This window comes from Janibacter terrae NBRC 107853, from assembly GCF_001591405.1.
Taxonomy (GTDB): Bacteria; Actinomycetota; Actinomycetes; order Actinomycetales; family Dermatophilaceae; genus Janibacter; species Janibacter terrae.
Genome location: NZ_BCUV01000007.1, coordinates 1181962 through 1235817, shown reverse-complemented (window position 1 = coordinate 1235817; position 53856 = coordinate 1181962). Strand labels below are relative to the sequence as shown.

At 72.5% G+C, this 53856-nt stretch carries 62 protein-coding genes (2 of these 62 cut by a window edge); 26 read left to right on the top strand and 36 right to left on the bottom strand.

Annotated elements, in window-relative coordinates; all coding sequences use genetic code 11:
- From JT1_RS15675 to JT1_RS15635, 9 genes are all read right to left on the bottom strand, one after another.
- Window positions 1–659, bottom strand: the 5' portion of a protein-coding gene (locus tag JT1_RS15675) for an FAS1-like dehydratase domain-containing protein (protein ID WP_082807711.1). Its footprint begins 211 nt before the window's first position; the window shows 659 of its 870 coding nt (coding positions 1–659); its start codon is at window positions 657–659; its stop codon lies off the left edge, out of view.
- Window positions 656–1852 carry an acyl-CoA dehydrogenase family protein gene (locus tag JT1_RS15670; RefSeq protein WP_068328631.1) on the bottom strand — a complete coding sequence of 399 codons (1197 nt, stop codon included), beginning with the start codon at window positions 1850–1852 and terminating at the stop codon, window positions 656–658. The genes JT1_RS15675 and JT1_RS15670 overlap by 4 nt, the downstream gene beginning before the upstream one ends.
- 16 nt (window positions 1853–1868) lie before the next feature.
- Window positions 1869–2330: a MaoC family dehydratase gene (locus JT1_RS15665; RefSeq protein WP_068328628.1), complete on the bottom strand. Its 462-nt coding sequence runs from the start codon at window positions 2328–2330 to the stop codon at window positions 1869–1871.
- Window positions 2327–3550, bottom strand: a complete 1224-nt coding sequence (locus JT1_RS15660) for an acetyl-CoA C-acetyltransferase (RefSeq protein ID WP_068328625.1) — start codon at window positions 3548–3550, stop codon at window positions 2327–2329. The genes JT1_RS15665 and JT1_RS15660 overlap by 4 nt, the downstream gene beginning before the upstream one ends.
- A 48-nt stretch (window positions 3551–3598) precedes the next feature.
- On the bottom strand, window positions 3599–4333 hold the full coding sequence (gene fabG, locus JT1_RS15655; protein WP_068328622.1) for a 3-oxoacyl-ACP reductase FabG: 735 nt from the start codon (window positions 4331–4333) through the stop codon (window positions 3599–3601).
- Window positions 4330–5541, bottom strand: a complete 1212-nt coding sequence (locus JT1_RS15650; RefSeq protein WP_068328619.1) for a CoA transferase — start codon at window positions 5539–5541, stop codon at window positions 4330–4332. Before JT1_RS15650 ends, fabG begins: the two co-directional genes overlap by 4 nt.
- The gene (locus tag JT1_RS15645) at window positions 5538–6686 is read right to left on the bottom strand and encodes an acyl-CoA dehydrogenase family protein (RefSeq protein WP_068328616.1); all 1149 of its coding nucleotides are present in this window, start codon (window positions 6684–6686) and stop codon (window positions 5538–5540) included. Before JT1_RS15645 ends, JT1_RS15650 begins: the two co-directional genes overlap by 4 nt.
- A gap of 59 nt (window positions 6687–6745) precedes the next feature.
- On the bottom strand, window positions 6746–7951 hold the full coding sequence (locus JT1_RS15640) for a CaiB/BaiF CoA transferase family protein (protein WP_068328613.1): 1206 nt from the start codon (window positions 7949–7951) through the stop codon (window positions 6746–6748).
- Window positions 7952–8032: 81 nt separating this feature from the next.
- Window positions 8033–8902 (bottom strand): acyl-CoA thioesterase, encoded by an 870-nt coding sequence (locus JT1_RS15635; RefSeq protein ID WP_068328610.1) that lies wholly within the window; start codon window positions 8900–8902, stop codon window positions 8033–8035.
- A gap of 205 nt (window positions 8903–9107) precedes the next feature.
- On the opposite strand from JT1_RS15635, the gene JT1_RS15630 reads away from it, so the two are divergent.
- From JT1_RS15630 to JT1_RS15610, 5 genes are read left to right on the top strand one after another with little or no spacing between them, the layout of a single operon-like run.
- Complete coding sequence (locus tag JT1_RS15630) at window positions 9108–10232, top strand: TAXI family TRAP transporter solute-binding subunit (protein ID WP_169702035.1); 1125 nt, start codon at window positions 9108–9110, stop codon at window positions 10230–10232.
- Window positions 10225–12285 (top strand): TRAP transporter permease, encoded by a 2061-nt coding sequence (locus JT1_RS15625; RefSeq protein WP_068328604.1) that lies wholly within the window; start codon window positions 10225–10227, stop codon window positions 12283–12285. Before JT1_RS15630 ends, JT1_RS15625 begins: the two co-directional genes overlap by 8 nt.
- Complete coding sequence (locus tag JT1_RS15620; RefSeq protein WP_068328601.1) at window positions 12282–13211, top strand: CoA transferase subunit A; 930 nt, start codon at window positions 12282–12284, stop codon at window positions 13209–13211. Before JT1_RS15625 ends, JT1_RS15620 begins: the two co-directional genes overlap by 4 nt.
- A 5-nt stretch (window positions 13212–13216) precedes the next feature.
- A complete protein-coding gene (locus JT1_RS15615; protein WP_068329383.1) occupies window positions 13217–14005 on the top strand; it encodes a CoA-transferase subunit beta in 789 nt (262 codons plus the stop codon).
- A complete protein-coding gene (locus JT1_RS15610) occupies window positions 14002–15426 on the top strand; it encodes an MFS transporter (protein WP_068328598.1) in 1425 nt (474 codons plus the stop codon). Before JT1_RS15615 ends, JT1_RS15610 begins: the two co-directional genes overlap by 4 nt.
- On the opposite strand, the gene JT1_RS15605 is transcribed toward JT1_RS15610, so the two are convergent.
- From JT1_RS15605 to JT1_RS15595, 3 genes are all read right to left on the bottom strand, one after another.
- Entirely contained in the window at window positions 15374–16285 is a 912-nt protein-coding gene (locus JT1_RS15605) for a LysR family transcriptional regulator (RefSeq protein WP_068328595.1), read from the bottom strand. The genes JT1_RS15610 and JT1_RS15605 overlap by 53 nt on opposite strands.
- Before the next feature lie 62 nt (window positions 16286–16347).
- Window positions 16348–17808, bottom strand: coding sequence for an LCP family protein (locus JT1_RS15600; RefSeq protein WP_068328592.1), 1461 nt, complete (start codon window positions 17806–17808; stop codon window positions 16348–16350).
- A 171-nt stretch (window positions 17809–17979) separates the two neighbouring features.
- Window positions 17980–18252 (bottom strand): ribonuclease E inhibitor RraB, encoded by a 273-nt coding sequence (locus JT1_RS15595; RefSeq protein ID WP_068328589.1) that lies wholly within the window; start codon window positions 18250–18252, stop codon window positions 17980–17982.
- A gap of 64 nt (window positions 18253–18316) precedes the next feature.
- Between JT1_RS15595 and JT1_RS15590 the strand changes: the two genes are divergently transcribed.
- The gene (locus tag JT1_RS15590; protein ID WP_068328586.1) at window positions 18317–18781 is read left to right on the top strand and encodes an SRPBCC family protein; all 465 of its coding nucleotides are present in this window, start codon (window positions 18317–18319) and stop codon (window positions 18779–18781) included.
- A gap of 46 nt (window positions 18782–18827) precedes the next feature.
- Window positions 18828–20042 carry a cysteine desulfurase-like protein gene (locus JT1_RS15585; protein WP_068328583.1) on the top strand — a complete coding sequence of 405 codons (1215 nt, stop codon included), beginning with the start codon at window positions 18828–18830 and terminating at the stop codon, window positions 20040–20042.
- A 52-nt stretch (window positions 20043–20094) separates the two neighbouring features.
- Here JT1_RS15585 and JT1_RS15580 read toward each other — a convergent pair whose 3' ends face one another.
- A complete protein-coding gene (locus JT1_RS15580; RefSeq protein ID WP_068328580.1) occupies window positions 20095–20661 on the bottom strand; it encodes a maleylpyruvate isomerase family mycothiol-dependent enzyme in 567 nt (188 codons plus the stop codon).
- A 140-nt stretch (window positions 20662–20801) separates the two neighbouring features.
- Between JT1_RS15580 and JT1_RS15575 the strand changes: the two genes are divergently transcribed.
- Window positions 20802–21641 carry an SGNH/GDSL hydrolase family protein gene (locus JT1_RS15575; RefSeq protein ID WP_068328577.1) on the top strand — a complete coding sequence of 280 codons (840 nt, stop codon included), beginning with the start codon at window positions 20802–20804 and terminating at the stop codon, window positions 21639–21641.
- Between the two features lie 7 nt (window positions 21642–21648).
- On the opposite strand, the gene JT1_RS15570 is transcribed toward JT1_RS15575, so the two are convergent.
- The 7 genes from JT1_RS15570 to JT1_RS15540 form a co-directional block, all read right to left on the bottom strand.
- Entirely contained in the window at window positions 21649–21849 is a 201-nt protein-coding gene (locus JT1_RS15570; RefSeq protein ID WP_068328574.1) for a helix-turn-helix transcriptional regulator, read from the bottom strand.
- A complete protein-coding gene (locus JT1_RS15565; RefSeq protein ID WP_068328570.1) occupies window positions 21849–22277 on the bottom strand; it encodes a hypothetical protein in 429 nt (142 codons plus the stop codon). The genes JT1_RS15570 and JT1_RS15565 overlap by 1 nt, the downstream gene beginning before the upstream one ends.
- Before the next feature lie 68 nt (window positions 22278–22345).
- Window positions 22346–22783 (bottom strand): heat shock protein transcriptional repressor HspR, encoded by a 438-nt coding sequence (locus JT1_RS15560; RefSeq protein WP_068328564.1) that lies wholly within the window; start codon window positions 22781–22783, stop codon window positions 22346–22348.
- 61 nt (window positions 22784–22844) lie between these two features.
- Complete coding sequence (locus JT1_RS15555; protein ID WP_068328563.1) at window positions 22845–23867, bottom strand: DnaJ C-terminal domain-containing protein; 1023 nt, start codon at window positions 23865–23867, stop codon at window positions 22845–22847.
- A 21-nt stretch (window positions 23868–23888) separates the two neighbouring features.
- Window positions 23889–24530, bottom strand: a complete 642-nt coding sequence (locus JT1_RS15550; RefSeq protein ID WP_068328561.1) for a nucleotide exchange factor GrpE — start codon at window positions 24528–24530, stop codon at window positions 23889–23891.
- Window positions 24527–26407, bottom strand: a complete 1881-nt coding sequence (gene dnaK / locus JT1_RS15545) for a molecular chaperone DnaK (protein WP_068328556.1) — start codon at window positions 26405–26407, stop codon at window positions 24527–24529. Before dnaK ends, JT1_RS15550 begins: the two co-directional genes overlap by 4 nt.
- Before the next feature lie 192 nt (window positions 26408–26599).
- Window positions 26600–27382 carry a DUF427 domain-containing protein gene (locus tag JT1_RS15540; RefSeq protein ID WP_068328549.1) on the bottom strand — a complete coding sequence of 261 codons (783 nt, stop codon included), beginning with the start codon at window positions 27380–27382 and terminating at the stop codon, window positions 26600–26602.
- A gap of 89 nt (window positions 27383–27471) precedes the next feature.
- On the opposite strand from JT1_RS15540, the gene JT1_RS15535 reads away from it, so the two are divergent.
- Together JT1_RS15535 and JT1_RS15530 are read left to right on the top strand one after the other, a co-directional pair.
- Window positions 27472–27726 carry a type II toxin-antitoxin system Phd/YefM family antitoxin gene (locus tag JT1_RS15535; protein ID WP_068328548.1) on the top strand — a complete coding sequence of 85 codons (255 nt, stop codon included), beginning with the start codon at window positions 27472–27474 and terminating at the stop codon, window positions 27724–27726.
- Window position 27727: 1 nt separating this feature from the next.
- Entirely contained in the window at window positions 27728–27985 is a 258-nt protein-coding gene (locus tag JT1_RS15530) for a Txe/YoeB family addiction module toxin (RefSeq protein ID WP_068328544.1), read from the top strand.
- Between the two features lie 51 nt (window positions 27986–28036).
- Here the strand turns inward: JT1_RS15530 and JT1_RS15525 are convergent, their stop codons facing one another.
- Together JT1_RS15525 and JT1_RS15520 are read right to left on the bottom strand one after the other, a co-directional pair.
- A complete protein-coding gene (locus JT1_RS15525) occupies window positions 28037–28744 on the bottom strand; it encodes a spermidine synthase (RefSeq protein WP_068328543.1) in 708 nt (235 codons plus the stop codon).
- A 23-nt stretch (window positions 28745–28767) separates the two neighbouring features.
- Window positions 28768–29571 (bottom strand): HalD/BesD family halogenase, encoded by an 804-nt coding sequence (locus tag JT1_RS15520; RefSeq protein ID WP_169702034.1) that lies wholly within the window; start codon window positions 29569–29571, stop codon window positions 28768–28770.
- Between the two features lie 62 nt (window positions 29572–29633).
- Between JT1_RS15520 and JT1_RS15515 the strand changes: the two genes are divergently transcribed.
- The 3 genes from JT1_RS15515 (at window position 29634) to JT1_RS15505 (ending at window position 31989) form a co-directional block, all read left to right on the top strand.
- A complete protein-coding gene (locus tag JT1_RS15515) occupies window positions 29634–30998 on the top strand; it encodes a TrkH family potassium uptake protein (RefSeq protein WP_218005611.1) in 1365 nt (454 codons plus the stop codon).
- Window positions 30991–31398, top strand: a complete 408-nt coding sequence (locus tag JT1_RS15510; RefSeq protein WP_068328541.1) for a potassium channel family protein — start codon at window positions 30991–30993, stop codon at window positions 31396–31398. The genes JT1_RS15515 and JT1_RS15510 overlap by 8 nt, the downstream gene beginning before the upstream one ends.
- Window positions 31399–31473: 75 nt before the next feature.
- On the top strand, window positions 31474–31989 hold the full coding sequence (locus JT1_RS15505) for a hypothetical protein (protein ID WP_068328538.1): 516 nt from the start codon (window positions 31474–31476) through the stop codon (window positions 31987–31989).
- Here the strand turns inward: JT1_RS15505 and JT1_RS18490 are convergent.
- Complete coding sequence (locus JT1_RS18490) at window positions 31965–32705, bottom strand: hypothetical protein (RefSeq protein WP_169702032.1); 741 nt, start codon at window positions 32703–32705, stop codon at window positions 31965–31967. The two genes, JT1_RS15505 and JT1_RS18490, sit on opposite strands and share 25 nt — an antisense overlap.
- A gap of 73 nt (window positions 32706–32778) precedes the next feature.
- On the opposite strand from JT1_RS18490, the gene JT1_RS15495 reads away from it, so the two are divergent.
- Entirely contained in the window at window positions 32779–33354 is a 576-nt protein-coding gene (locus JT1_RS15495) for a GNAT family N-acetyltransferase (RefSeq protein ID WP_169702031.1), read from the top strand.
- On the opposite strand, the gene JT1_RS15490 is transcribed toward JT1_RS15495, so the two are convergent.
- The 4 genes from JT1_RS15490 to JT1_RS15475 are packed head-to-tail and all read right to left on the bottom strand — an operon-like array spanning window position 33275 to window position 35320.
- Window positions 33275–33904 carry an RsmD family RNA methyltransferase gene (locus JT1_RS15490; protein ID WP_068328528.1) on the bottom strand — a complete coding sequence of 210 codons (630 nt, stop codon included), beginning with the start codon at window positions 33902–33904 and terminating at the stop codon, window positions 33275–33277. The genes JT1_RS15495 and JT1_RS15490 overlap by 80 nt on opposite strands.
- The gene (locus JT1_RS15485; protein ID WP_068328525.1) at window positions 33904–34110 is read right to left on the bottom strand and encodes a CDGSH iron-sulfur domain-containing protein; all 207 of its coding nucleotides are present in this window, start codon (window positions 34108–34110) and stop codon (window positions 33904–33906) included. The genes JT1_RS15490 and JT1_RS15485 overlap by 1 nt, the downstream gene beginning before the upstream one ends.
- A complete protein-coding gene (locus JT1_RS15480) occupies window positions 34107–35102 on the bottom strand; it encodes an iron-containing redox enzyme family protein (protein ID WP_068328523.1) in 996 nt (331 codons plus the stop codon). Before JT1_RS15480 ends, JT1_RS15485 begins: the two co-directional genes overlap by 4 nt.
- The gene (locus JT1_RS15475; protein WP_068328521.1) at window positions 35099–35320 is read right to left on the bottom strand and encodes a hypothetical protein; all 222 of its coding nucleotides are present in this window, start codon (window positions 35318–35320) and stop codon (window positions 35099–35101) included. The genes JT1_RS15480 and JT1_RS15475 overlap by 4 nt, the downstream gene beginning before the upstream one ends.
- Before the next feature lie 87 nt (window positions 35321–35407).
- Here JT1_RS15475 and JT1_RS15470 point away from each other — a divergent pair, with 87 nt between their 5' ends.
- The 4 genes from JT1_RS15470 to hrpB all read left to right on the top strand — a co-directional run bounded on the left by JT1_RS15470 (window position 35408) and on the right by hrpB (window position 40064).
- Entirely contained in the window at window positions 35408–36175 is a 768-nt protein-coding gene (locus tag JT1_RS15470) for an SDR family NAD(P)-dependent oxidoreductase (RefSeq protein ID WP_068328519.1), read from the top strand.
- Window positions 36172–36720, top strand: a complete 549-nt coding sequence (locus JT1_RS15465) for a DUF1697 domain-containing protein (protein WP_068328516.1) — start codon at window positions 36172–36174, stop codon at window positions 36718–36720. The genes JT1_RS15470 and JT1_RS15465 overlap by 4 nt, the downstream gene beginning before the upstream one ends.
- Window positions 36721–37072: 352 nt before the next feature.
- Window positions 37073–37474, top strand: coding sequence for an aromatic ring-opening dioxygenase LigA (locus tag JT1_RS15460; RefSeq protein ID WP_255218341.1), 402 nt, complete (start codon window positions 37073–37075; stop codon window positions 37472–37474).
- Window positions 37475–37556: 82 nt separating this feature from the next.
- Window positions 37557–40064 (top strand): ATP-dependent helicase HrpB, encoded by a 2508-nt coding sequence (gene hrpB / locus JT1_RS15455; protein ID WP_068328513.1) that lies wholly within the window; start codon window positions 37557–37559, stop codon window positions 40062–40064.
- A gap of 92 nt (window positions 40065–40156) precedes the next feature.
- Here hrpB and JT1_RS15450 read toward each other — a convergent pair whose 3' ends face one another.
- From JT1_RS15450 to JT1_RS15430, 5 genes are read right to left on the bottom strand one after another with little or no spacing between them, the layout of a single operon-like run.
- Window positions 40157–40603, bottom strand: coding sequence for a hypothetical protein (locus JT1_RS15450; protein WP_068328512.1), 447 nt, complete (start codon window positions 40601–40603; stop codon window positions 40157–40159).
- The gene (locus JT1_RS15445; protein ID WP_068328510.1) at window positions 40600–41100 is read right to left on the bottom strand and encodes a mycothiol transferase; all 501 of its coding nucleotides are present in this window, start codon (window positions 41098–41100) and stop codon (window positions 40600–40602) included. The genes JT1_RS15450 and JT1_RS15445 overlap by 4 nt, the downstream gene beginning before the upstream one ends.
- On the bottom strand, window positions 41100–41804 hold the full coding sequence (locus tag JT1_RS15440; protein ID WP_068328508.1) for a DsbA family oxidoreductase: 705 nt from the start codon (window positions 41802–41804) through the stop codon (window positions 41100–41102). Before JT1_RS15440 ends, JT1_RS15445 begins: the two co-directional genes overlap by 1 nt.
- Before the next feature lie 29 nt (window positions 41805–41833).
- The gene (locus JT1_RS15435; RefSeq protein WP_068328507.1) at window positions 41834–43042 is read right to left on the bottom strand and encodes an MFS transporter; all 1209 of its coding nucleotides are present in this window, start codon (window positions 43040–43042) and stop codon (window positions 41834–41836) included.
- The gene (locus JT1_RS15430) at window positions 43039–43743 is read right to left on the bottom strand and encodes a DUF1361 domain-containing protein (protein ID WP_068328505.1); all 705 of its coding nucleotides are present in this window, start codon (window positions 43741–43743) and stop codon (window positions 43039–43041) included. The genes JT1_RS15435 and JT1_RS15430 overlap by 4 nt, the downstream gene beginning before the upstream one ends.
- 54 nt (window positions 43744–43797) lie before the next feature.
- Between JT1_RS15430 and JT1_RS15425 the strand changes: the two genes are divergently transcribed.
- The 3 genes from JT1_RS15425 to JT1_RS15415 are packed head-to-tail and all read left to right on the top strand — an operon-like array spanning window position 43798 to window position 45734.
- Window positions 43798–44382 (top strand): DinB family protein, encoded by a 585-nt coding sequence (locus tag JT1_RS15425; protein WP_068328502.1) that lies wholly within the window; start codon window positions 43798–43800, stop codon window positions 44380–44382.
- A gap of 11 nt (window positions 44383–44393) precedes the next feature.
- Window positions 44394–45200 (top strand): hypothetical protein, encoded by an 807-nt coding sequence (locus JT1_RS15420; protein ID WP_068328500.1) that lies wholly within the window; start codon window positions 44394–44396, stop codon window positions 45198–45200.
- A 42-nt stretch (window positions 45201–45242) separates the two neighbouring features.
- Complete coding sequence (locus JT1_RS15415; protein WP_068328497.1) at window positions 45243–45734, top strand: hypothetical protein; 492 nt, start codon at window positions 45243–45245, stop codon at window positions 45732–45734.
- A 79-nt stretch (window positions 45735–45813) separates the two neighbouring features.
- Here JT1_RS15415 and JT1_RS15410 read toward each other — a convergent pair whose 3' ends face one another.
- From JT1_RS15410 to JT1_RS15395, 4 genes are all read right to left on the bottom strand, one after another.
- Window positions 45814–46221, bottom strand: coding sequence for a hypothetical protein (locus tag JT1_RS15410; protein ID WP_068328494.1), 408 nt, complete (start codon window positions 46219–46221; stop codon window positions 45814–45816).
- A 20-nt stretch (window positions 46222–46241) separates the two neighbouring features.
- Window positions 46242–47924, bottom strand: coding sequence for a WXG100 family type VII secretion target (locus JT1_RS15405; protein WP_169702030.1), 1683 nt, complete (start codon window positions 47922–47924; stop codon window positions 46242–46244).
- Window positions 47921–48685, bottom strand: a complete 765-nt coding sequence (locus tag JT1_RS15400; RefSeq protein ID WP_068328488.1) for a hypothetical protein — start codon at window positions 48683–48685, stop codon at window positions 47921–47923. The genes JT1_RS15405 and JT1_RS15400 overlap by 4 nt, the downstream gene beginning before the upstream one ends.
- A gap of 88 nt (window positions 48686–48773) precedes the next feature.
- Window positions 48774–49265, bottom strand: coding sequence for a flavodoxin family protein (locus JT1_RS15395; protein ID WP_068328486.1), 492 nt, complete (start codon window positions 49263–49265; stop codon window positions 48774–48776).
- A 125-nt stretch (window positions 49266–49390) separates the two neighbouring features.
- On the opposite strand from JT1_RS15395, the gene JT1_RS15390 reads away from it, so the two are divergent.
- The 5 genes in view from JT1_RS15390 to JT1_RS15370 are tightly spaced (at most 8 nt apart) and all read left to right on the top strand, a layout consistent with a single transcriptional unit that may run on beyond the window.
- Entirely contained in the window at window positions 49391–50158 is a 768-nt protein-coding gene (locus JT1_RS15390; protein ID WP_068328483.1) for an SAF domain-containing protein, read from the top strand.
- A complete protein-coding gene (locus tag JT1_RS15385) occupies window positions 50158–50952 on the top strand; it encodes a CpaE-like family protein (protein ID WP_068328478.1) in 795 nt (264 codons plus the stop codon). Before JT1_RS15390 ends, JT1_RS15385 begins: the two co-directional genes overlap by 1 nt.
- The gene (locus JT1_RS15380; RefSeq protein ID WP_068328477.1) at window positions 50949–52571 is read left to right on the top strand and encodes a TadA family conjugal transfer-associated ATPase; all 1623 of its coding nucleotides are present in this window, start codon (window positions 50949–50951) and stop codon (window positions 52569–52571) included. Before JT1_RS15385 ends, JT1_RS15380 begins: the two co-directional genes overlap by 4 nt.
- Before the next feature lie 8 nt (window positions 52572–52579).
- Complete coding sequence (locus JT1_RS15375; RefSeq protein ID WP_068328476.1) at window positions 52580–53443, top strand: type II secretion system F family protein; 864 nt, start codon at window positions 52580–52582, stop codon at window positions 53441–53443.
- Window positions 53440–53856, top strand: the 5' portion of a protein-coding gene (locus JT1_RS15370; RefSeq protein WP_068328473.1) for a type II secretion system F family protein. The gene runs 495 nt beyond the window's last position; 417 of the gene's 912 nt are visible here — the first part of the coding sequence; its start codon is at window positions 53440–53442; the stop codon falls past the right edge of the window. Before JT1_RS15375 ends, JT1_RS15370 begins: the two co-directional genes overlap by 4 nt.

The window sequence follows — 53856 nt, the reverse complement described above, 5'->3', positions numbered from 1 at the left end:
TGCCGACGCACGAGCTCACCCATGAGCAGTGCCTGGAGCGGGCCGTGGACGACGAGGCCCTCGTACCCCTCGACGGCGCACCAGCCAAGGTCGTAGTGGATGCGGTGCGCGTTGTACGTCAGCGCGGAGAAGCGCATGAGCGCGACCTCGTCGGCGCGGAACCGCAAGGTGGGACCCGCCACCGGCGCGGGCTGCGCGTCGAGGGTCCCGACGGGTACCTCCAGGGCGGAGCCGGCGGCGCGGTAGACGATGTCGTTGTCCTCGACGACCGCCACCTCGTCGGCCTGGCTCACCTCGGTGCGCACGGAGACGAACCGCAGTGTGCCGGAACGACCCTCGACCTCACGCGAGCCGGTCACCCAGGTGCGGCGCGTCGCCTGCTCACCCATCCGCAGGGGACGAAGGGAGTGCACCCGGCCTCCCGCGAACATCCGCTTGGTGCCCGGCCCGGGCGGCGACGGCACGCCCGTCAGCGGGTGTCCGTCGGGCCCGATCTGCGCGGCGCCCGGCCGCTCGAGCAGGTGCACCCAGTGCCACAGCGGCGGCAGCTCACCACCGTCGAGCAGCGCGGGGTCGAGGTCGAGGAGCCCGGCGAGGCCGAGGGCGGGGGCCGGGTCGATGACCCCCGTCACCTCGGTCCGTCCGGCGTCCGCCGTCACGGCGCCACCGTGTTGCGCTTGACGAGCTGCGCGGCGATGACATTGCGCTGGATCTCGTTGGTGCCCTCGCCGACGATCATCAGCGGGGCATCACGGAAGTAGCGCTCCGCGTCGAACTCGGTCGAGTACCCGTACCCGCCGTGGATGCGCACGGCGTCCAGCGCGATCTCCATGCCCGTCTCCGAGGCGAGGAGCTTGGCCATGCCGGCCTCCATGTCCGCGCGTGCCCCGCTGTCGTACACGCGGGCGGCGTGCAGGGTCAGCTGGCGGGCCGCGGTGAGCTTGGTGACCATGCCGGCGAGGAGGGCACCGATCTGCTGGTGCTTCCAGATCGGCTTGCCGAAGGACTCGCGCTCCTGCGAGTACTGCAGCGCGTCCTCGAGCGCGGCCCGACCGACACCGAGCGCCCGCGAGGCCACCTGGAGGCGACCGACCTCGAGCCCGCGCATCATCTGCGAGAACCCCTGGCCCTCGACGCCGCCGAGGACCTGGCCGGCGTCGACGTGCAGGTCCTCGAAGACGAGCTCGCAGGACTCGACACCCTTGTACCCGAGCTTGGGCAGGTCACGGCTGACGGTGAGGCCGCCGCCGGTGTCCGAGCCACCCATGTCGTGGCCGTCGAGCTGCTCCTTGTCGACGAGCAGGATCGAGATGCCCTTGTGCGCGGGGGTCGCGGCCGGGTCGGTCTTGCACAGCAGCGCGATGAGCGTGGACCTGCGCGCGTTGGAGATCCACGTCTTGCTGCCGTTGACGACGTACCCGCCCTCGCCCTCGCGGGCCGCGGTGCGCATCGCCTGCAGGTCCGAGCCGCCACCCGGCTCGGTGAGGGCCATGGTCGCGCGCACCTCGCCCGTGGCCATACGGGGCAGGTAGCGGTCCTTCTGCTCCTGGGTCCCGAAGTCCTGGATGAGCTTGGCGACGACGGTGTGCCCGCCCATCGCGCCGGCGAGGCTCATCCACCCGCGGGCCAGCTCCTCGGTGACGAGCACGTAGCAGGGGGTGCTCACCCGGCCCGGGCCCCACGGCTCGTCGATCGCCAGACCGAAGATGCCGATCTCCTTCATCGTCTCGATGTACGACTCGGGGTAGGTGTTGGCGTGCTCGATCTCGCGGACGGTCGGCTTGACCTTCTTGTCCACGAAGTCACGGACGATCTTGACGATCTCCCGCTCCTCGGCGTTGAGGTCCTCCATGTCGTGCCTTCCTGTCTCAGCCGGTGATGAGGGTGATCTGCTGCGCGACGCACGCGGGCCGCTCGACCCCCTCGATCTCGATGACGTACCGCGTGACGAGCTGGGTGCCCTTGGGCAGGTCGTTGACCTCTTCGAAGGTCGCCGTCGCCCGGATGCGCGAGCCGACCTTCACGGGGTTGGTGAAGCGCACGCTGCCCAGCCCGTAGTTGAGCCGGGCGCCGCCGAACTCGAGTGCGAAGAGCTGCGCACCGAAGGACGGCAGGAGCGAGAGCGTCATGAACCCGTGGGCGATGGTGCCGCCGAAGGGCCCCTCCTTCGCCCGCTCGACGTCGACGTGGATCCACTGGTGGTCACCTGTCGCCTCGGCGAAGAGGTCCACCTGCTGCTGCGTCACCTCGACCCACTCGGTCGTCCCGATCTCCTGGCCGACGAGGGCCTTGAGCTGGTCGAGGTCGCCGATCCGGCGGGGGGCGCTCACGCGTCGACCCGCTCGAAGATCGCGGCCAGCCCCTGGCCGCCGCCGATGCACATCGTCGCGAGCCCGTGCCGGCCGTCGCGTCGGTGCAGCTCACGGGCGAGCGCGCCGGTCATGCGACCACCGGTCGCGCCGACCGGGTGGCCGAGCGAGATGCCGGAGCCGTGGACGTTGGTGCGCTCGTGGTCGGCCTCGGTGAACTTCCACTCGCGCATGACGGCGAGCGCCTGCGCCGCGAAGGCCTCGTTGAGCTCGATGACGTCGAGGTCGGCCAAGGTGAGGCCGGCGATCTCCAGGGCCTTGGCCGTGGCCGGGACGGGCCCGATGCCCATGACCTTGGGCTCGACACCGGAGACCGCCCAGGACTTCAGGCGCATGAGCGGGCGCAGGCCCTGCGCGTCCGCGGTGGCGCGGTCGGTGACGATGACGAAGGCCGCGGCGTCGTTCTGGCCGGAGGCATTGCCCGCCGTGACGGTCGCGTCCGGGTCGGTCTTGCCGAGGATGGGGCGAAGGGAGGACATCGTCTCCATCGACGCGTCGTGCCGGATGTGCTCGTCGGCGTCGACGACGAGGTCCTCGCCCCGGCGACGGGGCACCCGCACCGGGATGATCTCCTCGGCGAGGATCCCGTCGCGCTGCGCCTGCGCGGCACGCTGGTGGGACTGCACGGCGAGGGCGTCCTGCTCCTCGCGCGGGATGGAGTACTGCGCCCGGAGGTTCTCCGCGGTCTCGATCATGCCGCCGGCGACCGGGTAGTGGACACCGCCCGCGGTCTCCCGACCGCGGCCCATCATGTCGTGCATCTTGACGCCACCCTTGGCCCCCCAGCGCATGTCGAGGCTGTAGAAGGCGGCATTGCTCATCGACTCCACGCCGCCGGCGACGACGCAGCTGTTGGCGCCGGTCATGACCTGCATGACGCCCTGGATGATCGCCTGCAGGCCCGAGCCGCAGCGGCGGTCGAGCTGCATGCCGGTCGTCGTGATGGGCAGGCCAGCGTTGAGGGCGATGACCCGGCCGATGGCCGGTGCCTCGCCGTTGGCGTAGCAGTGGCCGAGGATGACGTCCTCGATCGCCGACGGGTCGATGCCCGTCCGCTCGACGAGACCGGTCATCAGCTGGGTGCCGATGTCGGCGGGCAGCAGCGGTCGCATCGATCCGCCGAAGGCCCCGACAGGGGTCCGGTAGGGGGCACAGACGACGACGTCCTGGGGGTCACGCATGGGGTTCTCCTGCAACTTCGTTGGGCGGGATGTGGGGGTGGTGCCGGGTCACATGAAGCGGCCGCCGGTGACCTCGAGCACCGTGCCGGTCATGTAGGAGGACAGGTCGCTCGCGAGGAAGAGGGCCACCTTGGCCACCTCGTCGGGCTCGCCGGCGCGCTGCATCGGGATCTCGGCCATCTTCTGGTCCCACGCCTTCTGCGGCATGGCCTCGGTCATGGCCGAGCGGATGAGACCGGGCTGGATCGCGTTGACGCGCACACCGTGGTGGGCCATCTCCTTGGCCGCGGCCTTGGACATGCCGACCATGCCGGCCTTGGCGGCCGAGTAGTTGGTCTGGCCGACCATGCCGACCTTGCCCGAGAGCGAGGAGATGTTGACGATGGCACCGGACTTCTGCTCGCGCATCACGGCCGCCGCGAGGCGGGTGCCGTTCCAACAGCCCTTGAGGTGGACCGAGATCACCGACTCGAAGTCGTCCTCGGACATCTTGCGCATCGTCGCGTCGCGGGTGATGCCGGCGTTGTTGACGAAGACGTCGATGCGTCCCCACCTCTCGACGGCAGCGTCGATGAGCGCCTGCACCTGGGCGGCGTCGACGACGTCGCAGGCCAGGCCCACGGCCTCGCCGTCGAGGCCCTCGGCGGCCTCGTGGGCGCGGTCCCCGTCGAGGTCGCCGATGACGACCTTGGCGCCGGCCGCGACGAACTCGCGGGCCATGGCCAGGCCGAGGCCCTGGGCCCCGCCGGTGACGACGGCGATCTTGTCGGTGAGCAGTGTCATGCGATCTCCCTGAGGGTGTGGACGGGTGCGTCGACGACGCGCGACGACAGCAGTGCGGAGTAGCGGTCCTCGCCGACGCGCGGTGCGAGGACCTCGTGGGTGTGCTGGCCCACGGCCGGGGCCGGCCGGGGGGCGGGCCGCTGCTCGTCAAAGACGAGCGGCGAGCCGGGCGCGAGGTGGGGCCCGATGCCGGGCTGGTCGAGCTCGGCGAAGAGGGGGTTGTCGGCGAGGTCGTCGGCCGCCTGCGTGAAGGTCCGGTACGGCGACCACAGGACACGGTGCCCCTCGAGGGCGCGGGTCAGCCCGGCGAGGTCGTGCCGCCGGAACCACGGCTCGAGGAGCGCGCTGATCACCTCCCGGTGGGCATAGCGCTGCTGCTCGTCGTCGAGGTCGATGTGCAGCGCGGCCTCGATCCCCTCGATCGCCGCCCGCAGCCCGGTGACGTCCAGCAGCGTGTGCCAGTGCCGGGCCGTGAGGACGACGAGCATGACCCGCTCGCCGTCGGCGAGCGCGAAGTCGCGCCCGTACGTGCCGTAGACGTGGTTGCCGTCCGGGCCGCGCTCCTCGGGCTCGTCCTGGGCCTGGGTGAGCAGGCCCAGGTTGCCGGCCGTGGCGAGCGCGACGTCCTCGAGGGCGAGGGTGATGCCGGCGCCCCGCCCGGTCTCGTGGCGCTGGTGCAGCGCGGCGAGGACACCCGTGGCGAGGTAGAGCCCGGCGGCGAGGTCCCAGGCGGGCAGGACGTGGTTGACCGGCACGTCGCCGCCCTTCGGCCCGGTGACCTGCTGGAACCCGACCTTGGCCTGGACGACGTAGTCCACGGCGCCGGCCCCGGTCCAGGTCCCGCTCAACCGGACGTGCACGAGCCGCGGGTTGCGCTCGCGCAGTGCCTGCGCCGTGACGAGTCCCTTGTACGGCGCGTTGGCGATGACGACGTCGGCCTCGCAGGCCAGGTCGGCGACGACCTCCTGCCCCTCCCGGGTGGACAGGTCGACGGCGATGGCGCGCTTGCCCTTGTTCAGCCCGGTCCAGTAGTAGCTCGAGCCACCGCTCGCCGTGGGCAGGCGCGTCCGGTCGGGCGCACCGCCCGGGGCCTCGACGCGGATGACGTCGGCCCCGAGCTGGGCGAGCGTGAGGCCGCACAACGGGGTCGCGACATAGCTCGACAGCTCGAGGACGCGGACGCCCTCGAGCGGCAGCCGGGTCGTCATCGACGGGCTCCGCGGATCATCTGCTTGGCGATGATCGTGCGCTGGACCTCGCTCGTCCCCTCGTAGAGACGGAAGAGGCGGGCATCGCGGTAGAACCGCGAGACCTTGACCTCCTGCATGTACCCGAGACCACCGTGGATCTGCACGGCCCGGTCGGCCACCCGGTCGACCATCTCGGTGCAGAAGAGCTTGGCCGCCGACGGCGCCAGGCGCATGTCGCTGCCGTCGTCGTAGGTGCGAGCGGCCTCGACCACCATCGCGCGACCGGCATAGGCCTCGGTGTGGCAGTCGGCGAGCATGCCCTGCACGAGCTGGAAGCTCGCGATGGTGGAGACACCCTGGGTCTGGGTGGTCGCGTGGGCGACCGACTCCTCGATCAGACGGTCCGCTAGGCCGACGCACAGCGCCGCGATGTGCAGGCGGCCCTTGGCCAGCGAGCGCATCGCCGCAGCGAACCCCTCACCCTCGACCCCGCCGATGAGCGCGTCCGCGGGCACACGGACCTGGTCGAAGAAGACCTCCGCGGTGTGCGCACCCCGCTGGCCCATCTTGGCGTCCGCCGGGCCGACGCTCACGCCGTCGAGAGCGGACTCGACCGCGAACACCGAGATGCCCTTGGTGCCCTCGGAGACATCACCCGTGCGAGCGAAGACCATGAAGACATCGGCCTCGGGCGCGTTGGTGATGAAGCGCTTCTGCCCGCTGATGAGGTAGTCGTCGCCGTCCTTGACGGCCTTCGTCCGCAGCCCGGAGGGGTCAGACCCCGCGTCGGGCTCGGTCAGGGCGAAGGAGGCGATGAGCTCGCCGGCGGCGAGCCCGGGGAGGTACTTCTCCTGCTGCTGCCGCGTGCCGAAGTTGACGAGCACCTGGCCGGCGATGCCGTTGTTCGTGCCGAACATCGAGCGGAACGACGGGGTCGTGCGCCCGATGACCATCGCGAGCTGGACCTCCTCCGACATCGTCAGCCCGAGACCGCCGTGCTCCTCGGGCAGGGCGTACCCGAACAGGCCCATGCGGGCGGCGGCCGTGCGGATGCGCTCGGGGATCTCGTCGGTCTCCTCGATCTCGTCCTCGGCCGGGACGACCTCCTTGTCGACGAAGGCGCGCACGGCCTCGAGGATGGATGCGAACTCTGCGGACTCCATCAGTGGGGTCCCTCTCTCTTCGTTGAGCGGTGGGTGGTCGGGGTGGGTCGTCGGCACCGTCACTGGACGGTCTGGCGCTCCCGGAGCGTGCCGATCTCGTCGTCCGAGAGGCCGAGCCGGGAGAGGACGTCGGAGGTGTGCTGACCGAGGGCCGGCACGTCCCCCATCGCCAGCTCGACGTCCCTGAAGTTCATGGGTGGCAGCACCGCGCGGACGGGCCCGACCTCGGTACCGACCTCGCGCCAGCGGTCGCGCTCGCTCAGCTGCGGGTGCTCGACGAGGCCGGACATGTCGTTGATCTGCGCGGCGGCGACGCCGGCGGTCGCGAGGGCCTGCTCCAGCTCGGCGGTCGCCATCCGGCGGGTGCGCTCGGCGACGGCGGCGTCGAGCTCGTGCCGGTGGCCGACCCGGTCGACGTTCGTGACGAAGCGCGGGTCGAGCGCCAGCTGCGGGTCGCCGAAGACCTGCTCGCACAGCAACCGCCAGCCACGGTCGTTCTGGATGCCGATGAGCACCTGGCCGTCCGTGGTGGGGAAGGCGTCGTAGGGCGCGATCGCCGCGTGGCTCAGGCCCATCCGCGGGATCTGCCGGTCCTCGTACAGCTGGACGTACATGGGGTGGCCCAGCCACTCGACGGTGGCGTCGAACATCGAGACGTCGATGACCGCCCCCAGACCCGTGCGCTCCCGGCGGTAGAGCGCCGAGAGGACGGAGGAGAAGACGTACATGCCGGCGGCGATGTCCGAGGTCGGGATGCCGGTCTTCGTCGCCTCGTGGGGCGTGCCGGTGATCGAGACCAGCCCGGACTCCGCCTGGACGAGCATGTCGTAGGCCTTGCGGTCGCGGCGCGGCCCGCTCGTGCCGTAGCCGGTGAGACCGACGGCGATCAGGCGCGGGTTGCGCGTCGTGAGCGTCTCGACGTCGAGCCCGAGGCGGTCCGCGGCACCCGGTGCGAGGTTCTGGACGAAGACGTCGGCGTCGTCGATGAGACGCAGGACGAGGGCGCGCCCCTCCGCCGACTTCAGGTCCAGGGCGATCGACTCCTTGCCCCGGTTGAGCCAGACGAAGTGGGAGGCGAGGCCCTTGACCGAGGCGTCGTACGCCCGGGCGAAGTCCCCCTCGCCGAGTCGCTCGACCTTGACGACCTCGGCCCCCAGGTCGGCCAGGTGGCGGGTCGCGAGTGGCGCGGCGACGGCCTGCTCGAGGGCGACGACGCGCACTCCCGCGAGCGGGAGGTCGGAGCTGGGGGCGGACGACTGTGTCATGTCACTGATCCTCTCCGGGCTGATTGAGATCATCAAGCGCAATCTGGATATTGCACTGATGCACACAGTGCAATAGTCGAATCAGGCCAGCTTGACGAGTGCGAGCTGCCCGAGGCTCGCGACGTGCCGACCACCGGTGAAGACCTCACCGGCGCCCAGCGCGCGGCCGTGGGCCACGCGCCGCACCGCGACGTCCATCTGCACCCAGTCGACGAGGTCGGGCAGGTCGTGGAAGGTCATCGTGTGCGTCAGGCTGAGGATCCGGCTGCCGGCGACGTGACGGCTCGTCCCCGTGCTGCGGAAGGCCGGCTCGACGAGGCTCATGTCGGACACGTAGGCGATCACCGCGGCGATGCGCAGCGGGTCGTCGGCGAGCTCGCCGCGCAGCCGCCACCACAGGCTCTGCTCGCTGCTGCGCTCGGGCGAGGGCTCGAGGAAGGTGGGCTCCTCGACGTGCCGCAGGTCGACCGGCCGGGGGATCCGCCACCACACCGGGATGCGCTCGTCGCCGCCGTAGCGGGTCGCGAGGTCGACGAGCCCGTCCGGCCCGGCCACCCGACGCGGCGCGAGGTCCGCGTACGAGGGCAGGTCCTCGCGGACCCGACCCAGGCGCACGGTCGCGGTGAACAGCTCCGCCCCGTCGTCCGCGACGAGCGCGACCCGACGGCTGACCATGCTCGGGGCCTCCCCGAGCGTCGTGGCGCGCCACCGGTTGCGGCCGGTCACGGGCACGCCGGCGAGGAAGTCCGCCTGCAGGGAGAGGGGGGCCACCCCCTTCGCCATGCCCTGGCCGGCGACGACCACGGCCTGGGCGAGGAGCAGCCCGCCGAAGACCCGGTCGTCCGGCACCGGCTGGTCCGGGGCGCTCCAGACCTCGCCGCCGTCCTCGTCCTGTTCCGCAGTCAGCGTGAGCATCTCCCACAGCCGACGGAGCGTGATGTCATCGACCACCGGGCCACCTCTCGATCTCGTGTGGCGCCGAGCCTAGGGCCGTTCACGGTATGGATCTGAGGGTCATTGATGCTCATGTAACAACAGTGGTGGGTCGAAGAAGTATTGGAGTTCACCCCGTCCCTCGCTGCAGGCTGGCCCCCACGAGCGCCGTCACCGATGACGGCAGGTGGTCGACGACGACCACGGGACGAAGGGAGACAGCGTGCGGAGACGAGACCTCCTCAAGCTGACCGCTGCAGGGTCACTGCTCACCCTCGCGGGGTGCGGGACCAACAAGGGCGCGGCCTACGTGGGCGGCCAGCTGTCCATGGCGGTGGTCACGACCTACGGCACCGGCACGGCGACCTACGCCGACATGGCCGCCGTCGCCAACGCCGTGACGGAGGTCAAGGGCCTGCGCACGCGCATCATGACCTCGGACACCGCGATCGGTCGTCTGGCGCCGGTCCGCAAGGGCCAGGCCACCTTTTCCCGCACGGGCGACGAGTACATCTTCGCCTACCGGGCGGAGCACGAGTTCGCCGGACGTTCCTGGGGTCCCCAGCCCACCCGCGTCGTGTGGGCACCCACCGCGCCGCACGGCCTCCTGACCACCGAGAAGTCGGGCATCCGCGAGCTGGCCGACATCCGCGGCAAGAAGGTCCCGCTCATCTCGGCCAACCCTTCCGTCAACACGAAGATCGGTGTGGCACTCAAGGCCGCCGGACTCACCGAGGACGACGTCGAGATGGTCCCGATCAGCTACGGCGAGCAGGCCGAGGGCCTCAAGGCCGGCAAGATCGACTTCCTCTTCCAGCAGGTCTACGGCTCCTCGCTCTTCGAGCTCGAGAGCTCGGTCAAGGTCCGCTGGATCAAGTTCCGCGAGGACGACGACGCGCTGATGGACGCCATCCACGCGCTGAGCCCCTCGCTCATGCTCGGCGAGTTCTCCGGCGCCCCCGGCCAGGCGAAGGGAGCCAAGGACGTCGGCTACGTCTACGCGGTGCCCGTCGTCACCTACGCGACCACCCCGACGGAGACCGTCAGCGACTTCGTCGAGGCGATCCTCGACGCGTACCCGAAGTACAAGGACGCCACCCGCACCGCCAGGGACTGGTCTCCTGAGTCGGCCGTCATCGTGCCGCAGCAGGTGCCCTTCCACGACGGCCTCGTCGCCGTCCTGGAGGAGCGCGGCCTGTGGACCGCCGCGGCGCAGAAGAAGCAGGAGAAGCTCCTCGCGCTCGAGCCGAAGCTCGCCGAGGGCTGGGCGAGCGTCACCGCCGAGCACACCGACGACAAGGAACTCGCGGCCGCGTGGTCGCGCTGGAAGGACGACCACGATGTCTGAGTCCACCCCCACCGCCACCTCGGCAGAGCGGTCGCCGATGACCATCCGCTTCTGGCGGGCCGTCGCGCTCGTCATGACGCTCGGCGGCATCGCCGTCGTCCTGTCGCAGGTCTTCCTGTGGAACCCCTTCGGTCCCACGATGCTGACCAACCAGTTCCTCTACGTCGTCCTGGCCTTCTTCCTCTCCCAGGTCTTCATCTACTACCGGTGGCGCACGCCGACCAAGAGCGCCGAGGTGCTCGCGGCCGAGGAACACCCCGACCACGTCGACCCGGACCACGTCGACCAGGACAGCACCTTCGCGGTGCCGTGGTGGGACGCCCTGCTCTTCGTCGGCACGGCCGCCATGTGCCTGTACCTCGCGGTCAGGGCCGAGGACATCGTCAACCTCGGCTGGGACGTCGAGGCCCCGACGCACATCGCGGTCCTCAGCTACCTGCTCTGGGCGGTCGTGCTCGAGGCGCTGCGCCGCACGGCCGGCCTCGTCGTCACCCTCATCGCCCTGGCCTTCTCGCTCTACCCGATGGTCTCCGCGTCCATCCCCTTCCCCGTGCTCCAGGGCGTCCAGTACGACTCGACCTCCGCCGCGGTGCGGCACTCGCTCGGCGTCGACTCGATCCTCGGCCTGCCGCTGCAGACCGCTGCCGTCATCCTCGTCGGCTTCCTCATCTTCGGCGTGACCCTGCAGCGCATCGGTGGCGCCGACTTCTTCGTCGACGTCGCCCGGGCGATCTTCGGACGCTCCCGCGGAGGCTCGGCCAAGGTCGCGGTCGCCTCCTCGGCCGGCATGGGCATGATGTCCGGCAGCGCGGTCTCCAACGTGCTGACGACCGGCCCGATGACCATCCCGGCCATGAAGAAGGCCGGCTACCCCAAGACCTATGCCGCCGGCATCGAGGCGACCGCCGCGGCGGGCGGCTCGATCACCCCGCCCATCATGGGCACCGCCGCGTTCCTCATGGTCTCCTTCCTCGGCATCCCGTACTCCGAGGTCGCGATCGCCGCCGCGATCCCCGCTTTCCTCTACTACCTCGGCATCTACATCCAGGTCGACGCGCACGCCGCGGGCCACAACCTGCGCGGTGAGGCCAAGCACCTGCTGCCGCGCATGTGGCCCACCGTCAAGGCCGGCTGGCCGTACATCTTCGCCATCGTCCTGCTGACCTTCCTGCTCGTCGTGCGCAAGGACGAGGCCCAGGCCCCCTTCATCACCGTCGCCGCGATGCTCCTGATCGCCTTCGTCCGACCGGCCGACCGCCTGCGCCTGCGGGGCCTGCGCGACATCGTCGTGGCCTCCGGCCGCGCGGTCGCCGAGATCACCGGCATCATCGCCGGCGTCGGGCTCATCGTCGGCGGCCTGTCGATGTCGGGCGTCTCGCTCTCCCTCGCCCGCGAGCTCGTCGCCGTCGTCGGTGACAACGTCCTGCTCATCCTCGTCGCCGGGGCCCTGACCTCCTTCATCCTCGGCATGGGCATGACGATCTCCGCGGTGTACGTCTTCCTCGCGATCGTCATGACGCCGGCGCTCGTGGCCCTCGACGTCAACCCCGTCGCGGCGCACCTCTTCGTCATCTACTGGGCGGCCGCGTCGTACATCACGCCCCCGGTCGCCCTGGCGGCCTTCGCGGCGGCCAACATCGCCAAGTCGCACCCCATGGCGACCGGGTTCATGGCCATGCGCCTCGGAGCGGTGAAGTACATCATCCCGTTCTGCTTCGCCCTCAACCCCGCGCTCGTCGCGCAGGGCTCGCTCGGCCAGATCGCCCTCTCGCTGGTGCTCGCCATCGTCGGTGTCTTCGTCATGGCGTCCGGCTTCGAGGGGTGGATGCCCTTCGTCGAGCGTCGCCTCGGCATCGTCACGCGGCTCATCGCGATCGGCGCCGGCCTCTGCCTGCTCCTGCCGGAGACCACCACGCACCTCGCGGGCGTCGTCGTCTCGGTCGCCCTGGCCGTCTTCCTCAGGCTGCGGCCGCCGTCGCAGCCGACCGGGTCCGGTGGGGCCGAGCTCGAGACCGAGCGCGAGGACGCGCGGGCCACGGCGGTCCTGGCATGAGCGCGCGCACGTCCAAGGTCAGCACCCTCCGGGACGCCATCGCGACCCACGTGACGGACGGGATGACGGTGGCCCTCGAGGGCTTCGGCCACCTCATCCCCTTCGCCGCCGGCCACGAGATCATCCGGCAGGGGCGGCGCGACCTCACCCTGTGCCGCATGACGCCCGACATCCTGTCGGACCAGATGCTCGCGGCGGGGTGCGTCTCCAAGCTCGTCGCCTCGTTCTTCGCCTCCGGTTCCGCCGGGTCGCTCTACGAGATCCGGCGCCGACTGGAGCAGGCCGACCCCGAGCCGCTCGAGGTGGAGGAGTACAGCCACTACGGCATGTACTGCCGCTACCAGGCCGGGGCGTCCCAGCTGCCCTTCTTCCCCCTTCGCTCGTACGTCGGGAGCGACCTGCCACGGGTCAACGACCGCATCCGCGCCGTCCAGAGCCCCTACGGCGAGGGCGAGGTCTACGTCGTCCCCGCCCTCAACCCCGACGTCACGATCATCCACGCGCAGCGCGCGGACGAGTACGGCAACACCCAGCTGTGGGGCATCACCGGCGCCCAGCAGGAGGCGGCCTACGCGGCCGGCACCGTCATCGTCACCGTCGAGGAGATCGTGCCCACCGAGGTCGTGCGCTCCGACCCCAACCGGACGCTCGTGCCCGCCCATGCCGTCGACGCGGTCGTCGCCGTCCCGCACGGCGCGCACCCGTCCTACGCGCAGGGCTACTACGACCGTGACAGCGCCTTCTACCGCGAGTGGACCCCGATCTCCCGCGACCGCGACGCGATCCGTCGGTGGGTGCAGGAGGAGATCGTCGACCAGCCCGACCACGCGGCCTACCTGGAGCGCGTCGGGCGCGATCGCCTCGACGGGCTGCAGGTGGCCCCGCGGCCGGCCGAGACCGTCGACTACGGAAGGAAGCGCCTGTGACCACCATGACCACCCCCCCGGTGTCGGACGTGCGCCCCGACAGCACGGAGTACCTCGCCGTCGTCGCGGCCCGCGAGCTCGCCGGCGCCCGGCGCATCTTCGCCGGTGTCGGCCTGCCGACCCTCGCCGTCGACCTCGCCAAGCGCACGGTCAACAGCGACCTCGAGCTCGTCTACGAGTCCGGTGTCTGCGGCGCCCACCCGGAGACCATGGCCGAGGGCATCGCCGACTTCACGCTCGTCTCGGGCGCCGAGGCCGTGGTCTCCATGCAGGCCCTCTTCGGCTACGTCCTCCAGGGCGGCAATGTCGACGTCGGCTTCCTCGGCGCCGCGCAGGTCGACCGGGAGGGCAGCCTCAACACCTCGGTCATCGGCGACTGGGAGCGACCGCAGGTGCGCCTGCCCGGCTCCGGCGGCGCCGCCGACATCATCGCCAGCGCCAAGGAGTGCTTCGTCGTCCTGCGGCGTCACGACCTGTCGTCGCTGCCGGCCCTGGTGGACTTCTGCACCTCACCGAGCCCGGTGCGCGCCCACCGGGAGACCGGCCGCCTCGCCCCGGTCGGCGGAGGTGTCACGACGGTCATCACCCCCCTGGGTGTCCTGCGTCGCGACCCCGACGGGCCGGAGCTCGAGCTGGCTCAGGTCCACGCCGGCGTGAGCGTCGACGAGGTCCGTGAGCGCACCGGCTGGGACCTCGTGGTGCGCGACGACCTCGTCGTCACCCCTCCCCCGACGGTGGAGGACGTCCGGTTGCTGCGCGAGGAGATCGACACGGTCAGGCTGTACCTGCGGTGAGGCACGAGGGGGCGGAGCCGGAGGTGCGCGCGGGCGCGGGCACCCCTACCCGCCCCCCCGGCCGCACGGCCTACCTGGCCCTGCTCTCGGTCACCTCGCTCGGGACGATCTCGAGCACGGTGATGTCCGCTCCGATCAACGAGATCGCCGCGACGATCGGGGCCACCGACCGCGGCATCGTGCTCGCGGTGTCCGCCTTCACCATCGCCATGGTCGTCACCTCCCCCGTCGCCGGGTGGCTCGCCGACCGGATGGGCCCGCGCCGGTACCTCTTCGTCTCGCTCGGCCTGATGGTCCTCGGCCAGGGCATGGCGGGGATCTCGGACGACCTGACGACGCTCGTCGTCGCCCGCACGGTCCAGGGCGTCGCCTGCTCAGGGATCCCGGCCTGCGTGCAGTACCTGCTCTCGATGCACTGGCCCCACCAACGTCGTCGGTCGATGGCCGCATGGGCCTCGGCGATCGGGATGGGCCAGGCGGTCGGGCCGGTCACGGGAGGCGCCGTGGCCCAGGCCTTCGGGTGGCGCTGGGTCTTCGGCGCCGCCGCGCTCGTGGTCGTGGTCGTCCTCGCCGTCCTGCTGCGCAGCCTCCCCCACGACCGCCCCACCCCGACGGTGGCACTCATGGACATGAGGGCCCTCGTGGCCCTGACCGTCGGCGCCGGGCTCCTCGCGGTCGGCCTCACCGGGATGGGCCAGGGATGGCCCGGCGCGTCGGCCGCGCTCACCGCGGTCGCCGTCACCCTCCTCGCCGTCGTCCTGCGCCCGGGACGTCGACCGCCCGTGCTCGGCGAGGTGGGCCGCGACCCGGCGTACGCCGTCACGACACTGGCTGCCTCCGCGGCGATGGCGACGATGGGGATCACCCTCGTCAGCGTGCCGGTCTACATGGGCACGGTGCTCGCGCTCGGACCGGGCGTCATCGGCGCCTCGACGCTCACGCTGGCCGTGGGCATGGTGACCTTCGCGCCCGTCGCCGGCCGCATCGCCGGCCGGGTCGGCACGAGTCGCACGCTCGCCGGCGGCCTGGTCCTCATCATCGCGGCCACCACCGGCCTCGGGGTGGCGGAGGCGTGGATCACGACCGTCTCGGCGCTCGCGGTGCTCCTCGTCCTCCTCTTCGGCGTGGGCTGCGGTATCGCCACCGTGCAGAGCATGGCGGCCGTGGCGCTGCTCGACGTCGCCGGCGGCTCCGGCTCCGCGATGGGGGTGCACAACATCGGCAGGTTCTCCGGGCTCTGCGCCGGCTACGCCTGGCTGGCCCTGACCCTCCCCCATGATGAGCCGGTCCTCGTCCACATCGGCTCCGCGGGCGTCGCGATGGTCTCGCTCATGGCCATGCTCGTCACATCGGCCCGTCGGCAGGGCCTCAGCGGCCGGCGTGCTCCGGAGCCGGGAAGACCTGCTCCGACATCTCGATGACCCGTCGCAGGGCCGGGCTGGGGTCGTCCGAGCGCCAGGCCAGGCTCGCCCGGGTGTGCGGGTCGGTGCCCGCGAGCGGGATGACGCTCAGCCCGCGGCGGTCCAGCGTCTCGAAGGCGCTGTCGATGCTCAGCGTGATCCCGACGCCGGCGGCGACGAGCGCCATGATCGTCCAGCTGTCCGGTGCCTGCTGCGCGATCCGTGGCACGTACCGGGCGGCGTGCGCCCGCTCGAAGAGGGCCTCGCGCACGACCGACCCGCTCGCCGCGTCCAGCACCACCCACGACTCCGCGGACAGCTCGTCCATCGAGAGGTGCTGCCGACCGGCCAGCGGGTGGTCCTCGTGGAGGACCACGACGAGGTTCTCGCGCTGGACGACACGGGCAGCGATGCCCGGTGGCGGGCCGTCGGAGAAGCGCACGATGGCCATGTCGAGCTCGTGGCTCATCAGCTGCCCCACCGAGTCGCTGCCGTAGACGAAGCTCGTGAGTCCCAGCTCGATCCCCGGGTAGGCGTTGCGCATCGCGCGGGCGAGGTCACTGACGGGGCGGTGCGACGAGGGCCCGGCGAACCCGATCCGGACGTGACCGGTCTCCCCCGCGCCCGCGTGCACGACCGCCCGCTCGGCGTCCTCGAACGCGACGACGATCGCCCGGGCGTGCGGCAGCAGCGCCTCACCCTGCACGGTGAGCCGCACCGACCTCGTCGTGCGGTCGAAGAGGGCGCTGCCGAGGCTGCGCTCGAGCTGCTTGATCGTCCGGCTCAGCGGCGGCTGGGCCATGTGGAGACGCTGGGCCGCGCGACCGAAGTGCAGCTCCTCGGCGACCGCGAGGAAGGCCCGGACGTGGTGAAGCTCCATGCCTCATTCTCCCATCCCACCCGGAGCGGCACCGCCGGTGCCGGGGCCCGGCGGCTCGGTACTCAGCAGGTCGAGGTGATGTCGCTCAGCTCGTCACCGGTGGAGGTGCTCGACGAGGGCGTCGGGGTGGTCGTCGTGGACGACGTGGTCGCCGACGGCTTCTTCTTCCCGGGCGTGGTCTTCGGCGGGTCGACCGCCTTCTGGACCATCTGGTGGATCTTGACGTAGTCCGGCTGGTTGACGTCGATGTTCTGGTTGGTGAGCGGCAGCGACTTGATCGAGCCGCCCTCCTGGATGCGCAGGACGAGCTCGGCCCAGGCCCCGAGGTCCTGCTGCGGGATGTCGACCTTGACGTTGTCGCGCAGGGTCTTGGCCAGAGCCGGGTAGCGCACGAGCATCGATGTCGGGTTGACCTGGTTGAGCAGCGCGCCGACCATGCAGCGCTGGCGCCGCATCCGGGAGAAGTCGCCGTCGGCGGACTCGGCGCGGGAGCGCGAGTACCACAGGGCCCGGTAGCCGTTGAGGCGCTGGACGCCCGGCTCGATGTACCCGGTCGTGCCCACGACGTTGCCACCGGGATCGATGTGGCAGCCGATGCACACCCGCTCCTTGACGTCGATCTCGACGCCGCCCATCGCGTCGACGAGCTGGGTGAAGCCCTGGAGGTTGATGACGGTCGTGTAGTCGATGTCGAGGCCGAGGACCTGCGAGGCCGCGTCCTTGGTCACCGTCAGCCCCGGGTTGGGATCGCCCGGGAAGAGCGCGGCGTTGTCGCGGCCCAGGGTCCAGACGTACTCCATGAGGCACTCGTCGCCGCAGTTGAACCCCTCCGGGTACTGCTTCGACAGCGGGTTGTCCGCCGAGAAGGGGATGTTCTGCAGGTTGCGGGGGATGCCGAAGAGGACGGTCTCGCCGGTCTGCGTGTCCACGCTCGCGACCATGACCGAGTCAGGGCGGATGCCGTCGCGGTCCTGGCCGGCGTCGGAGCCGACGAGCATGATGTTGACCCGCTCGGTGCCGGCCCACGGGTCCTCGCCCTCGACGGGCGCGGCCGCGCCGTCCGGGCGGAACTTCTCGAAGACGGTGCCGATGACCGAGCGCTGGATGACGGCGTACCGGACCGACTGCGCGGCCGGCGCGAAGACCAGGATCGACGCGAACGCGGCGAAGACGACCATCGCGACCTTGGATCGCCCCCGCGTGCCCTCCGGCAGGTTGTCGCGAGCGGTGGTGATGATCCCCCAGATCCACACGAGAGCGCCGACGACGACGAGCGGGATGAGCACCATCAGGGCCCGACGGCTCACGCCGACGCTGATGACCGAGGAGGTCACCCCCTTCGTCAGCATCCAGCCGAGCGCGGCCAGGAGGGCGATGACGAAGCCGGTGAGGATCGCGATGCCGGTGCGCCGCCGGGTGCGGATCAGGCCGAGGCCGGGGACGAGCGTGCTCGCGGCCGTCAGGGTGTAGTACCTGCGGGCCTGTAGCGCCTTGCGCCGCGAGATGCGGGCGCGTTCCCCCAAGGCACGGCTGTGCCCGGTCTCGCTCTCAGGTACCAACTGGCCCTACCTCCGACGTCCGGGACCCGTGGACGATCGGGCGCCATCCGTGGGGAGTTCGTCATCATATCGTGACACGAAGATGGCCCCGGGACGCAAACTCGCCGGGTGACGACCCTGCTCACGCGGGTCGGGTCACGCGCCGGTCGCCGGCTCCGGGTCGTACCACCCGTCGAACTCCTCGGCCAGCGCCGCGAAGCGCTCGCGCAGCCCGTGGGCCACCGCGCCACCGTCGTCGCCGACCATCTCCTCGCGCACGTGCACGGCCCACTCGTGGTCCTCGCCATCGTCCTCACCCGCGAGGGCCTCACGGACGACGCGGACCTCGGTGAAGCCCTCGTCGCGCAGGTCGTCGGCGATGCGCTCGGCGTCGTCACGGTCGGGGAAGACCATCAGGTGCTCGGACATGGCTCCAGCCTGACACGCCGCCAGGGGTGGACACCGACCGGCTTCGCGTGGTGTCGTCGAGGGCATGGCACAGGAGCAGAGGATCACCGTCCAGCGCACCATCGACGCGCCCGCCAAGGACGTCTTCGAGGTGCTGACCAACCCGGAGCGGCACGCGGAGCTCGACGGGTCCGGCTTCGTCCGATCGGACGAGAAGACCGACCGGATCCAGGCCGTCGGCGACGTGTTCCGGATGAACATGTCGGGCGACCACATGGGTGGCGACTACCAGACCGACAACCACGTCACCGCCTTCGACCCGAACAAGATGGTCGGCTGGAAGACCGCGCCCGCCGGCACCGAGCCGCCCGGCTGGGAGTGGCTGTGGGAGCTGGAGCCGCAGGGTCCCGACAGCACGCTCGTGACGCACACCTACGACTGGAGCGCCGTGACCGACAAGGCGCTCCTCGACAAGGTGGGCTTCCCGCTCGTCAAGGAGGGGCAGCTCGAGGAGACCCTCGGTCGCCTCGCCGCAGCCGTGAGCAGCTGAGCGGACCACCCTGCCGCGCGGCGGCGCCGACCTGCATGATCGACCCATGCCCCTCGACGTCGCCGCGCTCCGCACCGCCTTCCCCTCCCTCACCTCCGGGATCGCCCACTTCGACGGACCGGGCGGGACGCAGACACCCGCCGTCGTCGGCGAGGCGATCGTCCGCACGCTCACCGGACCGCTGTCCAACCGTGGCACGTCCGTGCTCAGCGAGCAGCGCGCCGAGGAGTCCGTCGCGACCTTCCGCGCCGCGATGGCCGACCTGCTCGGCGCAGACCCCCGCGGCATCGTGCACGGCCGGAGCGCGACGCAGCTGACCTTCGACGTCGCCCGGACGATGGCGAAGGGGTGGGGCCCGGGCGACGAGGTCGTCGTCACCGAGCTCGACCACGACTGCAACGTCCGGCCCTGGGTCATCGCCGCCGAGTCCGTCGGCGCGACCGTCCGCTGGCTGCGCCTGGACCCCACGACGGCCGAGCTCGACCTCTCCACGCTCGACGTCGTCTCCGAGCGGACCCGCGTCGTCGCGGTGACCGGGGCGAGCAACCTGCTCGGCACCCGTCCGCCGGTCGCCGCGATCGCCGAGCGGGCCCACGCCGCAGGCGCGCTCGTCCACGTCGACGGGGTGCACCTGACCGCGCACGCCGCCGTCGACGTCGCCGCGCTCGGCGCCGACCTCTACGTCTGCTCGCCGTACAAGTTCTTCGGCCCGCACGGCGCGGCCCTGGCCGCCTCCCCCGCCCTGCTCGAGACGCTGCGCCCCGACAAGCTGCTGCCGTCGAGCGACGCGGTGCCCGAGCGCTTCGAGCTCGGGACGCTGCCCTACGAGCAGCTCGCCGGCGCGAGCGCGGCCGTGGAGTTCATCGCCGACCTGGCCCCGGAGGGCCCGTCACGACGTGAGCGGCTCGTCGCGGCGCACTCTCTGGTCCACGAGCACGAGAGCGGGCTGCGGGCCTGCATCGAGTCCGGGCTCGCCGACCTCGGTGACCGGGTCGTGCTCCACTCGCGGGCGGCGGACCGGACGCCGACGCTCTTCATGACCTTCCCGGGTCGGGACGCGCGCCGGGTCGCCGCCGCGCTCGCCGACCGGGACGTGCTCGCGCCGGCCGGGACCTTCTACGCGTACGAGACCTTCCGCACCCTCGGCCTCGACGTGGACTGCGGCCTGCGCGTGGGCGTCGCGCCCTACACCGACGACGCGGACGTCGACCGGCTGCTGGAGGGCCTGGCCCACGCCCTGTCCTCCCCGACACTCGGGTGATGGCCGCAATCGGGCGCCGGTAGCGGCCATCGCCCGAGTCTCGACGGGGCGGTCAGCGGGGGTCGCGGCCGGTGTCGGCCAGGACCCGGTCCTGGCGGGAGGCGTCCGGGCCCACCTCGACGGCGGGGCCGCACACGCCCTCGCCGCGGATCTGCTCGCCGAACCCCTCGATCGCGCGCTCGACCTCGTCGAGCTCGCGGTCGGTGAGGACGACGTCGACACCCGCGGCACGGCCGATGTCCCAGCGGTGCACGAGCAGGTCGAAACCGTAGAACTGGTCGAAGGCGCCGCCCACGGTGCTCGTGCCGAAGGGCGTCTCGTAGGGCCGCTCGGCGAAGGTCGAGTCGGCGAGCTGGCGCGCCACGGCCTCGGCGTGCGTGCGCCACGCCGTCGGCGCCCCGAGGGCCTCGACGGTCGGGGCCGGGTCGGGCAGGTCGGCGCCGGCCTTGAGCATGAAGTCCCGCTGCGTGTCGATGAGGTGCTGCAGGACGTCGAGCCCGCTCCAGCCCTCGCAGGGGCTCGCCCCGGCGATGGCCTGCGGGTCGAGCGAGTCGACGAGACGCATGAGCGGGGTGTTCTTGCGGTCGAAGACCGACGCGGCATCACGAGGCAGGGGCATGCGGACAGCCTGCCAGCCCCTCGTGACGACCGCCACGGTCTCCCCCCTTCGACCTGCGGATGAACGTCGGGCGGCGAGATGGCGAAGGGAGCGCCCGGCACCTTGATCCGGGCCGACCGCCCGGCGAGCATGGCCCCGTCATGAGCGGACTCTTCGTCGCGGTCGGCGACTCCTTCACCGAGGGCGTGGGCGATCCGCACCTGCACTACCCCAACCAGGTCCGCGGGTGGGCCGACCGGCTGGCCCGCCAGCTCGGCCGGGCGGACCCGACGTGGCGCTACGCCAACCTCGCGGTCCGCAGCAAGTTCCTCCACCAGGTCGTCGCGCACCAGCTCGAGCCGGCCCTCGCGATGGACCCGACCCACATCTCCTTCGCCGCGGGCGGCAACGACCTGCTGTCGCTGCGCACCGACCTGGACTCACTCGCGCTGCGCTACGAGGCCGCCCTGCTGCGGCTCGTCGGCTCCGGGGCCGAGGTCATCGTCTTCACGACCTTCGAGCCGCGGGCCTCGCGCCTGCTCGAGCCGCTCGTGCGGCGGGCGCGCGGCTTCAACGCCGCGATCCGGGACCTCGCCAGCACGCACGGCGCGACCCTCGTCGACCACACGCTCATGCGTGAGTACGACCACCCCTCGCTCTGGGCGCTCGACCGCATCCACATGTCGCGGCACGGGCACAAGCGGATGGCGGCGGCGGTCGCCCACCAGCTCGGCCTGCCGCACACGCTCAAGCTGCGCGACCTCGTCCCGCACGAGCCGACCGGCTGGCGGCACGTCGTGGGCACGGAGGCAAGGTTCGTCCGCGAGGAGGTCGTCCCGCTCGTGCAGCGGCGCCTGCGGCGGGAGTACGAAGGGGACACCACGCGCGCCAAGTGGCCCGAGCCGATCCACCCCGCCGACGGCATGAAGCGCCTCGCCGCGGAGCAGGCCGCCGTCGAGCGCCGGCTGCGCGCCTGGGGTGAGGTGCTCGACCGGGTGTGAGACCCCGTCACTCGCCGACGTCGGGCCGGAAGATCTCCTCGATCGTGCACCCGAAGGTCTCCGCGAGGCGGAAGGCGAGCGGCAGGCTGGGGTCGAAGCGACCGCGCTCGATGGAGATGACGGTCTGCCGGGAGACGCCCAGCTCCTGCGCCAGGCGCGCCTGGGACCAGCCGAGCTGCGCCCGGCGCGCGGCCAGGTCGTTGTCCATCAGGACTCGCGGCGCGAGATGACCGCGTAGCGCAGGGTCGCGTCGACGCCGGCCGCCACGACGACCGCGAGCAGGACCAGCCCGCCGGGGAGGTCCATGTCGAGGACCGAGGTCAGCGTGAGGGCGACGCCTGCAGCGAGGACCAGGTCGACGAAGGCACCCGAGCACGCGCGCTCGACCCACCGCGCCTCGACGCTGTCCTCGACGTGCGGGTCGGGCTGGACGGTGTGGCCCGAGACGAAGACCAGCCAGCCCAGGGCGATCGCCGGGCCGAGCGTGCACGCGGCGAAGACGACGGCCACGGGCCAGAACTCGTCGGCGCGCACCCACCCCGCCACGGCTCCGGCGACGGCTGCGACGAGGAGGGCGAGCGCCCCTGCCCTCACGTACGCGCCCGTCGGTGCCGTCGGCCTCGTCGTCGTGGTCATGTTCTCCCCCTGAGAGTCAAGCGTGCTTTACAGGAGACAGTACAGCACGCTTGACAGCACGAAGGGAGTCAGCGTCGGCCGCGTGGCTCCCAGACGACGAGCGCCTGACCACCCGTGCGCGGGCTGGGCCGCTGCCCGTGGCGCAGGGCCACGATCTCCCCCTGCGAGCCGACGGCGAAGAAGCGCCGCCCGCGGCCGAGGGCCTCGCGGGCGGCGCCGAGCTCCTCGTCGAGCTCCGCGACCCGGGCACGCAGCGCCTCGACCTGGTGCTCGAGGTCGAAGATGCGCTGGATCGCCGCGAGCGAGACGCCCTCCTCCTGGGAGAGGCGCTGCACCTCGCGCACCCGGGTGACGTCGGCGGCGCTGTAGCGTCGGCCGCCACCCCGGGTGCGCGAGGGCGTGACGAGCCCGATCCGGTCGTACTGGCGCAGCGTCTGCGCGTGCATGCCGGCGAGCTCGGCGGCAACGGAGATGGCGTAGACGGGCGTGCGGTCGTCACCACTCATGGCGGATCCGTGCAATGTGCCCACCTCCCTTCGTCATCGGTGCGTCACCAGTGCGTCGCGGTCAGGCGCTCGCGGCGGCGAACAGCGCGGCACGCGGGTCATCGGTGCGGGCATCGCGCAGGACCTCGACCGCCTCGCGCTCGGCCTCGCTGAGCTCGGTCGGCACGATGATCTGGACCTTGGCGAGCAGATCGCCGGTGGCCTTCTTCGTCGCGATGCCGCGTCCCTTGAGCCGCAGGACGCGGCCGCTCGGGGTCCCCGGCGCGATCCTGACCTTGACCTGCGACCCGTCGAGGGTCGGCACGGCGACCGTGGCACCGAGGGCGGCCTCGGCGAAGGTCACCGGCAGGTCGAGGGTCAGGTTGTCGCCGTCGCGGCCGTAGACCGGGTGCTTGCCCACCGACACGGTGAGGATGAGGTCACCGCGGGGCCCGCCCTGGTCGCCGTGACCTCCCTTGCCGCGCAGGCGGATCTTCTGGCCGTCCTTGACGCCGGCAGGGATCCTGGCGTTGACCTTCTCGCCGTTGACGGTCAGGGCGATGGTGCGCCCCTCGACCGCATCGCGGAAGGACAGCTCGGTGCGGGCGGTGAGGTCCTGGCCCTTGACCGGGCCCCGCGGGGCGCGGAAGCCCGCGCCCTGCTCGCCGAAGCCGGCGCCGCCGCCCCCGCCGAACATCGACAGGATGTCCTCGAGGTCGGGCTCGCCCGCCCCACCCCCGGCGAAGGGGGAGCCGCCGCCGGTGCTGTAACGCACCCGCGAGCCGCCCCCTCCCCCGCCGAAGGCGGAGAAGATGTCCTCGAAGCCTGCGCCCCCACCCGGGCCACCGGCGGTGAATCGCGCACCGCCGCCGGCCATCGAGCGGATGGCGTCGTACTCACGACGCTGCTCCGGGTCGGAGAGCACGGCGTGCGCCTCGCCGACGTCCTTGAACTTCTGCTCGGCGGCGTCGTCCCCGGCATTGCGGTCGGGGTGGTACTGCTTGGCGAGCTTGCGGTAGGCCTTCTTGATCTCGGCGGTATCAGCGTCCTTGGCGACACCCAGGACCGCGTAGAAGTCCTTGTCCAACCAGTCCTGACTGGCCATGTCTCCTCCTCTCGGTGGTGGTTACTGCGGGTCGGCGACCGCGACGCGGGCGGCGCGCAGGACGCGCTCGCCGGCGCGGTAGCCGGGCTGGAGCACGGTGACGACCGTCGTGGCCGTCGCGTCGCTCGGCAGCTCCGGGTCGGAGGCGTCCCACGCGCCGTGCATGAGGGCCTCGTGCACGTTGGGGTCGAAGGCCTCGCCCTTGACGCCCACGCGCTCCAGACCCTGCTTGGTGAGGACCTGCTCGAGCTTGTCGGCGATCGCGCGGAAGGGGGAGCCCTCCGGCAGGTCGCCGTGCTGCTCGGCGAGGTGGATCTCGTCGAGGACCGGCAGGAGCGACTCGAGCAGGTCGTGGACGGCGCGCTCCTTGTGCACCGGGAGGTCCCGGTCGACGCGACGCTTGTAGTTGACGTACTCGGCCTGGAGGCGCAGGTAGTCGTCCTGGAGCTGGTCGGCGCGGGCCGTGTCGGGGTGGACCTCGGCGTCTCCGGTGGCCTCCCCTTCGCCCGGGGCGGTGGCCCCGTCGGCCGGGGTGGCCGACTTGGGCGCAGCGTCGGCCGCGTCCTCGTCGACCACCTCGGCGTCGACGACCTGCTCCTCGGCCTGGGGGTCGGCGGCCTGGGCCGTCGCCTCGGGGTCGATCGGCTGGTTGGCGTCGGTCACTTCTTCTCCTCGTCGTCGTCGACCACCTCGGCGTCGACGATGTCGTCGTCACCCTCGGCGGCCGGCTGCTCGGCACCCTCGGCGCCGGGAGCACCCTCGCCCTGCTCGGCGGTGGCCGCGTAGAGGGCGGCGCCCATCTTCTGCGACTCCTCGTTGAGGGTGTCGACCTTCGTGGTGATGTCCTCGACGGAGGCCCCGGACTCGGGCTTGAGCGCCTCCTTGAGGTCGGCGAGGGCGTCGTCGACGGGCTTGCGCTGCTCGTCGGTCAGCTTGTCGCCGGACTCGCCGAGGAACTTCTCGGTGGAGTAGACGAGGTTCTCGCCGTTGTTGCGCGCCTCGGTCTCCTCGCGACGCTTCTTGTCCTCGTCGGCGTGCGCCTCGGCCTCCTTGACCATGCGCTCGATCTCCTCCTTCGACAGCGCGGAGCCGCCGGAGATGGTGATCTTCTGCTCCTGGCCGGTGCCGCGGTCCTTGGCGGTGACGTGCACGATGCCGTTGGCGTCGATGTCGAAGGTGACCTCGACCTGCGGCACGCCGCGCGGCGCCGGCGCGATGCCGGAGAGCTCGAAGGTGCCGAGGTTCTTGTTCTGCTGGGCGATCTCGCGCTCACCCTGGAAGACCTGGATGAGGACGGAGGGCTGGTTGTCCTCCGCGGTGGAGAAGACCTCCGAGCGCTTCGTCGGGATGGCGGTGTTGCGCTCGATGAGCTTGGTGAAGAGCCCGCCCTTGGTCTCGATGCCGAGCGAGAGCGGCGTGACGTCGATGAGCAGGACGTCCTTGCGCTCGCCCTTGAGGACACCGGCCTGCAGGGCCGCGCCGAGCGCGACGACCTCGTCCGGGTTGACGCCCTTGTTCGGCTCCTTGCCACCCGTGAGCTCCTTGACGAGCGAGCTGACGGCCGGCATGCGGGTGGAGCCACCGACGAGGACGACGTGGTCGATGTCGGAGAGCTGGACGCCCGCGTCCTTGATGACGTTCTGGAAGGGGGCCTTGGTGCGGTCGAGCAGGTCCTTGGTCATCTGCTCGAAGTTCGCGCGGGAGAGCGACTCGTCGAGGTGGATGGGGCCGTTCTCGCCCATGGACAGGTACTGCAGGTTGATCGAGGTGTTCGACGAGGAGGACAGCTCCTTCTTCGCCTGCTCCGCGGCGTCGCGCAGACGCTGCATGGCGATCTTGTCGCCGGAGAGGTCGACGCCGGTGTTGTTCTTCACCTGCGTGAGGAGGTGCTTGACGATGCGCTCGTCCCAGTCGTCGCCACCGAGCTGGTTGTCACCGGAGGTCGCGCGGACCTGGATGGTGGAGAAGCCGTCCTCCGGGTCCTTGCCGACCTCGAGGAGGGAGACGTCGAAGGTGCCACCGCCGAGGTCGAAGACGAGGATGAGCTCGTCCTCCTTGCCCTTGTCGAGGCCGTAGGCCAGCGCCGCGGCGGTGGGCTCGTTGACGATGCGCAGGACGTTCAGGCCCGCGATCTCGCCGGCCTCCTTGGTGGCCTGGCGCTCGGCGTCGTCGAAGTAGGCGGGGACGGTGATGACCGCGTCGGTCACGTCCTCACCGAGGTAGGACTCGGCGTCGCGCTTGAGCTTCTGCAGCGTGCGGGCGCTGATCTCCTGCGAGGTGTACTTCTTGCCGTCGATGTCGTCGGTCGTCCAGTCGGTGCCCATGTGGCGCTTGACCGAGCGGATGGTGCGGTCGGCGTTGGTCACCGCCTGACGCTTGGCGATGTCGCCGACGAGGACCTCGCCGCCCTTGGAGAAGGCGACGACGGACGGGGTGGTGCGGCCACCCTCGGCGTTCGGGATGATCGTGGGCTCGCCACCCTCGAGGACGGCGACGGCAGAGTTGGTGGTTCCGAGGTCGATGCCAACGGCACGGGCCATGGGGCGCTCCTTTGTTCGGGTGGTCGAGGTGGTCTCCCCGACGCAAGTTGAGTTGCTGCTGCTCAACCTAGGAGCCGGTCCGCGACCTGCGCAAATCCGGCGCCCAAAAGTTGAGTTCACCTCGCTCAACTACGGACGAAGGGGGTTCATTCCCGCCCTTCACCCAGCGCTCACCCAGCGCTCACCCGGCGCTCACCCGGCGCCCGGGCGCTGCTCGCTCCTGCTGAAGGGCGACTCGGGCCGCTCGAGCAGGACCCCGTCGACGCGCAGGTCGACGAGCTCGTTGTAGAAGCAGACCCGCCCCTGGACCGCTTCGACGGCTCGCAGGGGGGAGGAGTAGGACCAGGCGATGTCGGCGAGCTCGGGCGGGCCCGGCCACGTCCAGTACCCGTCCGCCGTGCCCTTGTAGGGGCACGCCGAGGTGGTGTCGGTCGCGACGAGCAGGTCCAGCCGCACGTCCTCGCGCGGGAGGTAGTACCGCGTCGGCAGGTCGGTCTCGAGCAGGAGCACGGGCGCGTCGCTCACCGCGAGCACCTGGTCGCCCACGCTCACCTCGACGTGCCGGGAGCTGCGCAGGGTCTCCACCCGCTTGTGCGGGTCGCGTGGGTGCAGGCCGACGCTCTCGTCCTCCTCGGTCCACGACAGGCGGTCGGGCTCCCACGTGAGGACGACCCGGTCCGGCAGGTCGGCGAGCCGCCACGCGCCGCGCGGGACGACCTCGTCGCCTGCGACGACGTCGAACCACTCGTCGACCCGTGCGTGCGGACCGAAGAACCACTCGCCCGGGTAGCCGGCGTCGCGGTCCGCTGCCGGTCGCAGGACCCCCTGCGCGATCTCGTCGGAGGCGAAGCCGTAGACCGGCGGGAAACCCGGCTGCCACACGAGGAGGGGGTCCCGGGACTCGACGAGGACGACGTCACCCAGCCGGCCGCGAACCCGCTTGTCGATCCACTCCGTGCTCAGCTCATCGCTCATCCACCGAGTTTGGCATCGAAGGGTGGACTCGGCCCCGCTCTTGCCACCCTGAAGGCCCAGACGTACGCTTCTCTGTACAGGAGGTCACCATGAAGACCATGAGCTACACGGAGTCCCGGGCGCGCTACGCAGAGGTCCTTGACGGGGTCGTCAACGACCGCGAGGAGGTCGTCATCACGCGCGCCGGGCATGACCCCGTCGTGATCGTCTCCCTGGACGACTACGAGTCCCTCCGCGAGACGGCGTACCTCATGCGATCGCCCCGCAACGCGCGCCGGCTGCTCGATGCCATGGAGCGTCTCGAGAGCGGTCGGGGCGGGCCTCACGAGCTCATCGAGGAGTGAGTTGCTCCTCGTCTGGGACGAGCATGCGTGGGAGGACTACGTGTGGTGGCAACGCCAGGACCGCAAGGTCCTCAAGCGCATCAACACCTTGCTGACGGACATCCAGCGCAATGGCAACGACGGCATCGGCAAACCTGAGGCACTCAAGCACGACTTCGCCGGGTACTGGTCTCGTCGCATCACCGATGAGCATCGGCTCGTCTACAAGGTCGTCGACGACGAGATCCGTATCGCCGCCTGCCGGTACCACTACGGCTGACTCGACCGGTCCAGGCCTCGCGACCATCCTCGCCCGGACGCACCTCGCCCATCAGACCGCGACGTACACCGTGTTGCTCGACGTGCCGCCCGTGAGGAAGTTGTCGAAGTCCACGACGTGCGCCCGGACCCGGTCGAAGACCCGCTCGAGCAGCGCGCAGAACCCGTCGTCCGGCGGGTCGTCGGACCAGAGCGCGAAGACCCCGTCGGGACGCAGGTGACGCTTCAGGCGGCGCAGCCCGTCCTCCGTGTAGAAGGGGGCGTGGTCGGGGTGGAGCAGGTGGTGCGGCGTGTGGTCGATGTCGAGCAGCACCACGTCGAAGGTCCTGCCCGGCGTCTCGACGTCGAAGCCCGCGTCGGACGCCGCGAGCTCGAAGAAGTTGGCCAGCTGCAGCCGGGTGCGCGGGTCCCGGACCAGCGCAGCGGCGTCGGGCAGCAGCTCGCGCTCGTGCCAGTCGATGACCTCCGGCATGGCGTCGACGACGATCATCGAGCGCACCCGCTCGTCCTCGAGCGCGGCGCGGGCGGTGCACCCGAGCCCCAGGCCGCCGACGACGACGTCGAGGTGCTCCCCCTTCGCCTGCGCCAGACCGAGCCGGGCGAGCTCGATCTCGGCGACCGTGAAGAGGCTCGACATGAGGAACTCGTCGCCGAGCTTGACCTCGTAGACGTCGACCTCGAGCGTCGGCTCGACCCGACGTCGCAGGCTGATCTCGCCGCGGGGCGTCTCGCTCCAGGCGAGCTCCTCGAATCGTCGCATCGCCCCAGTCTGCCCTGCGGCGCTCAGCGCGAGGTCCGTCCGTAGAAGATCTCGGAGGTCAGGTCGGACAGGCGCATGTCGGGACGCACGCCGTAGGTGAGGACCGAGTTGATCCTCGGACGGCTGCCCTCGACGGGGGTGACGCGGTGCAGCGCGTGCTCCCCGCGGAAGAAGGCGAGCGACCCCGGCGCGGCGGGCAGCACCTGGAGGCCACCTTCGTCCCCGTCGAGGACGCGCCGCACGCCGTCGTGGCTGTCGTCGTCCTCGCTGCGCAGCCCCGGCACGTAGACGAACTCGCCTCCGCACTCGGCCGGCTGGTACATGACCGTGACCGAGAACTCGGAGTTGTCGAAGTGCCACCCGAGCTCCTCGCCCGGGTGGAAGGCGGTGACCTGGAAGGCGTCGAGCGGGTCGGCGGAGCGGTACAGCGCGTCCTTGCCGAGGACGGCGGCGATGAAGTCCGTGAGCTCGTCCGACTCGTAGAGGCGCCGCACCGGCGCCTCCGCGGGGATGCGGTCGTAGGCGTAGCCGTGCTTGGCCGAGCGGACCTGCCGGCGAAGGGGGTGACCCGGGTCGAGCGTCTCGTCCGGCTCGGTGAAGTACACGGTGTGGGGACGGTCCGTGGCCCAGGCCTCGTCCGCGACCTGCTCCGCGACCTCGACCATTCGGGCGACGGCCTCGGGCCGGATGAAGCCGGGCAGGTTGCACACGCCCGCGGCGTCGAGCTCGGCCCGGCAGCGCCGCACCAGGTCCTGCCCATCCGCCGACCCGAGCTCGTGGATCGGGTAGCGCTCGAGGTCCACGACGTCGGCGTGGGTGGGAGTCATCGTCGGCCCCTTCCATGGCGGTCGGACCATCCTGCCGCACGACGGGAGTAGCGTGTCCGCCCGTGGGCCAGGCCGCGACCAACACTCACCTGCTCAACCGTCTGGTGGCGAACCCCGCCCGGACGGTCATGCTCGGCTTCGCCGTGACGATCGCCGTCGGCACGTTGGTCCTGATGACCCCCTTCGCCTCGCAGTCCCGCGAGGCCACCGACCCGCTCACCGCGCTCTTCACCGCGACCTCCGCGACCTGCGTCACCGGTCTGGTCACGGTCGACACGGCGACGCACTGGTCGACCTTCGGTGAGATCGTCGTCCTCGCGCTCATCCAGCTCGGGGGTCTCGGGGTGATGTCCGCCGCCACGCTGCTCGTCATGCTCATCGGTCGTCGACTGAGCGCTCCCGCCACCGTCCTCACCGGCGCGGAGGCGCGCTCCATGTCCGACCGCAGCCCGGCCCAGGTGCTCGTCGGCGTCCTGCGGTTCACGCTCACGGTCGAGGTGGCCACCGCGGCGGTCCTCGCCGTCAGGCTGCGCATCGCGTACCACGAGGACTGGGCCACGGCGCTCTACTCGGGGGTCTTCCACGCGGTCTCGGCCTTCAACAACGCGGGCTTCGGCCTGCACGTCGACAGTGCCGTCTCCTGGGCGCAGGACCCGTGGATGTGCCTCCCGCTCATGCTCTCTGTGATGATCGGCGGTCTCGGGTTCCCCGTCTGGTGGGAGATCCTCAAGCACCGAGGTCGTCGATCCCGACGGTGGACGACGCAGGCGACGATCACGATCTGGGGCTCCGTGGTCCTGTGGCTCGTCGGCACGGCGCTCCTCGCGGGCTTCGAGTGGGACAACGCCGACACGCTCGGGCCGATGGGCACGGGCGGCAAGGTCCTCAGCGCCGGGTTCCAGTCGGTCGTCGCCCGCACCGCCGGGTTCAACAGCGTCGATGTCGGTGCGCTGCACCAGGAGAGCCTGCTCCTCCTCGACGGCCTGATGTTCGTCGGTGGCGGGAGCGCGGGCACCGCGGGCGGCATCAAGATCACGACCTTCGCCCTGCTCGGCTTCGTCATCTGGGCCGAGCTGCGGGGAGAGCCGACCGTGCGCGTGCTGCGGCGACGCGTACCGCAGGACAACATCCGCCAGGCGCTCACCGTCGCGCTGCTCGGCGTCGGCCTGGTCGTCGCCGGCACGGCGGCGCTGCTCGTCGTCACGCCCTTCAGGCTCGACGTCGTGCTCTTCGAGGTGATCTCGGCCTTCGCGACGGTCGGGATGTCCACCGGCATCACGGCCGACATCCCACCGGTGGGCCAGCTCGTGCTCATCGGACTCATGTTCCTCGGGCGCCTCGGCCCGATCACGCTCGGCGCCGCCCTGGCGCTGCGCAACCGACCCCGGCGCTACGAGGTGCCGGAGGAGAGGGTCCACATTGGCTAGGCACGACGTCGTCGTCATCGGGCTCGGCCGCTTCGGCGCGGCGCTCGCCCTTCGGCTCGAGGACGAAGGGAGGCACGTGCTCGGCGTCGACGTCGACGAGCGTGTCGTCGCCTCCCTGGCCGAGGAGCTGCGTGATCTCGCGATCGCGGAGGCACGCGACGAGGAGACGCTGCGGCAGCTCGGCGTCGGCGCGGAGACCCTCGTCGTCCTTGGGATGACCAATGTCGCGGCCTCGCTGATGACGGCCACCGCGCTCAACGAGCTGGGCGTGCGCGAGGTCTGGGCCAAGGCCGGCTCACGGCAGCACGTCGAGGCCCTGCGCAGGCTCGGCGTCGCCCGGATCATCCAGCCCGAGCGCGAGGCCGGGTTGTCGATGGCGGAGGAGATCCTGCGTCGGTGACCGGGGGTGGACCGCCGTCGCGACGGAGGGCCCACCGGGTGGTCACCACCGCCATCCGTGAGGAGCGTCGAGGGCATGGCGACGATGACCGCGACCACCGCACCGACGACGATCCGCTGGGCCGAGCGACCACCGCAGGACTGGGCCGTGCTCGCCGCCTGGGGCACCCTGCTCGCGAGCCTGCCGAGCGCACTCTGGCGGCTGCTGATGATCGGCGGCGCCCTGCCCGGCACGGATGAGCTGCGCCGGCTGCACGAGGGGGAGGTCGGGTACGTCCTCGGGCTCTCGATCACCCAGGTCCTGTGCGGCGTCCTCGTCGTGGGGCTCGTGCGGCCGTGGGGCGAACGCTGCGTCGGGGTCGCGATCCACCGCTCGGTGCCGGTCGCCCTCGGCGCCCTCGGCGGTCTGGCGATGACCTACCTCTTCACGATCTCGATGGCCCTCGGGCTGCTCGCCGGCCGTCGTGCCGACGAGGGCACGGTGCACGACGGCGCCCTCGTGCTCATGGTCGTCGCGTACGCCCCGATGCTGCTCTTCGGGCCGCTCACGCTCGTCGCGACCGCGGGCTACGCGCTGCGGCGGCGCCGCTGACCCGTCGTCCCGGGATGCAGGTCGGCCAGTCGCCGGGCCTCGCTCTCGCGGGCCGTCCTCGTCACGAAGCTCTCGCGACGGGTGAGCACCGAGACGGTGGCGACGCCGAGGACGAGGAGCCCGAGCGCCCCGGGGACCAGGGCGGCGAGCGCCCGCCCGGTGGAGTCCGTCGATGTGCCGCCCAGGGCCAGGCGCGGGGGCAGGAGACCCGCGTCGTCCCTCAGCACCGCGACACGGGACCCCGCCCTCGGGACGATGTAGCCCGCGTACGGTCCATCAGTCGTCCCGGTGGAGTACTCCCGCTCCCGGGTCCCGTCCTCGAGCTCGAAGAGGACCGACGGCGGTTGGTTGCCGCGAGGGTGCGCCTCGACGACGGTCGCGCTCGTGCGCTCCGAGCCCAGGGGGCCGTAGCCGGCGACCACGCCCAGGTAGACGAACCCGGGCGCGGCGACGAGCGCGAGGAAGCAGAGGCCGAGCACGACGGGGTGCCACCGGTGGCTCACCTGCAGCAGCAACGCGATCATGAGGACGAACCACACGACGATCAGCACGACGGCGAGCGGGTTCACGCTGAAGATCCCCGCATCGAGCCCGGGGAAGACCAGCGCCGCGCTCGCCCCCAGCAGGACCGCCCACGTGAGTGCCACGAGCACGACGCGGCTGCGCCGCCGCATCCCGTCGACGTGGGGGAGGTCGACGGGGTCGCTGGAGGTCATGCCGTCGATCATGCCGTCCCGAGGCGGTCGGCGCCGGCCCACGGAGCCGGTCCCCTCGATGACAATGGCCCCCGTGACCGTGCTGATCCGACCCCGCCGTGACGACGACCTCCCAGCCCTCGGGCGTGCGCTCGTCGAGCAGCAGGTGGCGTCCGGCTACCCGCACCGCCGACCGCTGCCGATGCCGCCGGAGGACTTCATCGCCCGGTCCGGCACGCTCTCGGCCTGGACCGCCGAGGTCGACGGCGCACCGGTCGGCCACGCCGCGGTCCTCCCCGTGCGCGTCGACGGCCACGAGCCCGAGCTCGCCCGGCTCTGGAGCGACGGCCACGGCCTGCCCGCCGAGCGGCTCGGCGAGATCGGCGTGTACTTCACCTCCAGCGCCGCGCGCGGCACCGGCGTCGGGGCCGCGCTGATGCGCACCGCCCTGGCCGACCTCGACGAGCGCGGGCTCGCGCCGTGCCTCGACGTCGTCTCCAGCGGTGCGGCCGTCGACTACTACCGCCGCCGGGGGTGGGTCGAGGTCGGCGCCACCCGCCCGTCCTGGCTCGCGGACGACGCCGCCGACGTCATCGCGATGATCCTGCCGGCGGCCCGGGACGACGCAAGCACGCCACGACCCCTCGGGGGTACTCGCGCACCTCGGTGAGCACGAGGCCGTCGGGCAGCTCGATCGCGTGGGCCTGCTCCGCGGTGCCGAGCTGCAGCAGCGCCGCGCCGTCGGCGTGGAGGTGCGCGGCGATGACCTCGACGCACTGCCGGGCGATGTCGAGCCCGTCGGCACCACCGTCGATGGCCCCGGGTGGGTCCTGGGGATAGGTGCCGATCGACGCGTGCGGCACCCAGGGAGGGTCGGCGACGACGAGCGGGTAGACCTCACCGGGGGCGACCACCTCGGACAGGTCGCCGCAGCGCACCTCGACGCGATCAGCCATGCCGACGCGCCCGGCGTTGGCCCGGATCGTCTCCGCCGCGACCTCCTCGCGGTCCACGGCGACGAGCACCCGGGCGGAGCCGCGCACCGCCCCCAGACCGATGTGGCCGGCTCCCGAGCACAGCTCGAGGACGGGGCCCTCGGGCAGGTGCGGCAGCAGCTCCGACGCCCAGTCGGACTGGGCCCGGGTCCACTCGCGGGGCTCGAGCAGCCGCTCGTCCGTCTCCAGATCCATCCCGGCGAAGGCGAACGCGGTGCGCGCCATCAGCGACCTCCCTTCGCCGCGACGACCTTGTGCGTGCCGTCGCACCACGGCGCCCGGCCACTCATGCCGCAGGCGCACACGGCGACGACCGGCCGGGTGACCTCGTGCTCGACGCCGGAGGCATCCCGCACGACCTCGGCCCCCCGCACGAGGAGCGGCCCGCCGGGGCAGCGCTCCACGGACACCTCGGCCCGCGCGGGCCTCACGCCGAGACCTCGGCGACGCTGCCGGCGCGCCACAGCTCCAGCTGCTCGCGCGCCGCGAGCGCGTCGAGCTCCAGGCACGCCGCGACGCCGAAGAGCACGTCCTCACGCAGCTCCGGCTCCGCGTCGACGAGCGGCACGCAGATGCTGCGGATGGCCAGCTGCTCGTGCACGGCGTCCGCCTCCACGTGCTCGTCGTAGTACGCCTCGACCTCGTCGGGCAGGCCGAGGCGCCGGGCGCCGGCGGCGATGCGACGGCAGGGCACGGAGCTCGTGGACTCGAAGGCCGCGAGGTGGCCCATCGCTGCCCCACGCCAGCGCCGGGAGAGGCCGAGCACGAGCATCGTGGTGTTGACGGCCAGGGTGCTCGCGCGGGCCTCGTCGAGGTACGCGCCGTAGGTGGGGTCCAGGCCGCAGGCCTGCAGCGCCTGCGCGAAGAGCAGCGAGTGCAGACGCGCCGGGCGCCCGGCGCCGAACTCGTCGTACTGCAGCTCGGCGAGCGCGACCTTGGCCGGCCCGTCCAGCCGCGGCACGACGAAGGCGTGCGGGTCCGACTCGGCCAGGTGGTAGATGCTGCGCTGCCGCAGGAACTCGTGGACCTGGTCGACGTCGGCCCGACGTGCCAGGAAGTCCGCGAGCGAGGGCCCGTCGTCGTCGGCGAGCAGGGCGGCGATCTGGTCCGCGAGGTCGGCACCGTCGTCGACGCGCGCGAGCCGCTCTCGGGTGAGCTCCCGCAGGGCCGCCAGGTGGGCGTCCTCGAGACCGCGCCGCAGCCGCAGGACCTCGGGGTCCCCTTCCAGGCTTGGGTCGACGCCCTCGAGACCGCGGTGGTGCAGCTCGAGCAGCAACCACAGCGCCAGCTGCACGTCGTCGTCCCCCAAGACGTCCACCCCGGCGCTGCCAGGCGCCGGACCGGGGCCGGCCGGACGGCCCTGCAGGACCTCCAGCACGTGCTCGCTCACCGGGCCGCGCGGCCCGGGCAGGGGTGCGCTCACTCGGTGTCCCTGCCCACGCCGTGGTCGACGGACTCGTCGACGTCGCCGTGCTCGGGGGAGACCTCGGCCTCCTTCGCCGACTGGTCCTCCTGCGGGGCGTCGGCCGACGGCGGGACCCCTTCGCTCTGCTGGTAGGCCTCGTCCACGTCGGTGTCGCGCAGGTTGCTCGTCTCCGAGACCTGACCGCCCTCGTCGCCGCCGTCCGCTTGCTGGCTCATGGCGCACTCCTCTCGCTGGTTGCCGCTCCCCTACCCGTCCCGCGGCGACCCATTCCTGCGGGACCGGGCGGGTCGTAGGGTACCGCCATGAGCCGCCACGTCCTCGTCACCGGAGCCTCCCGCGGCATCGGCCGTGCGGTGGCGCAGGCCTTCGCGGAGCGGGGTGATCGGGTCGCGGTCCACGTGCGCTCCGCGGTGGACGAAGGGGAGGCCACCCGCGCCTCACTCGCGGGCACCGGCCACGCCCTGCTCGTCGCGGACCTCGGCGACGCGGCCGAGGCGGGAGCGCTGCCAGCGCAGGCCGAGGAGGCTCTCGGCGGACCGGTCACCGTGCTCGTCAACAACGCGGGCATCGCCACCGACGCCGGGCTCGCGCACCCACCCGCGACGACGGACCCCGCGGCCTGGCGGCAGCGTTGGGAGGCCTACCTGCGCATCAACACGCTCGGCACCGCGATCGTCACGCACGCGATGACCTCCCGGCTCGTCGAGCTCGGGCTGCCGGGCCGGGTGATCTCCATCGGGACGCGGGGGGTGCACAAGGGCGAGCCCGAGTTCCCCGCGTACGCCGCGAGCAAGGCCGCGCTGCACGCGATGGACGCCTCGCTCGCCGTGGCCCTGGCGCCGCACGACATCGCGGTCGCGACCGTCGCACCCGGGTTCGTCGAGACCGAACGGGTCGCGGACCGACTCGCCTCCCCGGCCGGGGACGAGATCCGGGCGGGCTCCCCCTTCGGTCGTGTCGGTCGTCCCGAGGAGGTCGCCTCCGCGGTGCTCTGGCTCGCCTCGCCGGAGGCGGTCTGGGCGTCCGGCGCGACGCTCGACCTCAACGGCGCCTCCCACCTGCGGCCATGAGGCGCTACGTCGCGCTGCTCCGCGGGATCGCCCCCTCGCTGCCCAACAACTCCAACGCCCAGCTGCGCGCCGTCGTCGAGCGCCTCGGCCACGAGCGCGTCGAGTCGGTGCTGGCGAGCGGCAACATCCTCTTCCGCAGCGAGCAGGCCGACGTGCCCGAGCTCGAGCGGACGATCCAGCAGGCGCTCGTCGACGACCTCGGCATCGGTGGGGGCACGATCATCCGCGAGCTCGGCGAGCTGCAGGCGCTCCTGGCGCGCGACCCCTTCGACGGGCTGGTGCACGGCCGCCGGACCTACCTCGTCGCGACCTTCCTCAAGGACGGGCACGAGCCCCCGAGCACGATCCCGGACGACCCGGACCCGCTCGTGCGGGTCGTCGGCTTCGACGAGGAGGCGCGCGCCTTCCTGGCCGTCATCGACAACGGGGAGCCGGGGCGGACCCCGGACTTCATGCGCTGGCTCGACCGGACCTACGGCAAGGACATCACCACCCGCACCTGGCTCACGGTCCAGCGCATCGTCACCCGACTCGCCGCGCCCTGATCCCCCCTTCGTCCCGCGCGCCCCATGACTGCCGGTCTGCATTCCCCTAGGGCAATGCAGACGAACGGTCGCGGCCGGTGCGAGGATCTGCGGGTGCCGGTGGGGGCGCTGGCCTGGCCCACCCCCTTCGCTCCGTGACGACGCGCCTGAGCCCGACCGGCCGCGTCCCTCCCACCGTCTGATCCGCAGCGCGAAGGGGAGCTCCCTCGCTTTGCCAGCCATGTACTACACCCAGTAGTATTTGAAGTGTCATCCTCCGCGATGGACGCGCCGCAGGCTCCCTGCCACACCTCCTTCTCGGGACCCCTCGAACGACCCAGAAAGGCACTCCGCCATGCGCAGCAGCCGCACCATGAGCACCCTCCTGATGATCCTCGGCGCCGTCTTCATCATCGCCGGTGCAGGCACGTACGTGATGACGAGCCAGGAGCTGAGCAACGCCAACATCACCGTCGCGGACGACGCCGCCTTCCTCGCCGGCGACGACGTGAACGGCCCGTTCTCCGCCTACGCCCAGGCCCAGATCATCGACAAGCACGCCCTGGCCCTGACCGAGGGCAAGACCTACGCCGAGCTCGGCCGTGAGGACCCGCTGCGCGAGGTCGCGATGTCCGCCTCCTTCCTGCGGGCCTCCCTCTTCACCTCGGTCGTCGCCTTCGGTGTCGCCACGATGGCCATGGGTGTGGGCCTCGGGATGATCTTCGGTGGCCTGGGCCTGCGCGGCCGCGCCACCGAGGCGCCCACGGTCGCCTGACCCGACCAGCGCACCCTGCGAAGGGCCGGCCCCCACCCCGGGGCCGGCCCTTCCGCGTCCCCGCTCGTGCGAGGCTCGGTGCATGACCGACCTCGACCTGCCGGCCATCGGTGCGGGGCTCCCCTTCGCCGAGGCGCTGGGTGACCTGCGCGCAGCGGTCGAGGAGCGCGGGGTCGCCGTCGTCCAGGCCCCACCCGGCTCCGGCAAGACCACCCTCGCACCGCCGCTCGTAGCCACCCACGTCACCGGTCGCGTCGTCGTCACCGGCCCGCGCCGGGTGACCGTGCGCTCGGCCGCCCGGCGCCTCGCCCACCTCACCGGCACACCGCTCGGGGGGCTGGTCGGCTACACCGTCCGCGGCGAGCGCCACGTGCAGGCCGGGACGAGGATCGAGTTCGTCACGCCGGGTGTCCTCCTCCGCCGGCTCCTCGCCGACCCCGAGCTGACCGGAACCGCCGCGGTCGTCCTCGACGAGGTCCACGAGCGAGGGCTCGAGGGCGACCTGCTGCTCGGGATGCTCGCCGAGGTCCGTCAGCTGCGGGAGCTGCCGCTCGTCGCGATGTCGGCGACCCTCGACGCGCCGGCCATCGCCCGCCTGCTCGACGACGCCCCGGTCGTCGACAGCGAGGGTGCCCTCCACCCGCTCGACGTCGTGTGGGCGCCCGCCACCGGCCCCCGGACCGACGCGCGCGGGGTGACGCGGGAGTTCCTCGACCACGTCGCCGCGGCGACCGCCCACCACCATGACGAAGGGGGCGACACCCTCGTCTTCGTCCCGGGCGTCCGCGACGTCGACCGGGTCGTCGAGCAGGTGCGCGGCCTCGTCCCGGGGGCCGAGGTCCTGCCCCTCCACGGTCGTCTCGCCCCCCGCGAGCAGGACCGGGCGACTGGGGAGGGTCAGGGTGATTCGTCGCGAATCATCGTCTCCACCGACCTCGCCGAGTCCTCGCTCACCGTCCCCGGCGTGCGGCTGGTCGTCGACGCGTGCCTGTCGCGCGAGCCCCGTCGCGACGCGGCCCGTGACATGTCCGGCCTCGTCACGGTGCAGGCCTCTCGGGCGTCGATGACCCAGCGCGCGGGTCGGGCCGCGCGGCTCGGCCCGGGGCGCGCCGTCCGGCTGATCGAGGCGTCGGCGTGGTCGCGGGCGCCCGAGCACGTCACGCCCGAGATCGCGACCGCCGACCTCACCGGCCCCGCGCTCACCCTCGCGGCATGGGGGTCGCCCCGGGCGGAGGGCCTGCCGCTCCTCACGCCCCCACCGGTCGCCGCGACCACCGCCGCCGAGGCCACCCTGCGCGGCCTCGGTCTCGTCGACGACGACGGCCGGATCACGCCGGACGGTGAGGCTGCGGCCCGCGTCCCGGCCGACCCGCGCCTGGCCCGGGCGCTGCTCGACGGTGCCCGGCTCGTGGGGACGACCGCTGCGGCCGAGGTCGTCGCCGCCCTATCCGACGACCTGCGCAGCGAGGACGGCGACCTGGACCGCCTCGTCGCGGAGCTGCGCTCGGGGCGCGCCCGCGAGCCCGGTCGCTGGCGGAGGGAGGTCGAGCGGCTGACCCGCCTCGCCCCCTCCGGAGGCAGGGAGACCACGTCCGACCCCGTCGGCCTCGTCGCGGCGCTCGCCCACCCCGGCCGCATCGCCCGCCGGGTGGGTGACGGGCCGACCTACCTGCTCGCCTCCGGGACGCGCGCTGCGCTGCCGGCGGGGAGCCCCCTTCGTCATCACGAGTGGATCGTCGTCGCCGACGTGGCCCGCGCCGACGGCCGGGTCGCGGCAGGGACCGGCGCCGTCATCCGCCTCGCCGCCGGGCTCGCCCGCGACGAGGCCGAGACCGCCGGGGCAGGGCTGCGCGTCCGCGAGGTCCGCGCCGACCTGGGCGAAGGGAGGGTCACCGCCCGCGAGGTCGACGCCATCGGGGCCATCGAGCTCAGCTCCACCCCCGTCCGCGCCGACCCGGCGACCGGCGCCCGGGCCGTGGCGCGCGCCCTGACCACGCAGGGTCTCGGCCTGCTCACCTGGTCCCCGTCGGCCGATGTGCTGCGACGACGCCTCTCCTCCCTGCACCACCACCTCGGCGACCCGTGGCCGGACGTGTCCGACGACGCCCTGACGTCCCGCATCGAGGAGTGGCTCGGTCCCGAGCTGCACCGCATCGCCGGGGGGACGCCGATCGGACGGATCGACCTGACCGACCCGCTCCGGCGGCTGCTGCCCTGGCCCGAGGCGGCCCGGCTGGACGATCTCGCCCCCGAGCGCCTCGCCGTCCCCAGCGGGTCGACCGCCGCCGTCACCTGGCCGCCGCACGACGAGGCCGCTGCCGCACCGGTGCTCGCGGTCAAGCTGCAGGAGTGCTTCGGGCTGGCCGAGACGCCGCGGCTGGTCGACGGGCGCGTGCCCGTGCTCTTCCACCTGCTCTCACCGGCCCGGCGCCCGCTCGCCGTGACCGACGACCTCGCGAGCTTCTGGTCCGGCCCGTACGCCCAGGTGCGTGCGGAGATGCGCGGCCGCTACCCCAGGCACCCGTGGCCGGAGGACCCGTGGACCGCTCCGGCGACCGCGCGGACGAAGAGCCGTGAGCACAAGAGGTAGTGCTGGTGCATCTCGTGGCAGATCTGACCACCTCGTGCACCAGGACGACCCTTCGTGCACGCGATCACAGCGCCGCTCCCCCGCCGGGTGGGTCAGCCCAGCAAGGTCCGCAGCACCCGGCGGTAGCCGGGGGCCGCCACGCGGGCGGCGAGCCACTCCAGGCGACGCAGCGGCCGGGGCAGCCACGGCAGTGCCACCTGCTGGCGCCAGGTGATCCGCGTGCCGCCCGACCCTGCAGGAACGACGTCCACCTCGATGCGCCCGCCGAGCAACCGGCCGGTCTTCACGACCACCGCACGCCCGGGCTCGGCGACCGTGGGTGGGCGCCACTCCTCGATCCGCATCGTGTCGTCGAAACCGAGCCGACCGAGCGCGGTGCGGCCGGTGAACCCGGCCCCCACCGCGAGGGCGGTCGCCGGCGGGTCGAGCGCGACGCGGGTGAAGGGGATGACCGTCGTGTGGCGGTCGAGGTCCCAGATCCGGTCCCATGCGACCGCGGGCGCCAGGTCGGTCTCGACCCTCGCGACGAATTCGCTCATGGGAGCAACCCCTTGAGGTAGGCGGCCTGGCCGATGTGCTGGGCGTCGTCGTCGATGACGCTCACCAGGCGCACCCCGAGGGTCACCGGCGGGTCCCAGCGCGTGTCGACGACCCGGTCGAGGTCTGCCTCGGTGAGGCCACCGACCCAGGCGCGGGTCTGGTGGTGGACGGCCTGAACGTAGCGGGCGAGCAGCTCCGCGGGGGCGCGCACCTCGGCGACCTGGGCGGACGTGTGCCCGTAGCCGGTGTCGTCCTCGTCGAGGTCGAGATCGAAGAACTCGATGAATCCCCGTGCAGCCCAGACCTGCTGGAGCCCGGCAGCATCGGCGAGGTGGTCGTCCTGGACCCGCATGGCGTGCCACACGAGCCACGCGATGGAATTGGCGTCCGGCGTGATGCGGTGCGCGAGCTGGTCCTCCGTGAGCCCGTCGAGGACGGAGAGGGCGCCATCGTGCACCCGCCCGAAGGAGTCGAGGAGCAGCTCCGCGGGCGTCATCAGATGGCGCAGCCGTCGGGGCCGCACGCCTCCGCGTCGCTCGACCCGTCGACGACCTGCAGGGCGGGGGCCTGCTCGGCGAGCGCTGTGTCGATGGCCTGACGGAAGACCTCCGGCGGCTGCGCCCCGGAGACCGCGTACTTCATGTCCACGACGACGAAGGGGACGCCCGTCACCCCGATCTGGCGGGCCATGTCGATGTCGGACGCAACGGCAGCCTTGTACCGGCCGTCCTCGAGGGCCGCGCGGATCTCCCCTTCGTCCAGCCCGGCGCCGACACCGACCCGCACGAGCTGGTCGACGTCGCCGATGTCCATGCCGTGCTCGAAGTGCCCGGAGAGCAGCGCCTCCTTGACGGCGTCGGCGAGGCCACGCTCCTTGGCCAGGTGCAGCAGCTCGTGGGCGCGTGCGGAGTTGGCGACGACCAGCGTGTCGAAGTCGTAGGCCAGGCCCTCACCGGCCGCCTGCTCGCTGACGTGGCCGAACATCTGCCGGACCTGCTCGACCGGCATGCCCTTGCGGGAGGCGAGGTACTCGACCTCGGTCCCCTCGTAGTGCTCCGGCAGCGTCGGGTCGAGCTGGTAGCTGTGCCAGGTCACCTCGATCTCGTCGCGCTGCGGGTGGTCGGCCAGTGCGGTCTCGAGGCGGCGCTTGCCGATGTAGCACCACGGGCAGGCGATGTCGGACCAGATGTCGATCTGCATGCCGGTGCCAACACCGCTGCGCGCGGGGATCATCCCGAGTGCGCGACGAGCGTCTCGCGGGCACGCAGCCACGGGATGACCGCGAGCGCCGAGACGAGGCCGCTCAGGGCGAAGGCCCACTGCCAGCCCCACAGGTCGGCGACCGCGCCGATGACCACGGGACCGCCGATGCCGCCGGCGTCCTGGCACATCTGGAAGGCCGCGAGCACCTTGCCCCCGGACCGGCCGTTGCCGACGACGTCGGCGACCGTGGCCTGCTGCGCGGGGTTGAGCAGGCCGGCCCCGACGCTCAGCACGGCGGTGAGCGCGAGGATCGCGGCCAGGCTGCCCGCGAGGCCCATGGTGCCCATCCCCATGGCGCTCAGCGCCAGTCCGATGATGATCGGACGGCGGCGGCCGAGGCTGTCGGCGAGGCGTCCGGAGAACTGCAGGGTGATCGCGGTGGCGGCCGCGCCGACGGCGAGCGCCACGGCCGCGGCCCAGGTCTCACCCACGACCGCGACGGCGAAGAGCGGCAGGATCGCGACCCGCACCCCGAAGTTGGTCCAGCCGTTGGCGAAGGCGGAGACCATCGCGGAGCGGTACGCGCTGTCCTGCAGGGCCTCGCCGACCGTCATCGGGGGGACGGACGCGTGGGCCGGGTCGGCGCGAAGGGGGGTCCCCCGCAGCATGATCGCGACGAGGGCCGCGGCGATGAGCAGCGCGACGCCGTAGACGACGAAGGGGACACGCATCCCGAGCTCGCCGAGCGCGCCCCCGATGACCGGCCCGATGACCCCACCGATGAGGAAGGCGCTGCCGTACATCGAGGAGACCCGGCCGCGGATGAGCGGCGGCGCCATGCGCACGAGCAGCGCCATGGCCGAGACGGTGAACATCGTCGACCCGATGCCGCCGAGCGAGCGGAAGACGAGCAGCTGCCAGTAGGACTGCGCGAAGGCCGAGGCGCCCGTCGACAGCGCGACGATGACCAGGCCGATGATGTAGATCGGCCGCTCGCCCAGGCGGGTGACGAGCGCGCCGCCGGCCGGGGCGAAGAGCAGCCGGAAGAAGGCGAAGGCCGAGACGATGACCGAGGCCGCGGTGACCCCGACGTCGAAGCTCTGCGCGAACTGCGGCAGCACCGGGGTGATGAGCCCGAAGCCGACCGCGATGACGAAGGCAGCCGCGACCAGGACCTTGATCTCGACGGGTACGGCCGGGCGCTCCCGGAGGGTCTCGGCCGAGGGGTGGGTCACCCTGCGTACTGTGCCACCCCGGTCCGACGACGACCGGCACAGGCCTGGCCGACGGCCCAGGTCAGCAGGTAGGACACGACGAGCCCCGCGGTCATGACCGCGGCGAACTGCAGGAGGAAGGGGTTGCCGAGCGGGTCGGCGAGCCGGTAGGCGATGACGTCGACGAGGCCACGGGGGTTGGTGAGCACGTCCCAGGAGTTGAACCGCGGGAAGCGCCCGAGGTAGATCCCCAGCGAGGACAGGGCGAGCGACCCGATCGCGAGCACCCAGCCCGCGAGGTGCCCGACCCGTGCGGCGACGACGTGGTGGACGAGGAGCAGGGAGGCCAGCCCGAGGAGCAGCCCGGTGCCGGCGAAGGCCCCGATGAGGAGCACGTCGAACCATAGCGGTGCGCCGGGGATCGCCCCGACGTGGATGAAGTCGGTGAGGATGTACGGCGCGTTGGGCAGGAAGAGCAGCCACACGACGCCGAGGCCGGCGAGGAGCCAGCCGGGCGAGCGCACCCGGTGCAGCACGAGCAGCGCGAGCGCCAGGACGTACGGCACCCAGGCGAGGAAGAGGTTCCAGTGGAGGAAGGCGAAGACCGGGGCCCCGGTGCGCTCGGCGCGCACGTCCTGCAACCCGGCCGCCAGCACGGTGCCGGCGAGCAGGAGCGCGGTGAGCCCCGCGAGCCATCGTGCGGGGTGGGAGGACTGTGACATCCCACCGAGCCTAGGGGCCAGACCTTGGGACAACCTTGGGACAGACTGAGTGCCATGCCAGACCTCAAGGAGCAGCTGCACGGTCACCTCAGGGCCCAGCGCGCGGCGCTGCGCCTCAAGCTCGACGGGGTCCCCGAGCGGGAGGCGCGCCTGCCCCGGACCCCGACGGGCACCAACCTCCTCGGCCTCTACAAGCACGCGGCGGCCTGCGAGCTGGGCTACTTCGGGGAGACCTTCGGACGGCCGAGCGAGATCGTCCTGCCGTGGGAGCGGCCGGGCGTGGAGCCGGACGACAACGAGGACATGTTCGGCACCGAGGACGAGTCGCTGGCGGACGTGCTCGCGTGGTCCGAGTCCTGCTTCGCCCACGCGGACGCGACGATCGAGGCGCTCCCGCTCGACGCCGAGGGGACGGTGGCGTGGTGGCCGGCGGACCGCAACACGGTCACGCTCGCGCAGGTCCTCGTCCACGTCGCCCTCGACGAGGCTCGCCACGCCGGGCACGCCGACATCCTGCGTGAGCAGCTCGACGGTCGCGTCGGTCTGCGCTCCGAGGGCAACAACCTGCCGGAGTGGGACGAAGGGTGCTGGCGCGCCTACGTCGAGCGCCTCACCCGCATCGCCGACCAGCACGCCTGAGAGGACCGGTCGTGGACCTGTCGGACGCCGTCGACGAGATCTACGGAGCCCCGCTCGCGGACTTCGTCGCGACGCGCACCCGGTGGGTCACCGCCGCGAAGGACGGTGGTGACGACGACCTGGCCCGGGAGATCAAGGCCCTGCGCAAGCCGACGGTCGCCGCGCACCTGCTCAACACCGTGGCCCGCGAGGAGCCGGCGGTCGTCGCCGCGCTGACCGACCTCGGCGAGCGCATGCGCACCGCCCAGTCGCAGGGCGACGGGGTGGCCCTGGCCGACCTGCGTCCCGAGCGGCGCGAGCGGATCGACGGGCTCGTGGCCGCGGCCGGGCGCGCCGCGAAGGAGCGGGGGGTGTCGTACGCCCCCGCCGCGCAGGAGGAGGTGTCGGCGACCGCCGTCGCTGTCCTCGCGGACGAGGGCAGCGGGCGGGCCCTGGCCTCGGGCCGGCTGCTGCGCCCGCTCTCCTACGCGGGCTTCGGCGAGGTGGAGCTCGACGACGCGGTGGCGACCCCCCTTCGCCTCGTGCCGCCGCTGCCCGACACGGAGACCGCCCCAGAGCCCGACGACGGGCCCCAGGACGACGAGGCCGAGGCCGTCGACCCCGAGCAGGAGGCAGCGGAGGCGGCCCGTCGGGAGGCCGCCGACGCGGCCCGCGACGAGCTGCGCGAGGCCGAGCGCGAGCTTGCCGCAGCCCGGCTCGCGGAGTCCGAGGTCCGCGCGCAGCTCGTCGCCGCACGTGACCGGGTCAACTCGGCCGAGGCGCGCGTGGCGGACGTGACGCGCGCCCTCGGGCGGCTCGGGACACGCCGGGACGGTTGAACCTGCACGGGTTCGGCTGCCCGGCGCGGGATCATGGCACACATGAGCACGGCGCGCACGACCTCCACCACCAGCCACCCCACGGACCTGCCGACCCGGGCCGCGCTGCAGACGATCCGGGCCGAGGACCTCGAGGCCATGCTCGCGACCGATGACGACGCGGTCGACACCGCCGTCATCCCGCGCCTCGCCTACCGCGACGCCGTCGAGGAGTCCGCTGCCGCAGTCCAGAGCGTCGTGGTCCCCGTCGCCGAGCCGGAGCCGGTCGCCGAGGCCGTCGCCCCGCCGATGGGCCACAGCCTGCGCAGCCGCCACGCCACCCCCGAGTCGGTCACGGCGATCCGCCGCAACCTCGTCGCGGTCGCCTGCGTGGCCGTCGCGGTCGTCCTCATCGGCTCTGCCGTGACGTGGTCCGGCGGCTGGGTCGCCCTCGTCGCCTACGCGGTCCTCGTCGCCGTCGCGGGCCTCACGCTGCGCCGCGCCAACGCGCGCTACGCCCCTCGCCACAGCCGCTACAGCCCGCGCCACGCCTGACGCCACGATCTCCCGGCAGGACGCGAAGGGGGGATCCCGCCGACCGGCGGGATCCCCCCTTCGTGCTCCGCACGTGCGGTCAGTGGGTGGCCTCCCACAGGGAGCCGCCGTCGCGCACGCCGGGGTAGCCGAGCTCGTCGAGCCGGCGGGGCCGCCCGTCCTCGCCCGTGACCGACAGCTTGATCCGCACGCCCGCCGACTCCTCGCCGAGGACGTCGCTGGCCCGGCGCAGGGCGTCGTCGACGACCGCACCGGTGTCCCCCATGACGCTGAAGGCGCCCCGGACCAGGGGCCCCGTGTACCCCGTGCCCGCGTCCACGTCGTGCACGGTGATCTCGGTCGAGGTCACGCCCGGCGTCGTCGCGATGGCCTCGACGACCTCGGTGCGCCAGGCGTCGCCCTCGGGGACCGGGTTGTCGTCCCCGCCGAAGAACGAGCAGGCGCCGAGCAGCGAGCTGCTGACCAGGATCACCGCGGCGACACGCATGACGCCATCCAACCGCATCGTCACCGGCGGCCGGTGCCGTACTCGGTGATGCGCACCGAGCCCGGGTCGTCGGTGAGGAAGACGTCGATGCCGGCGCTGGCCGCGTAGTCGGTGAGGGCCCGGTTGCCCGCGGCGATCTCCCGGCGCACGGTGTCGGCGTACTGGTCGTAGTGGTGCGCGTTCATGGCATCGGGCACGCCGAGGGGGGCGACGCCGGGGTTGGGGTCGACCCGCACCTGCGTCACGTGGTCCCCCGAGCCGGCGAGCGCGGGGTCGAGGTTGGGGATCGGGGTCATCGGCAGGACGACGGTCGGCAGCGGGCCGGGCAGCGGCAGCGGCACGGGCGGTCCGGCGAGGGCGTCCCCGAGGTCGACCATGGGCACGATGTCGTTGGTGTGCTCGATGGCGAGCGTCCGCACCCCCTCGGGGATGCTCCGGCTGTCGTTGGGCGAGCCCTGGGTGATCATGTGGGTGACGTCGTAGCGGTCCATGAACTCCGGGTCCTGGACGAGCTCGCCCGTCACCATGCCGCCCTGGCTGTGGCCCTGGAGCATGACGGGCGCGTCCGCCGGGATGCCCGCCTCCGCCATCGCCGCCATCACCGCCTCCATCGAGGCGCTGCGCCGGCCCGCCTGCAGCTCGAGGTTGGAGGTGTTGTCGAAGGCGTCGTCGCCGCCGGTGACCGACCCCGGGAAGTCGAAGAGGCCGCTGGTCCCCGGCACCGTCACGACATAGGCGGACGTGCCGTCGGGCTGCACCACCTCGGTCACCCGGACGTGCCGGTTGTCGCTGCCGCGCCCCTCGGTGGAGTCGTAGGTGTCGCTCTGGATGTCCATGAGCGCGTCGAGGTCCGTCGGGACCCGACCCCGGCCGTCCGGCGTGCTCGTCGTGAGCTCGTGCCGGGACGTGACCACGCCGTCGCCGCTCTCGAGGATCCGGTGGTCCTCGCCCGTGAGCAGGTTGACGCCGAGCCCGGCGGTGCGGCCCGCGAGCAGCAGCCCGCTGGCGAGGACCTCGTGGAACCGCGGCCAGCGGCCCTCGGTGAAGACCTGCGTGAGCTGCTCCCCGACGTCGACCACGGAGGGCCCCAGGCGGGCCAGCGCCTCGACGCCCGCGTCCCAGCGGGCGAGCACCTCGTCGTCCCAGAGCCGGCGCGCGACGTGGGCGAGGTCGTCACCGCGGTCGCCGAGCCAGTCGAGGCCTCCGCGGCCCCACTCGGCGAGGTCGTCACCGCGGTCCCCGGCCCAGTCCCACGCGTCCTCGACGGTGTCGGTGCCGCGGTCCCAGGCGTCGCGCGGCCCGCCGAAGGGATCGGGCAGGTCCCAGCCGCCGCCGAAGCCGCCCCCGAAGAGGTCGTCGAAGACGTCGTCCGGGACGACGTCGGGCACCCCGGGTCGGTCGGGCCAGCCCGGTCCCCGGCCCCCGCCCCCGACCGCGTCGGAGGTCGCCTCCTGCTCGCCCGCCTGGCGCAGCAGCGCCCGGTGCATCGCGACGAGGGAGTCCGCCGCGCCCTCGAGCGACGCCGCGCCCGTCTCCCACCCGACGCCGAAGCCGTCGAGGTCGGGCCCCGACCACGCGTCCTGCAGGACCCGCAGTCGCGACGACCCCTCGTCACGCAGTGCGCGCAGGCCCTCCCCGGACCGGCCGAGCCCCGCGGCGATCGAGCGCACCCGCTCGACGTCCATCCCCTCGCGGACGCTCATGACGCGGTCTGCCCCACGCGCCTCCGCAGGTCTAACGCCCCCACGGCCAGCCAGGCGACCTCGTCGGCGACGGTGCCGTGCGGCACGTCGACGACCGTGACCTCGTCCCGGAGGAGGCGCACCTCGAGGAGACGGTGGTCGTCGGCCTCGAGCCAGTGCCGGCTCGTGACGAAGGGGGTCGACGTCCCGTTGTCCACGCGCAGCGCCAGGTTGACCTCGACGTCGGCGCCCGCGAGCGCGGCGAGCACGCTCTCGGGCAGTGCGGTGCGCTCGGGCACCTCGGCGATGACGCCGACGGTGCGCTCGTCGGTGGCGGTGGCAGCGCTGCCCTCGGCCCGGACCGCGGCGGACGGCGGCAGGACCCGCTGGACGGCCGGCCAGACCAGGCGCGGGTCGAAGAGCGCGATCTCGACCGCGTCCTCGACCGCCTCGACCTCGACGTGGGCGTCGGTGACGCGCAGCCGGCGACGCTCGGTGACCGAGAGCCCGATGCCCGGGGTGAGGGCGAGCGTGCTGCTCATGCCGGACCGGCCGAGCCGCGAGTCGACGCGCAGCCCGACGGGGGCGCGCGAGGCCCCGCCGAGCACCCGGGCCCACCGGGGCCGCAGGGCGCGCTCCGCGGTGCAGAAGCCGGCCTCGACGAGCTCACCCCAGTCCTCGTCGCGGCCGTCCGGGGCGCGTCCGCGCACCAGCTGCGTCAGCAGGTCGAGACTGCTCGCCCGGATCGTGCGGGCGCGAAATCGCGTGGTCTGGGCGGCCATCTGGGTCCCCTCATGGCACCGGTCGTCGTCCTGACCGACCGTAGGGAGAGGTGACGCAGGGGGGAATGGGGAGCGCTCCCCTTCGCCCTCAGGCCAGGAGCGCGGCCAGGGTCCCGCCGAGCTCGCGGGCGCGCTCGAGCGCGGCCTCGTCGACGTCGCCGAGGACCTCGAGGACGTCGGCGGACTGCCGCCAGCCGAGCGCACCGACGATGGAGGTGACCGCGCGGACCGCACCGGTCACGTCGTAGCGGCCGTGGACCCACAGACCGAAGGGCCGCTTGGCGGTCGGCCCGGCGCCGGTGGGGTCACCGCCGCCGGAGTCGTCGAGCGCGCCACCGACCTGGAGGAAGGTCGAGTCGAAGAAGTGCTTGAGCGCCCCGGACATGTACCCGAAGTTGGCCGGGGTCCCGAGGAGGTACCCGTCGGCGGCGAGGACGTCGTCGGAGGTCGCCTCCAGGGCCGGGACGACCTGCACCTCGACCCCGGCGATGTCCGGGTGGTGCGCGCCCTCGAGGGCCGCGTCGAGCAGGGCGCGGGTGGACCGGGTCGGGCTGTGGTGGACGACGAGCAGACGGGACATGTCCCCATCGTGCCCGCGTCGCCCGCGGATGACCACGTGCCCACCGTGCCCTAGCCTGAACCCGGACATCCGGGGGCGGTGCCGACGACTTCCCTCGGGCACGTACGCACCAGGGAGACCCACCGATGACCGCCCCCACGCCCGAGCCGCCCCCCGAGCAGGCCACCCGACGCACCCGCTCGGGCAAGGACTCGAGCAACGTCGAGCTCGCCACCGCGCCGGAGCCGCCGAAGCTGCGCCGTCGCCCGATGCTCGTCGCGCTCTCGGTCCTGCTCATCGCGCTGGGCGCGCTCCTCGGCGCGTGGCTGCTGTCGTCGCTCTCCGGCACCGAGTCCTATGTCGCCGTGCGCGAGGACGTCCAGCGCGGCGAGCAGATCCAGGAGACCGACCTGGTGCGCACCCAGCTCAAGCGGGACGGCGCGATCTCCCCGGTCCTGTGGAGCCAGCAGGGCGTCATCGTCGGCACCTACGCCACGGTCGACATGGCGAAGGGGTCCCTCGTCACCCGGGAGTCGGTGGCCGCGGAGATCGCCCCCCGCGCCGGGCACCGCGAGGTCGGTCTCGCCCTGATGCCCGGGCAGTCCATCGCCGGCGAGCTGCGCAACGGCGAGCCGATCGAGGTCGTCATCGTCCCGGCGAGCGCGGACGCGGGGGCCCCGCAGGAGCCGGTCGCCGGGTACGTCCTGAGCGCGCGGATGTCGGAGGACGGCCAGACCCGCCTCGTCGACGTCGAGGTCCCCGAGAGCCAGGCCAAGGCCATCACCGCGGCCGCCTCCCGGCAGGAGGTCGCGATCCAGGTCGCGTCCGCGCAGACCGGCTCGGACGCCGGTGCCTCCGAGGACACGGGGTCCACCGGGTCCACGTCCCCGAGCTCGAGCAGCACGAGCAGCTGATGGCAGTCGTCACCCTCTTCTCCGCCTCGGGCTCGCCGGGCGTCACGGTCTCCTCGCTCGGGCTGGCCCTCGCCTGGCAGCGCCACGTCATGCTCGTCGACGCCGACCCGTCGGGGTCCTCGTCGGTGCTCGCGGGCTACCTGCAGGGGCAGACCGCCCATGACCGCGGGCTGCTCGACCTCGCCGTCGCCAACCGCGTCGGCAACCTCGGCTCCGCGATCGCCACCGTGTCGATGACCCTGCCGGGGTCGTCCGTGGAGTTCGTCCCCGGCATCCGCTCCCACCAGCAGGCGGCGTCGATGACCAATCTGTGGGAACCGCTCTCGGGGGTCCTGCGCGGCATGGAGCAGCGCGGCGTCGACGTCGTCGTCGACGCCGGACGCGTCGGTCTGGCCCACGCGCCGCTGCCGATCGTGCGCTCGTCCGACATGTCGCTGCTCGTCCTGCGGAGCGACCTGCCGGCCGTCGCGGGTGCGCGCGCCTGGGCTCACTCGCTCCGCGAGCAGATGGCCTCCGTCGGGGCCGCGCACCAGCTGGGTGTCCTGCTCGTCGGCCCGGGCCGGCCGTACACCAGCCGGGAGATCCGCTCGGTCCTCGGGCTGCCGGTCATCGCCGAGCTGCCCTTCGACCCCGAGGCGGCGTCCGTGTACTACGCGGGCACGCGCCCGAGGAAGAACTTCGCCACCGGCCCGCTCAACCGCTCGCTCCGGGCGACCGTGAGCTCGGTCCAGGGCCTCATCGCGGGCAACCGCCAACGCCTGGGCCAGCGCGTCCACGAAGGGGGGACCCAGTGACCACCCCTCCCGGCGGCCGCCCTGACGACCCGACCGCCCTGCCGCTCTTCGCCGCGCAGCCCGACCCGGACGAGCGCACCCACCCTCGGGACGAGGTCGCGCAGCGTCTCGCCGCCGGCGCAGGCTCCGTCTCGCCGTACGACCGGCACGCCGCCCCCGAGCACACACCCCCGCCGCCCACGTGGGGGATGGCGCCCGCGAGTGCCACGGCCTCCATGCCCTCCATGCCCGCCACTGCGACGCTCCCGACCGTCCCCGCCCAGCGGCTGAGCGCGGACGTCGCCCACGCGAGCGAGGTCGACTGGTCGCAGGTGGCCGAGCTGCGCACGCAGGCCTCCGAGATGCTCACCGGTGCCTTGCAGGACCGCCAGCACATCGAGCCCGCGGCGCAGCGGGAGCTCGGCCGCTCGATCATCGTCGAGCTGCTGCAGACCACGGCCGCCAACAACCTCGCCGTCGGTCGCCGCGCGTGGTCGATCGACGAGCAGGACCGCATCGGTCAGGCCGTCTTCGACGCCCTCTTCGGCCTCGGCAGGCTCCAGCCCCTCGTCGACGACGAGCGCGTGGAGAACATCGAGATCACCGGCTGCGACAACGTGCTCCTCGAGTACACCGACGGGACCCTGCGCCCCGGCCCGCCCGTCGCGGAGAACGACCAGGAGCTCATCGACTTCCTCGTCTTCCTCGCCTCGCGCTCGGAGGTCAACGCCCGTCCCTTCTCCGAGGCGCAGCCGCGCCTGCACATGCGCCTCGACGGCGGGGCACGACTGGCCGCGACCGCGTGGGTGACGCCGCGCCCTTCGCTCGTCATCCGTCGCCACCGGCTGCGCGAGATCACGCTCGAGGAGCTGTCCGCGCGCGGGATGCTCGACTCCGTCGCCGTCTCCTTCCTGCGGGCGGCCGTCAAGGCGAAGAAGAGCATCGTCGTCGCGGGCGCCCAGGGCGCCGGCAAGACGACGATGGTCCGCGCCCTGTGCGCCGAGCTCGACCCGTGGGAGCGCATCGGCACCTTCGAGACCGAGTACGAGCTGCACCTGCACGAGCTGCCCGACAAGCACCGCCGCATCGTGGCGTGGGAGTCCCGCCCCGGGTCCGGGGAGGTCGGCCCCGACGGTCGTCAGGCCGGTGAGATCCCGCTCGACGACCTGCTCTACGACTCCTTCCGGTTCAACCTCTCCCGGCAGATCGTCGGTGAGGTCCGCGGTCGCGAGGTCCTCGCGATGATCAAGGCGATGCAGTCCGGGTCCGGCTCGATCAGCACGACCCACTCGGCCAACGCCATCGGCGCGATCCGCAAGCTCGTCACCTGCGCCATGGAGGCCGGCTCGCACGTCACCGAGGCGTACGCCCAGCGGGCGATCGCCGAGCACATCGACGTCATCGTCCAGGTCCAGCTCGACACGACCCCGACGGAGGACGGCCAGGCGCGCCGCGAGCGCTACATCAGCGAGATCATCGTCATCCATCCCGGCGAGGACGGTCCGGCGACCACCCACGTCTTCCAGCCCAGCCCGCACGGCGGGCCGCCGACGCCGGGCATCCTGCCCGACGACTACCGGGCCCTGGCGCGGTGGGGGTTCGACATCGAGGGGTACTTCGCCCGGGCGGGCGCACCGTGAGCCCCTGGATGATCGGGGCACTCATGGGCGCCCTGGTCGTGGCTGGCCTGATCCTCCTCGTCGAGGGCCTGCGCAAGGTGCCACCGCGAGCCAAGAAGGTCAAGGTGGCCGCGGGTGCCCGCGACAGCGCGTGGGACCGGCTGCCGCGACGGACGCAGCAGATCATCATCGTCGGGGTCCTGGCCGGCCTCCTCTTCGCCCTGGTGACCGGGTGGGTCATCGCCATCGTCCTCATCCCCGCCGCCATCATCGGCCTGCCGTGGCTGCTGAGCTCGGGGGACGCCGCCGCCCAGGTCGACCGCCTGGAGGCCATGGAGGAGTGGACCCGCTCGCTCGCCGGCGTCCTCACCGTCGGGGTCGGCCTCGAGCAGGCGATCGTCGCGACGCTGCGGTCGGCACCCAAGGAGATCCAGCCGGAGGTCAACCTGCTCGCCGCCCGACTGCGGGCGCGCTGGCCCACGGAGGAGGCGCTGCGCGCCTTCGCCGACGACCTCGACGACTCGACCGGCGACCTGCTCGCCGCCAACCTGCTGCTCGGCGCCCAGCGTCGCGGTGCGGGCCTGGCGAGCGTCCTCGAGTCGGTGGCCGTCTCCGTCGGCGAGGACGTCCGCTCCCGCCGGATGGTCGAGGCGGACCGGGCGAAGCCACGGGCCACCGCCCGCTGGGTCACGATCATCACGCTCGTGGTCCTCGTCGTGCTGTTCTTCTTCACGGACATGCTCGACCCGTACCGCAGCGGGATCGGCCAGCTCCTCCTCGCCGTGCTCCTCGCCGCCTACGTCGCCGCGCTCGTGTGGATGAAGTCGATGGCGAAGGGCAAGAAGCTGCCTCGGTTCATCGGCAACGAGGTCGCCCGGGAGGCCCAGCCGTGACCACGTCCCTGCAGATCGCGATGCTCGCGGGTGCCCTCGTGGGCCTGGGGGTCTCGCTGCTCATCTGGCGGATCCGGCCCGCGCAGGTCGACCTGGCGACCGCCCTCGACCGCCTCTCCTCCGACCGCAGCCTCTCCGGCGCCGCCGTCGCAGCGGAGACGGAGACCGACGGCGACTCCCGGGACCGGCTCGGCCGCTGGGCCATGCGCACGCTGCCCCTCGACTCGCTGGCCGCCCCGCCGTACCGGGAGCTGGCGCTGATGCGCGTGCCGGTCCACCGCTTCTACGGCGAGAAGGTGCTCTTCGCCATCCTCGGCGCCTTCCTGCCCGTGCTGGTGATCTTGATCCTCCAGACCTTCGGCCTCGGCCTGCCGTGGATCGTGGCACCCGGAGCCAGCGTCGTCGGCGCCATC

Excerpts from the sequence above, each read along its gene's own strand:
- JT1_RS18490 (WP_169702032.1), bottom strand. The coding sequence starts at position 32,705 with ATGACCTCCAGCGACCCCGTCGACCTCCCCCACGTCGACGGGATGCGG.
- JT1_RS15375 (WP_068328476.1), top strand. The coding sequence starts at position 52,580 with ATGATCGGGGCACTCATGGGCGCCCTGGTCGTGGCTGGCCTGATCCTC.
- JT1_RS15625 (WP_068328604.1), top strand. The coding sequence starts at position 10,225 with ATGTCTGAGTCCACCCCCACCGCCACCTCGGCAGAGCGGTCGCCGATG.
- JT1_RS15555 (WP_068328563.1), bottom strand. The coding sequence starts at position 23,867 with ATGGCCAGTCAGGACTGGTTGGACAAGGACTTCTACGCGGTCCTGGGT.
- JT1_RS15660 (WP_068328625.1), bottom strand. The coding sequence starts at position 3,550 with ATGCGTGACCCCCAGGACGTCGTCGTCTGTGCCCCCTACCGGACCCCT.
- JT1_RS15390 (WP_068328483.1), top strand. The coding sequence starts at position 49,391 with ATGACCGCCCCCACGCCCGAGCCGCCCCCCGAGCAGGCCACCCGACGC.
- JT1_RS15595 (WP_068328589.1), bottom strand. The coding sequence starts at position 18,252 with ATGTCCGAGCACCTGATGGTCTTCCCCGACCGTGACGACGCCGAGCGC.
- JT1_RS15575 (WP_068328577.1), top strand. The coding sequence starts at position 20,802 with ATGAGCGGACTCTTCGTCGCGGTCGGCGACTCCTTCACCGAGGGCGTG.
- JT1_RS15585 (WP_068328583.1), top strand. The coding sequence starts at position 18,828 with ATGCCCCTCGACGTCGCCGCGCTCCGCACCGCCTTCCCCTCCCTCACC.
- JT1_RS15400 (WP_068328488.1), bottom strand. The coding sequence starts at position 48,685 with ATGGCCGCCCAGACCACGCGATTTCGCGCCCGCACGATCCGGGCGAGC.
- JT1_RS15475 (WP_068328521.1), bottom strand. The coding sequence starts at position 35,320 with ATGAGCCAGCAAGCGGACGGCGGCGACGAGGGCGGTCAGGTCTCGGAG.
- JT1_RS15615 (WP_068329383.1), top strand. The coding sequence starts at position 13,217 with ATGACCACCCCCCCGGTGTCGGACGTGCGCCCCGACAGCACGGAGTAC.
- JT1_RS15620 (WP_068328601.1), top strand. The coding sequence starts at position 12,282 with ATGAGCGCGCGCACGTCCAAGGTCAGCACCCTCCGGGACGCCATCGCG.
- JT1_RS15580 (WP_068328580.1), bottom strand. The coding sequence starts at position 20,661 with ATGCCCCTGCCTCGTGATGCCGCGTCGGTCTTCGACCGCAAGAACACC.
- JT1_RS15520 (WP_169702034.1), bottom strand. The coding sequence starts at position 29,571 with ATGACTCCCACCCACGCCGACGTCGTGGACCTCGAGCGCTACCCGATC.
- JT1_RS15405 (WP_169702030.1), bottom strand. The coding sequence starts at position 47,924 with ATGAGCGTCCGCGAGGGGATGGACGTCGAGCGGGTGCGCTCGATCGCC.
- JT1_RS15565 (WP_068328570.1), bottom strand. The coding sequence starts at position 22,277 with ATGACCACGACGACGAGGCCGACGGCACCGACGGGCGCGTACGTGAGG.
- JT1_RS15430 (WP_068328505.1), bottom strand. The coding sequence starts at position 43,743 with ATGTCACAGTCCTCCCACCCCGCACGATGGCTCGCGGGGCTCACCGCG.
- JT1_RS15525 (WP_068328543.1), bottom strand. The coding sequence starts at position 28,744 with ATGCGACGATTCGAGGAGCTCGCCTGGAGCGAGACGCCCCGCGGCGAG.
- JT1_RS15670 (WP_068328631.1), bottom strand. The coding sequence starts at position 1,852 with ATGGAGGACCTCAACGCCGAGGAGCGGGAGATCGTCAAGATCGTCCGT.
- JT1_RS15505 (WP_068328538.1), top strand. The coding sequence starts at position 31,474 with ATGGCGACGATGACCGCGACCACCGCACCGACGACGATCCGCTGGGCC.
- hrpB (WP_068328513.1), top strand. The coding sequence starts at position 37,557 with ATGACCGACCTCGACCTGCCGGCCATCGGTGCGGGGCTCCCCTTCGCC.
- JT1_RS15385 (WP_068328478.1), top strand. The coding sequence starts at position 50,158 with ATGGCAGTCGTCACCCTCTTCTCCGCCTCGGGCTCGCCGGGCGTCACG.
- JT1_RS15445 (WP_068328510.1), bottom strand. The coding sequence starts at position 41,100 with ATGACGCCCGCGGAGCTGCTCCTCGACTCCTTCGGGCGGGTGCACGAT.
- JT1_RS15490 (WP_068328528.1), bottom strand. The coding sequence starts at position 33,904 with ATGGCGCGCACCGCGTTCGCCTTCGCCGGGATGGATCTGGAGACGGAC.
- JT1_RS15470 (WP_068328519.1), top strand. The coding sequence starts at position 35,408 with ATGAGCCGCCACGTCCTCGTCACCGGAGCCTCCCGCGGCATCGGCCGT.
- JT1_RS15590 (WP_068328586.1), top strand. The coding sequence starts at position 18,317 with ATGGCACAGGAGCAGAGGATCACCGTCCAGCGCACCATCGACGCGCCC.
- JT1_RS15395 (WP_068328486.1), bottom strand. The coding sequence starts at position 49,265 with ATGTCCCGTCTGCTCGTCGTCCACCACAGCCCGACCCGGTCCACCCGC.
- JT1_RS15605 (WP_068328595.1), bottom strand. The coding sequence starts at position 16,285 with ATGGAGCTTCACCACGTCCGGGCCTTCCTCGCGGTCGCCGAGGAGCTG.
- JT1_RS15570 (WP_068328574.1), bottom strand. The coding sequence starts at position 21,849 with ATGGACAACGACCTGGCCGCGCGCCGGGCGCAGCTCGGCTGGTCCCAG.
- JT1_RS15410 (WP_068328494.1), bottom strand. The coding sequence starts at position 46,221 with ATGCGTGTCGCCGCGGTGATCCTGGTCAGCAGCTCGCTGCTCGGCGCC.
- JT1_RS15645 (WP_068328616.1), bottom strand. The coding sequence starts at position 6,686 with ATGGAGTCCGCAGAGTTCGCATCCATCCTCGAGGCCGTGCGCGCCTTC.
- JT1_RS15460 (WP_255218341.1), top strand. The coding sequence starts at position 37,073 with ATGAGCACCCTCCTGATGATCCTCGGCGCCGTCTTCATCATCGCCGGT.
- dnaK (WP_068328556.1), bottom strand. The coding sequence starts at position 26,407 with ATGGCCCGTGCCGTTGGCATCGACCTCGGAACCACCAACTCTGCCGTC.
- JT1_RS15415 (WP_068328497.1), top strand. The coding sequence starts at position 45,243 with ATGAGCACGGCGCGCACGACCTCCACCACCAGCCACCCCACGGACCTG.
- JT1_RS15650 (WP_068328619.1), bottom strand. The coding sequence starts at position 5,541 with ATGACGACCCGGCTGCCGCTCGAGGGCGTCCGCGTCCTCGAGCTGTCG.
- fabG (WP_068328622.1), bottom strand. The coding sequence starts at position 4,333 with ATGACACTGCTCACCGACAAGATCGCCGTCGTCACCGGCGGGGCCCAG.
- JT1_RS15465 (WP_068328516.1), top strand. The coding sequence starts at position 36,172 with ATGAGGCGCTACGTCGCGCTGCTCCGCGGGATCGCCCCCTCGCTGCCC.
- JT1_RS15560 (WP_068328564.1), bottom strand. The coding sequence starts at position 22,783 with ATGAGTGGTGACGACCGCACGCCCGTCTACGCCATCTCCGTTGCCGCC.
- JT1_RS15535 (WP_068328548.1), top strand. The coding sequence starts at position 27,472 with ATGAAGACCATGAGCTACACGGAGTCCCGGGCGCGCTACGCAGAGGTC.
- JT1_RS15540 (WP_068328549.1), bottom strand. The coding sequence starts at position 27,382 with ATGAGCGATGAGCTGAGCACGGAGTGGATCGACAAGCGGGTTCGCGGC.
- JT1_RS15425 (WP_068328502.1), top strand. The coding sequence starts at position 43,798 with ATGCCAGACCTCAAGGAGCAGCTGCACGGTCACCTCAGGGCCCAGCGC.
- JT1_RS15450 (WP_068328512.1), bottom strand. The coding sequence starts at position 40,603 with ATGAGCGAATTCGTCGCGAGGGTCGAGACCGACCTGGCGCCCGCGGTC.
- JT1_RS15440 (WP_068328508.1), bottom strand. The coding sequence starts at position 41,804 with ATGCAGATCGACATCTGGTCCGACATCGCCTGCCCGTGGTGCTACATC.
- JT1_RS15640 (WP_068328613.1), bottom strand. The coding sequence starts at position 7,951 with ATGACACAGTCGTCCGCCCCCAGCTCCGACCTCCCGCTCGCGGGAGTG.